Raw genomic sequence first — 56,121 nt, 5'->3', positions numbered from 1 at the left:
CGGAGCTGGCCGTGCGCCTCTCGCTCAGCGCCGAGGTGACCGAGGCCATGGTCGACGGGGCCGGGCCGCTCGGCGAGCTGCTGTCCCTCGTCGCCGCCTACGAGGCGTCCGACCTGCCGATGCTGCTGGCCGCCCCGCTGCCGGTCGAGGACACCGCGCGGGCGTACCTCGACGCCGTGGCCTACACCGGGCAGATCATCGCCCCGCGGGCCCGCCCGGCTTGAATCTCCGTTCTCGCGGCCGATATCCAGACGTGGACAGCTCACGCCCCGTGTACATCGGCCGCCAGGCGCTCTATGCCGACAAGCGCCAATTGGCGGCCTACGAGCTGCTGTTCCGCGACGGCCCGCACGCCGACCACGCGACCGCGCGCGACAGCGTCGCCACCAGCCGCGTCATCGTCGAGGCGTTCACCGCCTTCGGCATCGAGGAGCTGGTCGGCGACCGGGGCTGCTTCATCAACCTGACCCGGGAGTTCCTCGTGGGCGAGCTGCCGCTGCCGTTCCCGCCGGGCCGGGCCGTCCTGGAGGTCATGAGCGGGATGGAGATCGACGACGAGGTGGTCGAGGGCGCCGCGGTGCTGGGCGGGCAGGGCCATCGGCTCGCGATCGACAGCTTCACCGGCGACCCGGCCGCGGCGCGGCTGCTCCCGCACGCCCACTACGTGAAGATCGACATGCGGACCGGCGACCGGCACGCCGTCGCGCGGCTGGTCGACCAGTGCCGGCGCATCCCGCGCATCCGGCTCGTCGCCCAGCGCATCGAGACGAGCGAGCAGCTGGAGCTGGCCCACCGGCTGCGCTTCCAGCTCTTCCAGGGCCACGAGCTCGCCCGGCCCCACCTCGTCACCACGCACGCCCTGAGCCCGATCCGGCTGGCCCGCATCCGGCTGCTCACCGAGCTGTCCGCCGAGGAGATCGACCTGGACCGGGCCGTGGCCACCATCGAGCGCGACCCGGCCCTGGCGATCCGCATCCTGCGCGGGGTCAACAACGCGGCCAGCGGCCTCAAGCAGCCTGTCTCGTCGATTTTCCAGGCGGTCGTACTGCTCGGGGTCCCCCAGGTGCGCCAGTGGGCGACGCTCATGGTGGCGGCCGACCTCGCCGACGGCGACGAGTCCCTGCTCAGCGACATCGTCGTGCGGGCCCGCATGTGCCAGACCGTCGCCGAGCGCCGGGGCTGCGGCGACGGCGCCACCGCGTTCACCGTCGGGCTGCTCTCCGCCATCGGCGAGCTGCTCGGCGGCCCGCCCGGCGAGCTCACCGACCATCTCGCGCTCACCGCGGACGTCGCCGACGCCGTCGCGCACGGCCGGGGCGAGCTGGGCGCCGTCCTGCGCGACGTGCAGGCCTACCAGCGTGGCGTCGGCGCCGACCTGCGCGGCGAACTGCTCGCCGCGCTCAGCTGGACCAACGCCTCGCTCGCCGAGCCCGAGCCGGTGTCGCGTTGACCATGCGGTCCTACCTCGCGGCAGAGACCGCGCTCGTCGCACTCTCCTTCGCCGTGCCCGACGGCACCTGGTGGCAGGTCGGCGTGCAGGTGCTCACCGGCTGGCTGGTGGCGTACGTCCTGCTGCGCCGCCGCATGTGGAGCTTCGGCATCGGGGTGGCCGCCAACGCCGGCGGCATGCTCTACGAGGCCTACCAGCTGCACGTCAACCACGCCTACGCCTCGCCGTCGTGGCAGGACGCCGGCTACCTGACGCTCTACCCGGCGGTCGCGCTCGGCCTCCTGCGGATCATCCGGCGGCGCAGCGAGGCCCGCGACTGGAGCGCGATCCTCGACGCCGCCACCGTCTCCGTCGGCCTCGGCCTGCTCGCCTGGGTCTTCATGGTCCGCCCGGCCCTGGACGGCTCCGGGGCCGACCCGCTGGCCGCCGCCGTCGCGGTCGCCTACCCGGCCGGCGACGTGCTCGTGCTGGCCATGCTGGCCCGGCTGCTCTTCGGGGCGGGCGCCCGCACCCGGTCCTTCTGGCTGCTCAGCGCGGCCATGATGCTGTTCCTGGCCGGCGACGCGGCCTGGGCCGTGGTCAACACCCTGGGCGTGGAGCCCAACCACTTCGAGCACCGGCTGCTCGGCGCCGCTTACCTGGTCGCGTACGCGCTCATCGGGCTCTCCGCCCTCGACCCCTCGGCAGGGCGCACGGTCGAGGTCACCCGCGACCACCGCCGGCTCGGCGCCGCCCGGCTCGCGCTGCTCACCGCGGCCTCGCTCATCTCCCCGGTGCTCATGCTCGGCGAGATCGCGGCTCACGACCTGGACGACGCGCTGCCGATCGCGCTGAGCTCGATCGCGCTGTTCCTGCTCGTGGTGGTACGGATGATGCGGCTGCTGCGGGAGCTGGAGGCGCAGACCCGGCGGGTCAGCGAGCTGTCCCTCACCGACGAGCTGACCGGCCTGCCCAACCGCCGGGCCTGGAACGCCGAGCTGCCGGCCGCGGTCGAGCGGGCCCGCCGGGGCGGCTCCGGCCTCACCGTGGTCATGATCGACCTGGACCATTTCAAGCGGTACAACGACGAGCACGGCCACCCGGCCGGCGACCGGCTGCTCAAGTCGGCCGCCGCGGCCTGGAGCGGGGTGCTGCGCCGCACCGACACCCTCGCCCGCTACGGCGGGGAGGAGTTCGTGGCCCTGCTCCCGGGTGCCGACCCGCTGCCGATCGTGCGGCGCCTCATGGAGGTCACGCCGCTCTCCCAGACCTTCTCGGCCGGCGTCGCCCGCTGGGACGGCCGGGAGACCTCCGACGAGCTGCTGGCCCGCGCCGACGTGGCCCTGTACGAGGCCAAGCGCGCGGGCCGCAACCGGTTCAGCGAGGCTGGAGCTCTCGCCGGCTGACGCCGAGATAGATGCGGTGGTCGCGGTGGTCGATCCGCTCGACGGTGTTGACGTCGACCTTGAACAGTTCGCCGTCGTCGCCGGCGACGAGCACCTGCCGGCCGTCGTACGTCCGCCGGTCGATCGCGCCGACCTCGCCGTCGGTCGCCTCCACCGTGTAGCCCACGAGCACCATGTCCCATCGCCCCCTCACCCGGTCAACGCTCGCTATACCCATCGGGGTGCGTTTCCTCCCATGCGTGGTCCGTTGCCGCGTTCCGTGCGAACCGGAAGATGATGACAGATGCCGCGATCAACCCGAGCACGATCATGGCGATGGCGCTCAGCAGCAGCGTGCCGGCCGCGCCCACGGCGCCGACCAGGGGCCCACCGGCGGCCGTGCCGAGCGGCACCGCGATCACGGTGATCGTGCCGAACGCGGCCAGCACCTGGGGGAGCCGGTCGGCCGGGGTGGTGGCCTGGAACAGCGCCATGACCGTCGAGAGGTACGGCGACCAGCACAGCCCAGCGACCGCGAACGCCGGCAGGGCGAGGCCGGGCGGAGCGCCGAGCCCGAGCGGGAGCATGGCGACCCCGAACGCGACCACGATCCCGGTCATCGCCGGCCACAGGGGGAGCCGCCTGAGGTGCGCGGCCGCGAGCCCGCCGACGACCGCCCCGACGCCGAAGGCCGTGTAGTAGACGCCGAGCAGGGTGGCCGGGGCGTGCAGGTCCTCGGCGACGTGGATCGGCATCGCGGTGTAGAAGGGGCCGAAGAGCAGGAAGAAGGCGAACGACAGCGCCAGCAGCGCCCGCTGGGTGCGGCTGCCCGTCGCGGGCCGGTCCGGCGCCCGCTCCGGCTTCTTGGCCGTCGCCGGCATCGCCCAGCGGTAGGTGGCGGCCAGCAGCGCGAAGCTGGCCGCGTCCAGGGCGATGACCAGGGCCGCGTTGGTCCACCCGATCAGCAGGCCGGCCAGGGGCGGGCCGACGATCGTGGCGAACTCGGCGATGGCGCTCAGCACGCCGTTGGCCGCCAGGTGGTGCTCCTTCGGCAGCACCTCGGCGATCAGGGTGTAGCGGCCGGCGGAGCCCCACGCGGCCAGCAGCGAGGAGACGCCCAGCAGGGCGACGTAGAGCCACAGCGGCAGGGCGCCGGCCGCGTACGCGATCGCGACGGCGCCGAGGCCGGCCGCGCGCAGGGTCGCGTTCCAGCCGGCGAGCTGCGCGCCGGGGCGATGGCGCAGGAAGCGGCCGAGGGCGACGCCGCCGAGGGCGCTCGGCAGGGAGTACGCCGCTACCGCCGCCGCCACCCAGGCGCCGCGCTGCTCCTCGGGGGCCAGCTGCAGGGCGAGCCAGCCGACGGCCACGATCGACATGCCGTCGCCGAGCGCGGACACGGCGAGCCCCGGCAGGACACGCCGCAGCACCGGGTGGCCGAGGACGGGACGGTAGGGGGTGAGGAGCATGGATGCCAGCACAGCTCATGCGGTACCGACGCGGCAATGAAAATCGCGGTGAGCGCAATTCGCGGCCGTGGGCTATCTTGCCAGCCATGCGTGGGTGGCCCATCGGGCTGGGATTGTGGCTGCTGCTGGTCGCGGCCCTGGAGGCGGCGGGCTTCGTCGCCGTGTGGCGGTTCTTCGTACAGAGCGAGCACGGTCAGTTACTGGACTTCGTCGCGATCACGGGCAACAGCATCGGCCGGGTCCGGGTCGCCTCCCTCGTGCACACCACCCTCAACGGCATCTCCGCCGTGTCGCTGGGCGCCGCCACCATCGTGATCGGCTTCATCGCCCTGGCCCGCCGCCGGGTCGCCCTCGCCGCCGGCGCGATGCTGCTCATCGCCGGGTCGAACGTCACCACGCAGGTGTTGAAGACGCTGATTTACCGCCCGGAGCTGGGCGTCGACCTCGAGCGCGCGGCCGCGGGCAACAGCCTGCCGAGCGGCCACACCACGGTCGCCGCCTCCGTCGCCGCCGCCTTGGTCCTGGTCGTGCCGGCGAAGGCCCGCGGCGCGGCGGCCCTCCTCGGCGCCCTCTTCGCCTCGCTGGCCGGCGTCGCCACCCTCTCGGCCGGCTGGCACCGGCCGAGCGACGCGGTGGCCGCGCTGCTGGTCGTCGGCGCCTGGGCCGCCGCCGCGGGCCTGTTCATCATCGTGGCCCAGCGCCGCCACGGCGACGTGACCTACGGCGAGGCCAGCACCTACACGACGGTCTTCCTGGCCCTGGTCTCCCTCGGCCTGCTGCTGGGCGCCGCGATCTGCATGCGGCTGACCGACGAGGTCCTCACCCGGGCGGTGGACGACCTGAGCCGGCGGCGCCTGTTCGCGGCGTACGCCGGGGGCGCCCTCGGCATCGCCGGCACCGCCGGGCTGGTGATCGCGGCGGTGCTGGCGACGGTGCACCGGGTGGTGCCGAGCCTCGTCCCGCCCCCGGATCGGGACGAGGACGACGAGGAGCCGACGACGCAGGTGGTCAGCCGACGCCCAGCGCGGTGACGTCCCACGTGCCGTAGTACTGGTTGACGAAGACGTTCGTGAGGCGCGGGTTGCGATAGTTGAGCACCTTGTCGTACGTCAGCGGCACCATCGAGGCGTTGTCCATCACCTCGGCGTTGATCTGCTGCCAGATCCCTGCCGCCCGGGTGCCGTCCCCGACGGAGCGCACCTGGTCGAGCTGCTGGTTGATGAGCGGATCGTCGAGCTCGGCGTAGTTGTTGTTGCCGCTGGGCAGGATCAGCCGCCCGTCGATGAGCGTCGGGTAGAACCCGTACCCGGTCGGGAAGTCGGCCGACCACGCCGAGAGGATGATGCCGTACCCCTTCTTGTGCACGTTGTCCGGGCTGCCCACGACGGATCGGGCGTACATCGACGGGTCCGACGGGTCGATCCGCGCCTTGATCCCGACCTGCGCCAGCGACGCCTGCACCGCCTCCGCGGTCTTCATCGCCTTGGGGCTGCCGGTGACCGCGATCACCGTGTCGAACCCGTCCGGCTTGCCGCACCGCTGCAGCTCGTCCTTGGCCTTGTCGGGCTGCGGCTTGCCGCTGCGGGTCTGGTACGGGTCGAGCCCCTCGTCGTACCCGGCGATCCCCGGCGGCAGCATCCCGCCCGCGATCTGGCCACCGGCCACGGCGCCCCCGCGGGCCGCCTGCACCGCGCCCTTGTCCACGGCGTACTGCACCGCGCGCCGGCAGTGCGCGTCGTCGAACGGCGCCACCCGGGTGCTCAGCGCCGCGTACTGCACGAACCCGGTCGTCGGCTCGTCCGCGTGCGCCTTCAGCCCCGGGTTCAGCAGCACCTTCGCCTGGACCCCCGACTGCACCCCGCCCTGCCCGGCGTCCATGTCGAGCGTCCCGTCGAGCAGCTGCTGGTCGATCTCGCCCGGGTCGGTCCCGATGGTCATCTCGATCCGGTCGGGCAGCGCCCGCCGCACCTGGTCCGTCCCCCGGTCCCACGCGTCGTTGCGCACCCAGGCGACCTTCTTGCCGGAGTCGATGCTGTCGAACCGGTACGGCCCCGACGACACCGGCTTGTCGCCGTAGCGCTCCCCGGTGTCCAGCCGCTGCGGCACCGGCGCCGCCACCCCCATCGCCAGCAGGTACGGGAAGTCGGCGAACGGCTCGGCCAGCCGGAACACGATGGTCCGGTCGTCCAGCGCAGAGACCGAGCGCAGCCCGTCCTTCGACGCGTACGGCCCCGGGTAGTGCTGCCCCTGATCCAGCTGGTCGATCAGGTACGTGGGCCCGCCCGACAGCGTGTCCTGCGCGAAGAGCCGCTCGATCCCGTACTTCACGTCCTGCGCCCGGATCGCGCTGCCGTCCTCGAACCGCACCCCGTCGCGCAGGTGGAACGTGTACGTCAGCCCGTCCGACGACACGTCCGGCAACGCCTCGGCCAGGTCCGGCTGCAGCACCAGCCCGTCCGCCCCGGGCGCGGCCGCCGGCGTGAGCAACGTCCGCGCGTACAGCCGCTGCAGGTTGTACACCGCGTTGATGTACGACCTGGTCGGGTCCCAGGAGTCCACATCGTTGGCGCTGGCCAGCCGCAACGTGCCGCCGGCCACGTCCGAGGGGTTGACGACCTCGCTGAGGCCGGCGTCGAACCCTCCGGCCGCGGACCCTTCCCCGCCGTTGTTGTCCTTGCCGGCGCATCCGCCCAGCACGAGCGCCAGGCCGAGGACCGCACCACACCACGTAACCTTCACCCTACGGAGCGTAGTTCTGCCAGCTCTCACCCTGCGGCGAGTCGCCGGAACTCGGCGGCGTGTCGGTGTCGCTACCCGGCGTGGTGGCGGGCGTTCGAGCAGGCGGGCGGCGGACGTTTGAGGAAGCGCGGGGGCGGATATCCGCTCTGTATGGCCACCACAGATGATCACACCGGCGTTCCCCGCGTGGACGACGCCGTCGACATCGACACGATCCGGGACGAGGCGGAGGAGATCGCGGTTCCGGCGTTCGACTACATCGCGCAGCCCATCGACGCGGTGGTCGACGGGCTGCTCGGGCACTCGCACGACGAGGACCGGGACACCGAGAACACCCAGGTCGACGAGTAGTCCCGAGGCCCCGGGCAGGGACGGGGCTGCTCAGGGGCAGGCCCACGGCTGCGCGGTGAGCAGCTGGCGCACGTGCGCCGACGGGCCCATGGCGAACTCGCCGGTCGCCTCGTAGCCCTCCGCGGACAGCGCGCGGTGCCAGGTCAGGGCGCGGATCACGTTGCCGGCGACCATGGCGTTGCGCAGGTCGGCCAGCAGCTCGGCGCGCGGGGCCAGGTCGGTGAACGGCTCCAGGTACGCGTCGCGCAGCCGCGTGCTGGTCGCGCCGCGCAGCGTGACCAGCATCGAGCAGAACGGGTGGGCGACGACGCTGTCGCCCCAGTCGTAGATGCGCCCGCCGTCGGCGAAGGGCCGCCGTCGGGCAGCAGCAGCCGGCCGAGGGGCGGGTCGGCGGCGATCGGGGCGAGGGTCTGTGCCGGGGCGAGCCGGCGCAGCGTGCGGTACAGCTCCACCTCGAACACCGTGCCGGGGGCCGGCATCTTCAGCCAGACGGGGCCCGCGTCGGTGTCCGCCCGCATGACCGTGCCCCAGGGGCGCCGGCGCGGCACGGTGACGTCGCCCGTCCGGCGCCGGCCGGCCTCGGCGAGGCGCTCGTCGACCCAGCCGGTGACGTGCTCGGGGGTCACCGCTCGGGCGCCGGGTGCGGCAGCGGGTGCGCGCCCTCGGGTCGCAGCCCGTCGAAGATGATCGCGAGGTAGCGCCGCCACAGCTCGGGCGCAGCCGTGTGGGCGTAGCCGGCGATGTAGTTCGGCGCGCACATGAGCAGGAACAGGTCGGTGCCGGTGACGTCGCCGCGCACGGCGCCGTCCTCGCGCGCGCGGCCGACGAGCTGGTCGATGGTCTCCTGCAGCCGGGCCTGGAGCCGCGAGACCTCCGCGTTGCCGGCGCTCGCGCCCTGCAGGAAGGAGAGGTCGCGCTGCTGGCGCTGCTGCGCGGCCACGGTCAGGAACTCCAGCAGCGCCTCGCCGGAGTCCTCCGACCGCAGCAGGTGCTCGCCGGTCTCGATCAGCGCCTCGACCCGGTCGAGCACGATCGCGGCGATCAGGTCCTCTTTCGTCGCGAAGTGCCGGAACACGGTGCCCTTGCCGATGCCGGCCCGCTTGGCGATGTCCGCGATCGACGCCTCGAGGCCGCGCTCGGCGAACTCGTCGGCCGCCGCGGCCAGCAGCAGGCGCCGGTTGCGTGCGGCGTCGGCCCGCAGCGGTCGGTTCACACCGGCCATCCTACAAAGTTGACCGCCCGGTCCGCTTCGGCTAACGTGACCGCATGGTCCGGTTCATGCAGGCAGTGGTCGCCGACCGTTACGGTCCCCCCGAGATTCACGTCGTTGCCGAGGCACCGGTGCCCGAACCCGGTCCGGGGCAGGTCCAGGTGCGCATCGCCGCGGTCTCGATCAACCCGGCCGACGTGCGGCTCGTCTCCGGCGACTTCCGAGACGCCGTCGACCTCCCGTTCCCGCACATACCCGGCAACGACTTCGCGGGCACGGTGAGCGCCGTCGGGGACGGGGTGACCCGCTACGAGGCGGGCGAGGAGATCTTCGGCTTCGCCACGCCCCGGGCGCTGCGGCACATGGGCAGCTCGTCGCTCGGCACCGGAGCGCTCGCCGAATACGCGGTCTTCGAGGCCGAGACGCCGTTCCTGGCACGGCGGCCGGACGGGCTCGACGTCGAGCAGGCGGCCGCGCTGCCCACCGTCGGGCTCACGGCCCGGGCGCTCATGGCAACCGCCGGGGTCGAGCCGGGCGCCCGCGTCCTGGTGGTCGGCGCGACCGGGGGCGTCGGCACCACGGTGCTGCCGCTGCTCGCCCGGGCCGGCGCCCGCGTCGTGGCGACCGCGCGCGGCGCCGACGCCGACCTGGTCCGGTCGCTGGGCGCGGCCGAGGCCGTCGGCTACGACGATTACCCGGGCGGCTTCGACCTCGCGCTCAACCTGGTGCTGCCGGGCGACCGGCTGGAGCCGCTGGTCGCGGCGGTGCGGCCCGGCGGGCGGCTGCTGTCCATCACCTTCCCGCCGCCGGCACCCCACGACGAGGTCGACGTCCGGCTCGTCCTGGACATGGAGGCCCGGCACGGCGGCATGGCCGAGGTCGCCGCGGACGCCGTCGCGGGCCGGCTGCGGGCGCGGATCGACGAGCGGTACGAGTTCGCCGACGCCGTGCGGGCCCTGGCCGACTTCGCCACCCGGCACAAGACCGGGAAGCTGGTGGTGCGGGTACGCTCTCGGACGTGAATATCGTGGCCGAGGTGCTTGTCGGGCTCGTGGCCGTCCTGCACCTGTACTTCCTGGTGCTGGAGATGTTCCTCTGGACGGCGCCGAGGACGCGGGCGGCGTTCGGCACGACGGCGGAGTTCGCGACCGCCAGCAAGGCGCTCGCCGCGAACCAGGGCCTGTACAACGGGTTCCTCGCGGCCGGGCTCGTCTACGGGCTGGTCGCCTCGAACGTCGCCTTCGAGGTCTTCTTCCTGATCTGTGTGATCGTCGCCGGGCTGTACGGCGCGGCCACCGCCAACCGGCGCATCCTGCTGGTCCAGGCGCTGCCGGGCGCGCTGGCGCTCGCGGCGGTCCTCGCCGCCCGGTAGCCGCCCGGGGCGGTGGCTACCGCAGGTCGACCGACAGCCACGCGGTCGGGGACGACGGGCGGTCGGCCCACCACACGACGCCGGCGCGAGCGGCCGTCACGCCCACGTTCGGGGCCAGGACCTTCGACTCCGAGGTGTCCAGGTCGTAGGCGACCAGGCGCACGTCGTCGCCGTGAAGCTCGGTGAACAGCTCGTAGCGGCCGGCCACGGCGTTGTCCGTGGCGATGGCGGTCAGGTCGCCGGGGACGCGGCGGCGGGACGTGCCGTCCGGGTGGCGCACGTCGAAGAGGTGCCCGTCGGTGGCCTGGACCATCGAGCGGCACCAGGCCGGGGTGCAGACCACCGACTCGGCGGCGGCCTTGGTCACCACCCGGCGCTCGCCGGACTGCGGGTTGACCAGCGCCAGCGGGGCCTGGTCGTCGACGCTGAGCAGCCAGGGCCAGGTGGTGTGGCGGAAGCGGCCGTCGGCGTACGTGGTGGTCACCGGGCCTCCGGCGACCGGGACGCTGCGCAGCTCGGTGCGCGGGGTGTCGTCCGGCGGCGCGGCGACCCAGTGGACGCGGTCGTCGGCGACGACGAGGTCGTACTCGGAGTCGAAGAAGACCGCGGCGCCGGTGTCGGCCGTGAGGGAGGCGGGCGGCCCGGAGCCGTCCAGCGGCGCGCGCCAGAGGCGGGTCTCGTAGGTGCCGCCGGGCAGGGCGGACGACTCGGCCCAGAAGAGCGCGCCGCCGGCGGCGGTGAAGCCCAGGAACTGGGCGAAGCGCTCACGGGGGAGGCGGCGCAGCTCGCGGTCGCCGGACGGGGAGCGCAGGACCAGGCGGTCGTCGGCGGCGTCGTTGGCGGTGCCGACCGAGGTGACGGCGTCGGCGTAGAAGAGCGGGGTGTACTCGGCGCCGTCCGGGAGCTTGGCGGAGGTGCTCCGCGCGGCCGGCGGGGCGGCGGAGGCGGAGGCGGTGGCCGACACCGGGGGAGGCCCCTTGTGCACGGTGGTCAGCAGCCAGGCGCCCGCCGCCAGGGCCACGGCCAGGGCGATCAGCGGGCGCGCCTTCCGGGCGGCGGCACTCACCGCGCCACCGAGGTTGTCGCCGTCATCGGTGCAACCTAGCCGGTGTTGAACACCGTTTCCAACACGACGCTCAGCGCGTAGCGGTGACGTCGGTGGCCAGGACGGTCGCCGGGCCGGTCGTGCTGCCCGTGACGGTGACGCGGGCGCCCGGCGGAATCCAGGACACCAGCGCCGGGCGGCCGTCCAGGCGGATGGTGGCGGCGGTGCCCGGGGCGACCGTGACGCTGCGCGGGCTGTTGCGGCGCCGGCCGTTGCGGACCGAGACCGTCAGGGCGGCCGGGGTGGACTGGACGACGGTGCCCGAGAACGTGACGCGGGCCGCGGCCGTCCAGGCGGTCCGGGCGGATGCGTCGGTCGGGGTGAGCAGGGTGGCCAGCGCGGTCGCGCCGGAGATCACGATGCGCATCACGAGAGGTAATCCTCCTGGTCGGGAGCCCATTACGCTCCCCGGAGCGGGGTGCCGACGGGGTTCGCGACCGGTGCGGGTTCGTGAGACTTTCACGGTGTCGAAGCGCTTGACCTGCCTGGGGCAGGGGCGGCGTTGACCCGGGACCGGGAGCGCTCACACCATCCGCGCTATGCGAATCAGCCCCCAGCGCCAACGAAGTAGATCGATGAGACTCGGTGCCCTGGCCTCGGCGGCCGTGGCGGTCGCGGCCGTCGGGGTGGCCGTGCAGATGTCCGTGCGACCGGCCGAGGCGGCCGCCGCGGATCCCTACTCCTTCAAGAACGTGCAGATTGAGGGTGGCGGCTTCGTGCCGGGCATCATCTTCAATCAGTCGCAGGCCAACCTGGTGTACGCGCGGACCGACATCGGCGGGGCGTACCGGCTCGATCCGAGCACCAACCGGTGGATTCCGCTGCTGGACTGGGTCGGGCAGGACAACTGGGGGTACAACGGCGTCGTCAGCATCGCCACCGACTCCGTCGATCCCAACAAGGTGTACGCGGCGGTCGGGATGTACACCAACTCCTGGGACCCGAACAACGGCGCCGTGCTGCGCTCCTCCGACAAGGGGGCCACGTGGCAGGCGACGGCGCTGCCGTTCAAGCTCGGCGGGAACATGCCGGGCCGGGGCATGGGGGAGCGGCTGGCCGTCGACCCGAACAAGAACTCGATCCTGTACCTCGGCACGCCCAGCGGCAACGGCCTGTGGCGCAGCACCGACTCGGGGGTCACGTGGGCGAAGGTCACAGCGTTCCCCAACCCCGGCAACTACGTGCAGGACCCGAATGACAGCAACGGGTACCTGACGGACAACCAGGGCGTCGTCTGGGTCACCTTCGACAAGCGGACCGGCTCGGCGGGCAGCGCGACGCAGACGATCTACGTGGGCGTGGCCGACAAGCAGAACACGGTGTACCGCAGCACCGACGGCGGGGCGACCTGGTCGCGGCTGGCGGGGCAGCCGACGGGGTACATCGCCCACAAGGGCGTGCTCGACACCACCGGCGGATATCTGTACCTCGCCACCAGTGACACCGGCGGGCCCTACGACGGCGCCAAGGGCGACGTGTGGAAGTACGCCACCGCCACCGGCACCTGGACGCAGATCAGCCCGGTGCCGTCGAGCAGCTCCGACGACTACTTCGGCTACAGCGGCCTGACGATCGACCGCCAGCACCCGAACACGATCATGGTGGCGACGCAGGTGTCGTGGTGGCCCGACGCGATCTTCTGGCGCAGCACCGACGGCGGCGCGACGTGGACCCGGATCTGGGACTGGACCAGCTACCCCAACCGGAGCTTCCGGTACAAGATGGACGCGAGCCGCTCGCCGTGGCTCAGCTTCGGGACGAACCCGCAGCCGCCGGAGGTCACGCCGAAGCTGGGCTGGATGAACGAGTCGCTGGAGATCGACCCGTTCAACTCCAACCGGTTCATGTACGGCACCGGCGCCACCATCTACGGCAGCACCGACCTGACCACCTGGGACAGCGGCGGCCAGATCACGATCAAGCCGATGGCGCCGGGGCTGGAGGAGACCGCGGTACTCGACCTGATCAGCCCGCCGACCGGCGCGCCCCTGATCTCGGGCCTCGGCGACATCGGCGGTTTCCGCCACGCCAACCTGGACGCGGTGCCGGCGCAGATGTTCACCGCGCCCGTGTTCACGACCACGACCAGCCTCGACTACGCCGAGCTGAACCCGAGCGTCATCGTGCGGGCGGGCAACTTCACCGACTCGGACCGGCCGAACGACAGCCACGCCGCGTTCTCCACCGACGGCGGCGCGAACTGGTTCCAGGGCACCGAGCCGGGCGGTATCAACGAGGGCGGGACCATCGCGGCGAACGCCGACGGTTCGCGGTTCCTGTGGGCGCCGAAGAACAGCGCCGTGGTGTACTCGGTCGGCTTCGGCAACAGCTGGACCCAGTCCAGCGGCATCCCGCAGAACGCGATCGTCGAGTCCGACCGGGTCGACCCGAACACCTTCTACGGGTACTCCGGCGGCACCTTCTACGTCAGCCACAACGGCGGCGCCAGCTTCACCGCGGCGGCCACCGGCCTGCCCACCACCGCCAAGTTCAAGGCCGTGGCCGGCGCGACCGGCGAGATCTGGCTGGCCGGTGCCGACGGCGGACTGCTGCGCTCGACCAACGGCGGCACCTCGTTCGCCAAGCTGAGCACCGTGTCGGCGGCGGCCGCGGTCGGCTTCGGCAAGGCGGCGCCCGGGCGCACCAACCCGGCGGTGTTCATCGTCGGGCAGGTGGACGGCAAGAAGGGCGTGTTCCGCTCCGACGACGCCGGCGGCACCTGGCTGCGCGTCAATGACGACCAGCATCAGTACGGCAACATCGGCGACGCCATCACCGGCGACCCGAGGATCTTCGGCCGCGTCTACCTGGGCACCAACGGCCGGGGCATCATCTACGGCGACCGGACCGGCCCGCAGCCGTCGTACTCCACCTCGCCGTCGGCGTCGGTCTCGCCGTCGCGGTCCACGTCGCCGTCGGCGTCGGCCTCCCCGTCGCGGTCCACGTCGCCGTCCGCGTCGGCCTCCCCGTCGCGCTCGTCGTCGCCGTCCCCGTCGGCCCCGGCCGGCACGTGCAACGTGGCCTACAGCATCGCCGGGCAGTGGGGCGGCGCCTTCCAGGCCGCGGTCAAGATCACGAACAACTCGTCCACCGCGGTCAACGGGTGGAGCCTCAAGTGGACGTACGCCAATGGGCAGGTCATCACCCAGATCTGGGGCGGCGTCTACGCGCAGAGCGGGTCGAGCGTGACCGTGACCAACGCCGACTACACGAAGACCATCGCCGCCGGTGGCGGTAGCGTGGACTTCGGCTTCATCGCCAGCTGGAACGACACCACCAACGCGAAGCCGGCCGCGTTCACCCTGAACGGCACCGCCTGCTCCGTGAGCTGACCCTCGACCGGCCGGCCCCCGCGACGCCAACCGCGGGGTCCGGCCTCCGGAACGTAACAGCCGTATCGACGGCTGGCGGCCCGGTCGTAGGCTGTCGATCGTGAACTCACGTCGTTACGGTGCGCTCATCGCGGCGGTCGGCCTGCTGCTCCTTGCCGGATGCTCCAACGTCGAGGTGCCGACGGCGCCGCAGCGGGCCCGCCAGATCGCGGCCCCCGGAGCGGCGGGGGCGGGCAAGCCGTCGGCCGGCGCCACCGGGTCGACGGCCGACGCCGGACCGGTCGCCTGCCGCTTCATCGCCCCGTCGGCGAACCAGGTCCCGGCGGTCAAGGCGGCCGCCAAGGACGTCGGCGTGCCGCCGGCCACGCCGTCCAAGTCCACGAGGGCGACCATGCGTATCACCACCAACCAGGGCGCGATCGTGGTGCAGATGGACGCGCGGAAGGCGCCGTGCTCGGTGCACAGCTTCGCGTTCCTGGCCGGCAAGCACTTCTTCGACAACACCAAGTGCCACCGGATGACGACCGAGAGTATCTTCGTGTTGCAGTGCGGCGATCCGTCGGCCACGGGGTACGGCGGGCCGGCGTACAGCTACCACACCGAGGATCCCGGCTCGGGCTACGTCCGCGGCACCGTCGCCATCGCCAACGCCGGCGACCCGGACACCAACGGCAGCCAGTTCTTCATCAACTACAAGGACAACACCCAGGTCCCGCCCGACTACACGATGCTGGGCACCGTGACGAGCGGCATGGACGTGGTCGACAAGATCGCCGCCGGCGGGGTCAACCCGACCGACGCGTCCAGCCCGGGCGACGGCGCCCCGAAGATCGACGTGGTCCTGCAGCAGGTCACGGTCGGCTATGACGACTAGCCTCGACTGGGCCGGCTGTCACAACGCGCGCGACCTCGGCGGGCTGCCGACCGCGGACGGCGGGGCCGTGCGGGCACGGGCGCTCGTGCGCTCCGACTCGCCGGACCGCCTGACCGCCGAGGGGCTGGCCGCGCTGCGCGCCTACCGGTTCACCGGCGTGGTCGACCTGCGCGCGAGCTACGAGATCGCGGCGAACCCGAGCCCGCTGGCCGGCGACGGGGCGTACCACTGGCGGCCCTTCATCGACGAGGTGAACGACCCCGTGCGGGACCTTGCCGACCTGGCTCCGATGTCCGAGGTGTACCGCGTGAGCATCATCGGCAACGCGGTGCGCGTGGCCGGTGCGGTCGCCGCCGTCGCCGACGCGCCGCCGGGGCCGGTCCTCGTGCACTGCGCGGAGGGCAAGGACCGCACCGGGATGCTGGTCGCCGTGCTCTTGCGGGTCGCGGGGGTGGCCGACGACGTGATCGCCGCCGACTACTGCCGCCATCCGCGGGGCGAGTGCGAGGCCGCCTCGATCCTGGCCGCGCTGGAGCGCATCGACGAGGTGCACGGCGGCGTGGAGGCGTACCTGCTCGCGCACGGGTTGACCGGCGCGCAGCTGTCCGCCGTGCGCTCCCGGCTGCGCTGAGCTCAGGGCGGGACCCGCTCCCGGCTGCGCTGAGCTCAGGACGGCACTCGCAGGGCGGCGGCCAGCCCGGCGGCCTGGCCGGCGAAGTCACGCCACGGTTCCGGGGTGGCGGCGAGGTACCTCGCCGCGCGGCTCGCCGGGCAGGCGCGCTGCGTCCACTCGTCGAGGCGCCCGGCCCGGACCGTGAAGAGCACCAGCAGCCCGTCGGCCCAGCCGGCCGCGCGGAACTCGGCCGGCTCCAGCGTCGAGACCCGCTGCGGGCCGCTGATCCACTCCAGCGCCTCGAGTTCCTCGTGGATCTGCGCGGCCAGCTCGAACTGCAGGCCCTCGGCGGCCCGCTCCCGCAGCGCGACCAGGTCGCTCCTCGCCGCGGCCAGGGCCTCGGGCGCGCGGGCCAGCACCGCGGCGAGCTGGGCGGCGAGCGGCTCGCGGTCCTCGGGCGTGACGCCGCGCTTGGCCGCCAGGTCGCGCTCGGCCCCGGTCAGCCGGGTGCCGGTGTAGGCGAGCGGCCGGATGCGGTGCAGGCCGGCGAGGGCGAGCCGGGCGCGGCCGCCGCCGAGGTACGGCCCGTAGCAGCCCGGCTCCGGGTGGTACAGGATCTTCAGGCCCGGCGAGCCGGCGGTCGCGTCGAGTCCGATGTGGACCGTGGACTCCTGCCCGCCGCGCGCCCGGTTCCAGCGCGGCTTACGCCGGGTCAGCAGGTTGTGCTCCAGCCAGGCCGCCTCGTGCACCGACGCGCAGACGACCGCCTCGACGGCCGTGACCGCGGGCATCATGCGGCGCAGCCTGGGCCGGTCCTTGAGGCCGGACCAGTACGACCCGACGCGGGCCCGCAGCTCGGTGGCCCGTCCGATGTAGAGCACCCGCCCGCCGTCGTCGCGGAAGCGGTACACCCCGGGGGCGTACGGGAGCCGGCGGGCGCTCAGGGGCATGGTCATCGTCGTCAGTATGCCGGTCGCCGCCGTTTCGCCCTCTATCACGCCCTCGTGGGGCTAGTTTGGAGTTCGATACACCAATGACTCCACGGGGGCAAGGTCAACAAGTTTCATGACGCTGAAAAAGACTCTGCAATGGAGCGCGATCGTCTTCGTCGTCTGGTTCGTGGCGTACCGCCCGGACGCGGCGGCCAAGGTGATGCGCGGCATCGGCGACATCATCGCGCAGCTCGGTACCGGCTTCGGCGACTTCTTCTCGCAGCTGATCTCCTGAGGGCTGCCCTTCCTGGCGTCCCGCCTCGCGGGGCGCATGGTCGACGCGCTGCGCTCCGCCCGCGCGCGCGTGACCGCCCATCGAACACATACTTCCTTCGACAATGGACGCCCGCGGCGCTGACGGTACGTTCGTTGCGTGCACTACTGTCAGCGCTGCGAGGACCCGATCGTCATGGCGCCGCAGGGGGACGTCGCGGTCTGCCCCGGGTGCGGGGGCAGCGAGCGGGCCAAGCGGCTGCCGCTGTTCGTGGTCACCGGCGCGTCCGCCTCGGGCAAGACGGCGCTCTTCCCGCACCTCGTCGACGGACTCGGGGAATGCCTCGTGTTCGACGTGGACTGGCTCATCGGGCCGTTCCAGCGGGCCTGCGAGTTCGGCGAGGTGGACTGGCCGGCGTTCCGGGACGCCTGGCTCAGCGTGGCGCACGGGGTGGCGCAGAGCGGCCGCCCCACCGTGCTGCTCGGGCCGTTCGTGCGGGAGCAGCTCGACGACCTCCCCGGCCGGCGATGGGTCGGGGACGTGCACTTCGCCGTGCTCGACTGCGCCGACGACGTCCGGGCCGCTCGGCTCGAGGCGCGGCCGCGGTGGCGGGAGCGGGCGATCGAGCGGCACGTCGCCTTCGCCGAGCGCCTGCGCAAGACCGCGGACACCGTGGTGCGGACCGACGACGCCACGCCGGCCGAGTCGGCCCGGCGGGTCATCGACTGGGTCAGGGCCGCACGCTGAGCACGCGGCCCGGCCGGGGTTGTCCCGGCCGGGCCCGTGCCGGCGACGGCGGTCGGGCGCTACTCGAAGCGCAGGCCCTCCGGGCGCATCAGGCGGAACAGCGGTGGCAGGCTGGCCACGGTCACCAGCAGCACCACGGCGGCCGAGATCGCGCTCACCACGCCCACGCCCGGCCAGTCCAGGCTGATGGGCATGCTGACGATGCGCAGCAGCGCGGCGCCCAGGCCGAGGCCGAGCACGGCCGCCACGACCAGGCCCAGGGCGACCGGGACCAGGGTCTGCCAGAGGACCGACAGGGCCATGGTGCTGCGGCGGGTGCCGAAGGCCACCAGGGCGGCCAGGGTGCGGCGCCGGTCGCGCAGCTGCTCCAGCGTGCCGACGAGCAGGCTCAGGCCGACCAGGACCAGGACCACCGTCGCGCCGGCGAAGAGGCCGCGGCGGATGCTCGCGAAGGTCTTGTCGACGTCGGTGGAGCGCAGCACGCTCATGTCGGCCGACGGGCCGATGCGCATCGCCGCGTTGCGCAGGTGCTCGACGGCGTCGGGGTTGGACAGGTCGACGCTGATGAGGGCGTACACCCGCCGGCCCTCGGCGTCGGGCGGCGCCACGGACGGCGTCAGGAGGATGCCGTCGTGATCCATCCCGGAGGGGTCGCGGTGCTCGCGGGCGGACTTCAGGTGGGACGGGACCGTCCACACCGTGCCGTCGCCCAGGTCGACCTGGCGGCCGGCGCTGCCGGTGGCGTTGTCGCCGGCCATCTCGGGGTTGGCGAACGACGCCGGGTCGACCGCGAAGGCGTCGCCGTCGGCGCAGCCGGGCAGGTCGGCGAGCAGGCGCAGGGTCGCGCAGTCGGCCACCACGACCTCGAACGCGTGCTCGTCGTCGAGGTGGGCGTAGCTCTGGCGGTACGAGTGCACCGCCGTCACGCCGGGGCTGGCCCGCAGCATCGCGTCGACGTCGGCGAGCGCGTGCCCGCGCAGCGGCGCGCTCATCACGGCCTGGGCCTGGGTGACGTCCTGCTGACTGATCCTGGTGTTCTGGCCCTCGGCCGCGGCGAAGATCATCTGCAGCGCGATGGTGCCGGCCGCGGCGACCGCGACCGCGTTCACGGCCCGCAGGGCGCCGTCGCCGCCGAGCTGCAGGCGCCGGATCGCGATCTGCCAGGCCACCCCGCCGCCGGTGCCGAGGCGGGCGACGATCCGCTCGCACAGCCAGGGCAGCAGCGTGGCCACGCCGAGCAGCAGCAGGATGATCCCGAAGGCGGTCGGCAGCAGGTCGACCCGCACGGCCTTGTCGCGCATCTGCGGCACGAGCAGGCCCAGGCCGGCCAGCGGGAGCAGCAGCCGCCACCAGATCCGGCGGCGGGCCCGGGACACGGCCTTGCGCACCACGCCGAGCGGCTCGACGACGACCCGGCGCATCGCGAGCAGCGTCATGGCCAGCGCGGCCAGCGGCACCGCGACGACGATGAGCGCGGCCAGGGCCGGGGTGGGGCGGATGTCGGAGGCGTAGACGCTGATCCCGGCCAGCTCGAAGCGCTCGGCGAACTGGCGGCCGAGGAGGAAGAGCGCGGCGCCGGCGAGCACCCCGAGGGCGGCGCTGACCACCGCCTCCCCGGCGGCGATGCGGCGGGTCATCCAGGTGTCGGCGCCGACCAGCCGGACGGCGGCGAGCCGCCGGTCGCGTTGCTCGCCGCCGAAGCGCGTGGCCGCGGCGACGAACATGGCCACGGGCATGAGCAGCGCGACGAAGATGACGACGACGAGGAGGAGCAGGACGGGGGAGAGGGGGTCGCCCTTACTGCTGCTGCCGTACCGCTGCAGCCGCATCACCCCGTCCTCGTCCGCGGTGAGGTCGGCGCGGGTGCCGTAGAAGTACAGCTCGTTGGGGCCGGACAGGCCCTCCTTGCCGATGGTGCCGGCGATCGGCTGCGGGAAGCGCTCGCGCAGCACGGCGCCCTCGGGCGAGTCGAAGAGCTGCTGGAGGCCCGGGGAGACGAGGATCGAGCCGTCGGGCGGCAGGGCGGTCACGCCGGGCGGCAGCACCGGGTGGGCCCCCTCGGCGCGCAGGAAGCGGCCGGAGACCTGGCGGTCGTGGTACGCGCTCATGATCGGCAGCGACAGCACGGTGGTGTCGCTCTTCGGCGGCGGGTCGCCGTAGCGCAGGTCGTCGCGGGCGTCGGTGCGGGCGTGCCGGCCGTCGAGGATGCCGGGGATCGCGACCGCCAGCAGCAGGACCGCCACCCCCAGCCCGACCCCGAGGGCGGTCAGCCCGGTGCGCAGCAGCCCCTCCCGGCCGGCGACGGCCAGGCGGGCGCCGAGGCCGAGGTCGGCGAGCCAGCGGCGGGGCCGGCTCATCGGGCGCGCTCCAGGTCCAGCGCCCGCCCGTCGCGCACGACGATCTCGCGGTCGGAGTAGGCGGCCACCCGCGGCTCGTGGGTGACGAGCACGACGGCGGCGCCGCTGTCCCGCGCCGCGGCGGTGAACAGGCGCATGACCCGCTCGCCGTTGAGGGAGTCCAGGGCGCCGGTGGGCTCGTCGGCGAAGACCACCCGCGCGCCGGTGACGAGGGCCCGGGCGACCGCGACCCGCTGGCCCTGGCCGCCGGAGACCTCGCCGGGGCGCTTCTTGGCGACGTCGTCGATCTCGAGCCGGGCCAGCCACTCGGCGGCCCGCCGCTCGGCGTCGCGGCGCTTGGCGCCGTCCAGCCGCATGGGCAGGGCCACGTTCTCCAGGCAGGTGAGCTCGGGCACGAGCTGGCCGAACTGGAAGACGAAGCCGAACTCGCCCCGGCGCAGCGCGCTGCGCCGGGAGTCGGAGAGGGAGGAGAGCGGCTGTCCGCGGTACGACACCGTCCCCGAATCCGGCGTGATGATCCCGGCCAGGCAGTGCAGCAGCGTGGACTTGCCCGAGCCCGAGGGACCCATGACGGCCACGATCTCGCCGGCCCCGACCGTCACCGAGGCGCCGTCCAGCGCCGGGGTGGCCCCGAAGCGTTTGTGCAGGTCCTCGGCCACCAGCAGCGCGTTCGGGCTCATCGGGCCACCTCCGCGGCGAGGTCGTCGAGGCGCGCGGCGGTGAGCTCCAGCCAGCGCAGGTCGGCCTCGAGGTGGAACAGCGCGTGGTCGCAGATGAGCTGGTCGGACAGGTCCCCGGCGGACTTGCGGCGGGTCAGCTCGCGCATCATCCGCAGGTGCTCGGCGCGCTGGGTGTCCAGCACCTCGGTGGCCTTGCGGCCGGTGGACAGGGCGAGCACGACCTTCATGTAGAGGGTGCTCTGCAGGTACGGCTCAGGCTTCTCCGGCTGGGCCAGCCAGCGCTCGACGTCGGCGACCCCGGCGTCGGTGATCGCGTAGCGCTTGCGGTCGGGGCCCTCGTCCGACTCGACGCTGTCGACGGTGACGAGGCCGTGCTTGAGCAGCCGGGACAGGGTCGCGTAGACCTGCCCGTAGGCGAGGGGGCGATCGGCGCCGAAGCGCTCGTCGTAGGCCCGCTTCAGGTCGTAGCCGTGGCGGGGCCGGGTCTCGAGGAGCCCGAGGAACGCTTGACCGATGGACATGCCGAGGACTCTACACGACAGGTATACATGCTGTGTATACCTGTCGTGTAGAGCACATGACCTCGGCTTCTACGACTCCAGCGTCTTGCGGTAGCGCTCCTCCAGGTCCGCCCAGCCGTAGTTCAGCGCGTCCCTGCCGCGCACCGGCGGGTGCGGCGTGCCGTCGAGGCCGAGCTCCATGACCCGCACGCACTGGTGCCAGCCGGCCGCGATCTTCGAGACCATCCCGCGGTCGGCCATGGTGTGCCACAGGGTCAGGCGGGTGGCGTCACCGGCCGCCCCCAGCTCCCACCGCAGCAGGTCGTCTCCCCAGGTGTACTCGAGCAGGCGCGGCGCCTCCGCGGCGCGCACCTCGGCCGGCAGCGGTACCACCGCCTCCCCGTCGATCATCGACAGCGTCGCCGGCCCGGGGTGCCCCAGGTCCCGGTCGGCGGTGAATGGCGCCCAGCGGGCCAGTTCGCCGGGCTCGGTGAGCATCCGCCAGACGCGCTGCGGCGAGTGGCGCAGGTCGCGGACGAAACGCAGCGTCCAGCGACCGTCCTCGGTTGCGGTGTAGCCGACCTCCGCGGCCGGTCCGGGATCGAACATGACCCCACTATATGCCTCTGACGGCATATAAGCGCAAACGAACTCCTCCATCCGTAGGAGCGTTTGTGCCAACCACGGCGCCGAAATGTGGCCGAGGCCACAATCGTTCCGTTTTGTCCGACTAGCGCGGCTTGTCGGTCGCTAGGTTCTCCAGAACGCGCGGCAATCACCCGGGAATCACCCGCTTTTTGTGGATCCCGCTTCTTTGTGGATACCGCGCGCCCCCCTTGACCCCGACCGACGAGGAGTGCTGTGCGTCTGCCCGCTTTCCTGCAGTCCCGAAAGGGCCGCCTTGCCGCGGTCGCCGCGATCGTGGCGGTGCCCGCAGTCGTCCTGCCGATCGTCTTCTCCGGAGGCGACGAGCACGGCCTGCCCGTCGGCGCTGGGGCCGACACGGCCTACGCCTTCCCGGTTACCCCGGACCACATCCCGGACACGCCCGTGCGCGTGAACCAGGTCGGCTACCTGCCGGACGGCCCGAAGCGCGCGACCGTCATCTCGGACTCGTCCCAGCCGCTGCCGTGGCAGCTCAAGGACAACGCCGGCAAGGTGGTCGCGTCCGGCGAGTCGCAGCCCAGGGGCATGGACCCCAGCTCGGGCCAGAACACCCACGTCGTGGACTTCAGCTCGTACCGCGGGACCGGGCACACCTACACGCTCGAGGTCGACGGCAAGGCGAGCCTGCCGTTCGACCTGGACCCGAAGGCCTACCAGCAGCTGGGCGTCGACGCGCTCTCCTTCTACTACCCGCAGCGCAGCGGCATCGCCATCGACGGCAAGATCGCGCCCGGCTACGCCCGCAAGGCCGGCCACGTGGCGGAGAGCCCGGGCGGCGGCGACAGCAAGGTGCCGTGCCAGCCGGGCGTGTGCGACTACACCCTGGACGTCACCGGCGGCTGGTACGACGCCGGCGACCACGGCAAGTACGTCGTCAACGGCGGCATCTCGGTCGCCCAGCTGATGAGCTCCTACGAGCGCTCGCCGAAGGCGGCCGAGGCCCGCGGCCTGCGCGTGCCCGAGCACGGCGGCAAGACCCCCGACGTGCTCGCCGAGGCCCGCTGGGAGCTCGACTTCCTGACCAAGATGCAGGTCCCGGCCGGGCAGCCGCTGGCCGGCATGGCCCACCACAAGATCGCCGACGCGGCCTGGACCGGCCTGCCGACCGACCCGGCGGCCGACACCCAGCAGCGGCAGCTGCACGCCCCGTCGACCGCGGCCACGCTGAACCTGGCCGCCGCGGCCGCACAGGGGGCCCGGGTCTTCGAACCGTACGACAAGCAGTACGCGGAGAAGCTGCTGAACGTGGCGAAGACGGCGTACGCGGCGGCGCAGGCGCACCCGACGATGTACGCGTCGTCCTCCGACTCCACCGGCAGCGGCGCCTACGACGACTCCAACGTGAGCGACGAGTTCTACTGGGCCGCGGCGGAGCTGTACATCACCACCGGCGACAAGCAGTACGGCGCCGACGTGACCGCCTCGCCGCTGCACAAGGCCGACGTGTTCGACCGCGCCTTCGACTGGCAGAACACCGCGGCCCTCGGCCGGCTGGACCTCGCGACCGTGAAGAACCAGCTCGCCGACCGCGACCGCGTCCGCCAGTCCGTGGTCGACGGGGCCGACCGGTTCCTCAAGACCATGGACGGGCAGGCGTACGGGCAGCCGTACGCGCCCGAGGGCGGCTACGACTGGGCCTCCAACAGCCAGATGCTCAACAACCTCGCCGTCGTCGGCACCGCGTTCGACATCACCGGCAAGGCGAAGTACCGCGACGGCGTCGCCGGCGGCATGGACTACATCCTCGGCCGCAACGCGCTGAACCAGTCCTACGTCACCGGCTACGGCGAGAAGGCCTCCAAGAACCAGCACAGCCGCTGGTACGCGCACCAGCTCGACCCGAAGCTGCCGAACCCGCCGCGCGGCACCCTGGCCGGCGGACCGAACTCGCAGCTGCAGGACGAGGTCGCCAGCGCCGCGCTGCGCGGCTGCAAGCCGCAGCTGTGCTACATGGACGACATCCAGTCGTGGTCGACGAACGAGCTGACCATCAACTGGAACGCGTCCCTGGCGTGGGTCTCGACCTTCGTCGCGGACAACGCGTAACGTCGTCGCGGACAATGCGTAGCTTCGTCGCGGACAACGCGTAACGAGCTAGACGAACGGATGGGGCGGCCATTGGTCGCCCCATTCGGCGTCTCGGGCCGCCTTGTACAGCGGCCCTTCCCGCTTGGGCACCAGCAGCGGCCCGACCGTCGTGGCGGGCCGGCAGACCTGCAGCGTGACCAGGCCCTTGCGAAACGCCGGGTGGCGCACGACCCGGCCCACGGCGTTCGGCACCGGTTCCCTGGTGGCGGCGACGAAGCTGTACTTCTCGTCCTCGTAGCCCAGGCTCGCGTCCTTGAGCCGCCGGTGCAGCGCCGACCGGTTGACCCGGGCCGCGAAGTGGCACCAGTCCCGGCCCTGCATGCCGCAAGCGAGCTGGTGCGGGCAGGGGGCGGCGACGTGCCAGCCGGCGGCGATCAGGACCTCGCGGGCGTCGAGGATCCGGCGGTACCCCTGCGGCGTCCCCGGCTCGACGAGCACCACGGCCTTGCGCGCGGCCGCCCGCGCCTGCTCGACCAGGGTGGCCCGGCCCTGCTCGTCCAGCTCGGTGAGCACGTAGGAGGCGGTGACCAGGTCGGCCTCGGGGACCGGCTCGCCCAGCCGCCACTCCTGCCAGGCGAAGCTCTCGGCGGCGGCGATGCGCCGGCCGAGCCGCAGCGCCTCCGGCACCTGGTCGAGCACGGTCGACTCGATGCGCCCGAACACGTCGCGGGCGGCCCACGCCCCCGCGCCCGTGCCGCCGCCGAGGTCGACGTGGCTGCTCAGCCCCAGCGGCGGCAGCTGCCCGAAGGCGGCCGCGATCGCGGCGTGCGTGGCCGGCATGCGGTAGGCCGCGTACGCGGTGGCGTCGACCATGTCGCGCAGCAGCGGCTCGTCGGCCGGGGCGCCGCCGCGGTACTCGGTGATGAGGCGGCGCACCGACTCGGCGACGCGGGCCGGCGGCACGTCGCGCAGCACCTCGTCGAGCGCCTCGCGCAGCTCAGGCACGACGCCAGCCCCAGCGCAGCACCAGCAGCGTGGCCACCCCGGCGGTGACGATCGCGGCGAGGTTGATCAGCAGCTGCAGGGCGGAGCCGCCGGCCTCGTGCGGCACGCCGTAGGCGAGCGCGACGGCCGCGTTGGCCGCCGCGGGCACCGTGGTCACCGAGATGAGCACGCCGATCAGCGGGCCCGCCTTCGACGAGGTCAGCGAGAGCATCCCGGCGATGCCGGCGAAGAACCCGACCACCCAGGACAGGGCGTCGGGGCGCCAGATGAAGTCGGTCAGCGGGCGCTCGCTCAACAGCATGCCCTTGTTTACCAGGCCCAGCGCGTCCAGGCCCCAGGTGGTCAGCACGGTGACGACCACGGCGAGCGGGAAGCCGACGGCCAGCGCGAGCAGCGCCCGGCGCACCGCGTGGGGCCGGCGCCGCACGATGCCCACGCACAGCGAGGCGAGCGGCCCGAACTCGGGCCCGACCACCATCGCGCCGACGATGAGGATCGGCTGGTCCAGCAGCACGCCGATACCGGCGATGACGGTCGCGATCGCGAGCATGGCCAGGAACGTCGCCGACAGCTCCGTCTCCTGGCCGGTCTTGTGCTCGATCTCGTCCCACACGACCGCGTCGCCGGACAGCCCGGGCGCGGCGTCGGCGGCCCGCTCGGCCGAGCGCGACAGGGACACGTCGACGTTCTCGATGGCGATCGAGCCGCGCTCGTGGATGCCCAGCCCTTGCAGCGCGGACAGCACGGGGCTGCCCGCCTCCCGCACGACGTCGGCCAGCACCAGGTCGCCGGCCGGCTCCCGGGCCGCCCCGGGCAGCACGACGACGTTCGTGGCCCCGGCCTCCCTGGTCAGCAGCCCGACGACCCGCTCGGTGTCCCCGGGCGGGCTGATCACCCTCAGATGCAGCACGGGTCCATCATCGCTGGTCCCGGAAACCGGCGAACGCCGCCTCCAGGGTGCCCTCGCCGTGGGTCAGGCCGGGCAGGGCCCGCTCCAGCGCGGCGAGCCGGGCCGACGGGACCCGTCCGGTCACCCGGAAGCGGTGGCCGTCGAGCTGCGGAGTTTCGGTGGTCGCGTGGTACCGCGGGAGCTCGCCCAGCATCGTGGACAGCGCCGCCGCCGGGCCCTCGACGGTGAAGCTGTGCACGGGCGCGCACACCACCGTGCCGGCCTCGGTCAGCGCCCGCCGCAGCAGCAGCGGGACCAGGCGCTTGAAGTCGCCGGCCGTGGTGCTCGGGGCGCTGTAGCCGCAGCGCGTCACCGTGACCCGCGCCCCTTCGACGTCCCAGCCGTGCGGGCCGCCGCGGGCGAAGGCGTCGCGCACGTACCGCTGGAGGGCCTGGTGGAACGCCGTGGTGGACTTGTAGACGTACAACGGGATGTGCTCCACCGGCACGGCGAGGTGCACCCCCTCGCCCGGTTCGAGCAGCAGCTCCAGGGTGGCCGTGCACGGGTTGCCGTCGCGGCCGATGACGGCCCCGGCGCGGGCGGTGCCGGCGGGCCGCTCGACGTGGACGGTGACCGTCTCGCCGAAGGTGACCCGGAGGTCGTACTCCCCGAGCAGCGTGTCACGGATGACCTCCTTCTGGATTTCGCCGTACAGCGAGACCGACAGCCGGCCGGCCTCCTCGTCCAGGCGGAGGTTGATGAGCGGGTCCTGCTCGGCGAGCTCGCTCAGCGCGGCGTGCAGGCGGCGCCGCTGCCCGGCGTCGACCGGCTCGACGGTCGTCTCCATGGTGGGTGGGGCGAATATCTGCGGCTCCGCCCGGTGCCCGGCGCCGATGGTGTCGCCGATCCGCAGGCCCTTGAGACCGTAGACGCGTCCGATCTGCCCGGCCGCCAGGGAATCGGGGACGACCCTGGTGACCTTCTGCCGGCCGATCTGGTCGCGGACCTGGATCCGGCCGCTGAAGACCCGGACGTGTGCCGCGTGATCACGGTCGATCTTGAACACGGTGGCGCGCAGGGGCGCCCGGGCGTCCTGCTGGGCCTTCGGGAGATGCTCGGTGATGGCCGCGGTCAGCTCGGCGATGCCCTCGCCCGTGATCGCCGAGCCGCGGTACGCCGGGCGGACGGCGGCGCTGTGCGTGAGCCGCCGAAGGACGGCGGGCGGGATCGGTTCGCCGGCCAGGTAGGCGGCGAGGGCCTCGTCGTCGCGCTCGGCGAGGGCCTCCGCGTGGTCGTGCCACATCGGGACCGCGGACGGGATCGGGGCGATCGCCCGGTCCGGGTCGGCGCCCGTGCGATCCGTCTTGTTCACGAACAGCAGGGCGGGCACGCGCAGGCGGTCGAGGGTGCGCAGCAGCACGCGGGTCTGGGCCTGCACGCCCTCGACCGCGGAGAGCACCAGGACGGCGCCGTCGAGCACCCGCAGGGCGCGCTCGACCTCGGCGATGAAGTCCGGGTGGCCGGGCGTGTCGATGAGGTTGACCGTCGTCGCGCCGATCGCGAACGTGGCGACGGCCGACTTGATGGTGATGCCGCGGCGGCGCTCCAGCTCCAGCGTGTCGGTCTGGGTGCTGCCGGCGTCGACGCTGCCGAGTCGGTCGATGGCGCCGGCCTCGAAGAGGAGGCGCTCGGTGAGGCTGGTCTTACCGGCGTCGACGTGCGCGACGATGCCGAGATTGAGGATGCTCAAGACGTGTCTGGTCCTTCGCGGGCGAGGTGGGCAACGGCCGGGACGTGACACGTGCGCGCATGACCGCTCCTCGATTCGCGAATGGACCTGGTGCCTGACTGTACCGCGGGACTTTTTGTCGTACCCCCTAGTTACGCTGTCGCCGACCCCCTCAGCAGAGAAAGGTGCCGGCCGATGCCGCAGACGACGTATCTGGAGCTGTCCGAGGACACCGGGAGCGCGCACAAGTTCTACGAGGTCACCGTCGACGGCAACCAGATGACGGTCCGCTACGGCCGCATCGGCGACGGCGGTCAGTCGAAGACCACGACGTACGCCGACGGGACCAAGGCGCAGGCCGACGCGGCGAAGAAGATCGGCGAGAAGGTGCGCAAGGGCTACGCGCCGGCGATCCCCGGCCAGCGGGCGCCGCGCTCGGTCACCCGGCGCGTGATCGTGAGCCAGCGCTCGACGGCGAAGACGGCGCCGGTGCTGTGGAAGTACCGCTCGGGCGCCCCGGCCTTCGGCATCTTCATCGACAAGGACGTCTGCATGGTCGGCAACGAGTCCGGCACCATCACGGTGCTGGGCCACGACGCCACCGTGCAACGCCAGTTCCAGCTGCCCGACGGCGTGAAGTGCATCGTCGCCGACGACGCCTGGATCTACGCCGGCTGCGACGACGGCAACGTCTACGACCTGTCCGGCAAGGTCCCGCGCCTGGCCTACGCCATCGCCCCCGACATCGACATCTACTGGCTGGACATCCACGACGGCATCCTGGGCGTCTCCGACGCCAAGGGCGGCGTGTGCAGCATCGACCACGAGGACGAGTTCCTGTGGCGCCGCCAGGGCCGCGGCGCCGCCGGCTGGATGGTCCGCTGCGACGCCAACGCCGTCCACCACGGCCACAGCCGCGGCGTGACCTCCTACGACTGGCGCACCGGCGACGAGCTGTGGCACCGCCAGACCACCGGCGCCGTCCTCTTCGGCTGGCAGGAGTCCGACGCCCTCTACGCCGGCATGTCCGCCAACTCCGTCCTGCAGTTCGCGAAGTCCGGCCAGCCCGGCGTCACGTACCGCTGCGACGACACCATCTTCTCCTGCGCCACCGCCCCCGACGGCCGCTACGTCTTCGCCGGCGACCACCGCTCCTCGGTCTACTGCTTCGCCGCCGACGGCACCCGCCTGTGGAAGCTCGGCACGGGCTGCGGCAGCGCCTACTCGATGCAGTACCACGACGAGAAGCTCTACATCGTCACCACCGACGGCTCCCTGGCCTGCATCGACGCCAGCGAGACGGCCGTGCGCGCGGCCGAGAGCGGCGTCGTCCCGGAGTTCGTCGACGTCAAGGCCCCGACCCAGATGCACCGCGCCACCCCCTCCACCACCGTCGAGGAGGCCACCGACCCGTCGGAGGGCGTCGTCGTGGAATGCGTGGCCGAGGGCTCCCGCCTGCGCATCCGCGTCATCTCCCCCGGCTACAACAGCGACTGGCAGGTCCAGTTCCCCAAGGGCATCCGCGAGCCCGGCGCCCGCTACCTGGTAACGGAAATCCGCGAAGCCGCCCGCGGCGGCTTCTACCGCGCCTTGGGCGACGTCAAGCGCCTGGTCTGACCCCTGGTCCGCCCGCTGAGCCACCTCCGCCGCACCAGCGCCCCGGCCCGGCCCGGGCTGACTCCCCGGGCCGAGCCCTGGCCCTGGCCCGGGCTGCGGGTTGGGCCGGTTCGCGGGCTTGCGCCGGGCTGCGGGTTGGGCCGGTTCGCGGGCTCGCGCCGGGTTGCGGCCGGTGCCCGTTACCTGGTCACGGAGGTCTGCGAGGTCGCCCGCGGCGGCTTCTACCGCGCCTTGGGCGACATCAAGCGCCTGGTCTGGCGGTCTGCCCGCACCGCCGCCTCCTTCGCACCAGCGCCCCGGTCCGGGCTGACTCCCCGGGCCGGGGGCCTGGCCCGGGCTGCGGTTTCCGGGCGCTGACACGGCCCGACTAGCGAACCACGCCGCAACCGCACCACTCTGACGCACCATGCGGGCGTCCGATCATCGGCACGTCCGCGCGCAGGGTGTCCGCACTCGCCACCGCCCTCCGTCGCGAGCGGAGCACGGCATGGGCGTGCGCCATTTGACATTATGCGGTGTCGTTCGGGGCGGCGATTTCGGCTGGGTGCTGGGATAATCGAATACATGGGGCAGCTGCAATTGTTCACCAGGACTGAATTGGCTGCCATGCGCGATCGGACAAGGTCGCGTCGCTATTGTCCGGCGAAGGAGCAGTTCCGCAAGGAGCATGAGCGGCATCGCGCCTGGGGATTGGCCAGACGCCACGCCGAGCGGCTGCGCCGTGTACACGGTGACACCCCGCCGCCGGCTGTCGACCAGCAGGACGCCTCGGCGCGCGAACCGGCGCCGCCCGCGCCGCCACCAGTCACGGCGCCTGAGCAGGCCGGACACCCCGCGAACGACAGCCTTTCGCATGACGGTGATCCCGTGCCGCACGACGTCGCGCAGCCTGACCCCGTCCCGAAGCGCCGTGGCACACGCGCACCATTGCTGCGCAGGCCAGCCGGTGCGGAAACACGCGCAACGGTGACCAGTAATACGCGGCGACCGACGCATTGCCGTCGTCGTTCGACAATGCCATACGCACCCCGACGTCATTTCATCCAAGCTCCCCGAAGGGCGGCATCAGACAACTGTTATCCCAATGGGCCGCCGGCGCCAATTCCCCGGACCCCTCGACAACGGTGGCCCGCAACAATGACCCGAATCGGCAGAGTCGCGAGCCGGTCATGTGCCGTCAGCCACGCTGGGCCACACCTCCGTGTCGGCGGGGCGCCAGATGACTCGGGTCGGTGGGGTGAGTTCGACCCGCATCGCGTCTGCCCCTCGCGAAAACTCTTCCGGCCGGGATGTCGAGGGCGTGTGATCGGTGCCGACCCTTGTGCGAGACCGGGAAACAGGCGAGGCGGAGGAGCGAACCATGCGGAAGATCATCTACTGGGTGCACACGTCGGTGGACGGGTTCGTCGACGGGCCTGGCGGGGAGTTTGACTGGCCGGTTATGGGGCCGGAGCTGTCGGCGTACTCCGAGGGCCTCGACCGGCGGGTTGACACGTTGTTGTTCGGGCGGCCGGTGTGGCAGATGATGGTCGGGTTCTGGCCGAATGCCGAGGCGATCTCCGACGATCCGCACGTCGCCTCGTTCGCGCCCTTCTGGCGGGCGACCCCGAAGATCGTATTCTCCCGCAGCTACCCGGGCGACGAGTGGACCGACCGTGTCATCCGTGATGACCTGGGCGCTGAGGTCGCCGCGCTGAAGGCGCAGGCCGGGGCCGATCTGCTGCTGACCGGGGGTGCGAACCTCGCCGCCGCGCTGACCGAGCTGGGGCTCATCGACGAATATCACGTTGCCGTACACCCGGTGGTCCTCGGTGGTGGGCGGAGGCTGTTCGCCGAGCCGAAGCGGCGCCTCAACCTGCGGGCCGTCGAGTCCCGCACCGTCGATGGGCAGGTCGTCGTGACCAGCTACCGGCCCGCCGGATGAGCGGTTGTCGAGTCCCGGACCGTCGATGGGCAGGTCGTCGTGACCAGCTACCGGCCCGCCGGATGAGCGGTTGTCGAGTCCCGGACCGTCGATGGGCAGGTCGTCGTGACCAGCTACCGGCCCGCCGGATGAGCGGTTGGCGCCCGACGCGATGGCGGTGCGCGGCCAGGGGGCGGGATGGGTTGCGGGGGCATGGTCTACTTGCGCCATGACTTGGGTGCGGCCCGTTGGCATCGGGTTCCTCGTGCTGGCCGTGCTGGCCGCCATCGCGGTGCGGGTGGAGATCGGGCACGAGACGACCTCGTGGGTGCTGGCCGTCGTCTACGGCGTGCTCGGGTTCATCGCGGCGGTCGTCGGTGGGGGCCTGGTCTTCCTCGCCGGGCGGCTGGATCGCCGGCGGTAGCGGGCCTCAGTCGTACTCGTCGTAGCTCTCGTGCCGGGCGCTGACGCTCGCGGCGGTGAGCCAGTCGTGGAAGCGCTTGTGCACGTCGATCGAGTGCTCGTCCGGCCGGATGTTGAGGCTGGCGCGGAGGGCTTCGACCGGGGGCTCGTCGCCGAGTAGGCGGGGCAGGTCGGCGGCGGGCACGATCGACCACTGGTGGTAGAGGGCGACCATCTCGCCGATCATCAGGGCGACCCAGTAGCCGCTGTCCCTGGTGTACAGGATCAGGTCGCCCTCGCGGGTCAGCTGGGCCTCGCCGTAGGAGTAGTAGCTGTCCTTGGCCTTGCCGAAGTTGCGGGACTCGAACAGCCGCTCGCGGCGGACCACGCCGTGCTCCGGCATCCGGTTGAGCATGGTCATGGCGAGGATTCAACCACCTGCAACCGGGCCAGGATGGCCCGCACGCGGGTCTCGGCGGCGCGGCTGCCGCTCGGGCGGTGGGCCGCGGAGGCGCGCAGGGCGGCCCGCCGGGCGGCGGCGTGGTCGCCCCGGCTGAGCTCGATCTCGGCGACGGTGGCCAGGGCGTGGCTCTGCAGCAGGCGGAAGCCGCCGCGCTCGGCCCTGCGCAGGGCGTCCCGGGCCCGGTCCAGGGCGGCGTCGAGGCGGTCGAGCTCGTGCAGCGCGCCGGCCAGGCCGATCTCGGCGGCGGCCCGGTGGTGGGCCGCGCCGACGTCGGAGACGAGGGCGAAGGCCTCCGAGTACAGCTCGACCGCGCGGCCGGGGCGGCCCAGGGCGCGGTGGGCGTCGGCCAGGGCGATGAGCGCCTGGGCGGTGCCGTAGCTGCCCTCCAGTTCGCGGGCGGTGGCGACGGCGGCGGTGGCCAGGTCCATGGCGCGGCCCGGGTGGCCGAGGTCGGCCTGGACGGTGGCCAGCAGGGACAGGATCGTCGTCTCGTGCAGGCGGTCGCCGACGTCGCGGCACAGGGTGAGGGCCTGCTCGGCCAGGCCGAGGGCGTCGGCGAGGCGGCCCATCGCGTGGTACGTCCCGGCCAGCGACGACAGTAGGTACGCCGTGCTGCGCGAGCCCTCGCCGAGGGTCTCGGCCATGCGCAGGCTCTCGTCGAAGCACTCCATGGCCTCGGCCAGGCGGCCGGTGATGTGGTGGTGGTGGCCGAGGGAGTCCAGGAACGCGACGAGCAGGAGGGTGGAGCCGTGCTCGCGGGCCAGGGCGATCGCCTTGGTGTGCTGCTCCAGCGCGTCGCCGGGGCGGCCCAGCTCGTCGTAGAAGATGCCGAGGTTGTTGCGGGCGCAGGCGAGGCCCTCGAACCAGCCGCCGGCCTCGGCCAGGCGGACCGCGCTGCGCAGGGACTGCACCGCCTCGTCGTGCCGGCACAGCCACTGGTTGGCGTGGGCCAGGCTGATGAGCATCGCGGCCTGGCCGTCGACGTCGCCGTAGACCTCGGCGGCGGTCAGGCCCGCCCGGCTGGCGACCAGCCAGCCGAAGAGGTGGCCGGCCTGGGAGAGGTAGCCGCGCAGGGCGTCGGCCAGCAGCCAGGCCATCTCCGGGTAGCCGTCGGCGACGGCGTGGCGGACCGCGGCGAGCAGGTTGGGGCGCTCGGCGTCGAGCCAGGCGCGGGCCTGCGCGGTGCCGCAGAACTCGGTGGCTGGGGCCTTCCCGGCGTACGGCAGCCGCACCAGCTGCGGGTAGAGCTGCCGCGCGGCGGCGTCGACCGTGCCGAGGTACCAGTCGTAGGCGCGCCGCAGGGCGGTGGTGCGCTCCTCGGCCCGGTCGTCGGTGGTGGTCCGGGCGCGGGCGTAGAAGCGCAGCAGGTCGTGGAACGTGAACCGGTCCGGGGCGGACTCGACCACCAGGTGGGCCGCGGCGAGCCGGTCGAGCAGGCTGTCGGCCTCCGCGCCCGGCAGGCCGGCCAGGGCACCGGCCGCGGCGGCGGTGAAGTCGTTGCCGGGGGCCAGGCCGAGCAGCCGGAACAGGCGCTGGGCGTCGGCCGGCACGCTGCGGTACGACACCTCCAGCGCGCTGAGCACCGCCCGCTCGCCGTCCACGGCCAGCGCGGTCAGCGGGTCGGCCGCGCGCAGCTGGGCCACGTGCGCGGCCAGGCCGCGGTGCGGGTGGTTGATGAGGTCGGCGGCGCTGATGCGCAGGGCCAGCGGCAGGTACGCGCAGGCCGCGGCGAGCTCGGCGGCCGCCTCCGGCTCGGCCGCCACCCGGTCGGCTCCGAGCATCTCGCTGAGCAGCGCCCGGGCCTGCTCCGGCGGCAGGATGTCGAGCGTGATCCGGCGGGCGCCGTCGTGCGCGACGAGGCCGGTGAGCCGGTCCCGGCTGGTGATGACGACCAGGCAGCCCTGGCCGCCGGGCAGCAGCGGGCGGACCTGCTCGACCGAGCGGGCGTTGTCCAGGAACAGCAGCACCCGGCGGGTGGCCAGCATGGAGCGGTACAGCGCGGAGGCCGCCCCGACGTCGTCGGGCACCCGGTCCTCGCGCACCCCGAGCGAGCGCAGCAGCGCGCCGAGGGCCTCGATCGGCGGCACCGGCCGGTCGCAGGAGGCGTAGCCGTGCAGGTTCACGTAGAGCTGGCCGTCGGGGAAGCGGCCCGAGACCCGGTGCGCCCAGTGCACGGCCAGCGCGGTCTTGCCCACGCCCGCGGTGCCCGCGATCGCGGTCACCACGACCGGCCCGCCGCCGCTGGTCGCCTCCGGGAGCATCGCGTCGAGGCGGTGCAGCTCGGCGTCCCGCCCGACGAACCCCGCCACGTCCGCCGGTAGCTCGGCCGGGGTGGGCGGCCGGGCCGGCACCCCGAGCGACGGCTGCGGTGCCGGCACGGGCGCGGCCGCCGCAACCGCCGCGGGGGTGGGCCCGAGGTCACGGAGGATGCGGCCGTGCAGCTGCTGCAGCTGGGCGCCCGGCTCCAGGCCGAACGAGTCCCGCAGGGTCCGGCGCAGCTGCTCGTAGGAGTCCAGGGCGGCGACCCGGCGGCCCTCGCGGTGCAGCGCCGTCATGAGCTGCCCGCGCAGCCGCTCGCGCAGCGGGTGCTCGGCCACGAGCTGGGTCAGCTCGGCGATGCGCTCGTGGTGGCGCCCCGCGGCCAGCTCGACCTCCATCAGCTCCTCGGTGGCGGTCAGGCGCAGTTCGTCGAGCGGGTCGGTGACCCGCCGGCGTAACCAGGGGCCGGCCACGTCGGCCAGCGCCGGGCCGCGCCACAGCCGCAGCGCGGTGCGCAGGAACGCGGCCGCCCGGTCCGGGTGCTCGGCCGAGCGGCCCCGGGCCACCAGCATCCGGAACCGCGCCACGTCCACCTGCTCGGCGGCGACCTCGAGGGCGTAGCTGTCGCCCTTGGTCACCAGCCGCACCCCGTGCGCGGCCGCGTCGGCGGCGTTGAGGTGCCCGCGCAGCCGGGCCACCACCACGTGCAGCGCGGCGCGCGGATCCGGCGGCGGCTCGCCCTCCCAGATCAGCTCGGCCAGCCGCTCGTTGTGGATGGGCCGACCGCCCTCCAGCAGCAGCAACGCCAGCAGACAGCGCTCCTGGCGCCAGCCGAGCTTGATCGGGCGGCCGGCCACGTCCGCTTCGACTGCGCCGAGTAACCGAAACTGCACGATCGAACACTATCGCTGGATCGCAAGGCGTGGCGGGTCGAGATCGTTCGAAAATCGTGAATGACCCGGGCCGCAAGGGAACCGCAAGGGGTTCCGGCACCGCGCCGCAACCGGCCCGCAGGGACGCGCCCCGAGACTGACCGCCATGCGGACGTATCAGCTGTCCGACGGGCCCAACGAGCCGGTCGGGGACGTGGACGTGTTCCGGTGGGACGGCTATGAGCGCGCGGGCGCCATGCCGTTCCGGGCGATGTGGTACCGCGTGCCGGCCGGCGGTGTGAGCCCTGCCGACCAGCACCCGGAGCTGGAGCTGTCGATCGTGGTCAGCGGCGACGCGGCGGTGTCGGTCGACGGCGCCGAGCCGGTCGAGGTGCGGCAGGGCGACGCGTTCCTGCTCGAGGCGGGGGAGCGGCACGTGGTGCACAACCGCCGGCCCGACCAGCCGCTGGTCGTCTTCAGCGCTTACTGGTTCGAAAAGGAGAACGAGCATGGCTGAGCCGGAGCCGATGGTTGACGTGGTGTCCATTCCGCCGCCGACCGCGAACGGCCCGCTGCACGTCGGGCATCTCTCGGGGCCGTACCTCGCGGCCGACTTCGCCGCCCGGGCCGCCCGGGCCCGGGGCGAGCACGTGCTGGCCATGGCCGGCGTCGACGTGCACCAGAACTACGTGCTGACCCGGGCCGAGCTCGACGGCGTCGACGTGGACAAGATGGTCGACGGCTACCGCGACGACATCGTCGAGGCGTTCCGCCGGGCCCGCATCGGCTACGACGCCTTCGTCGACCCGCGGGCCGAGGGCTACGCGCCGGCGATGGCCGGCATGGTGGCCCGGCTGGTCGAGCGCGGCGCCCTGCCGCTGCGCGAGCTGGTGCTGCACCGCTGCGCCGGCTGCGCCCGCACCCTGCACCACTCCTACGTCGAGGGCCTGTGCGGCGCCTGCGGCCACGAGGCCTGCGGCGGCGGCTGCGAGGGCTGCGGCGGGTTCACCTCGGCCCAGACCATGGTCGAGGTGCGCTGCGCCCGCTGCGGCGGCGCCCCGGTGCCGTTCACCGCCACTATTCCCGTGCTCGACCTGGAGCGGCACCGGCCCGCCCTGCAGTCGCTGTGGCTGCGCGCGGAGCTGCCGGTCGACGTGCGGGCCCTGATCGGCACGGCCCTGCAGGGGGAGCTGCCGGCGATCCCGGCCGCGTACCCGACCGACTGGGGCGTGCCCGGCACCGGCCCGATCGACGGCATGCGCGTCGACGTCTACGTCGAGGTCTGCCTCAACCTGGTCCGCGGGGTCGCCCACGCGCTGCAGCCCGGGGTGGAGGAGGACCCGGCCGCCTACGCCGACGTGTGGCGGCGGCGGGTGCGCGGCATGTGGAACTTCTACGGCATCGACAACGCCTACTTCTACGGCATCATGTGGCCGGCCCTGCTCGCCTCGGCCGGCGTCGACCTCGGCGGGCTGGCCGGCATGAGCGTGGTGAACCGGTTCTTCACCCTCGACGGCTTCAAGTTCTCCACCAGCCGCAACCACGCCATCTGGGCCAACGACCTGCTCGCCGACGCCGACCCGGCGATCGTGCGGCTGTTCCTGGCGTTCAACCGGCCCGACCGGGTCGGCAGCGACTTCACCCGGGAGTCCTTCGAGGCCTTCGCCGCCTACGTCCAGCCGCTGCTGGAAGGGGCCACCCGCCCGCACGCGCTGCCGCCGGAGCTGGTCGAGGCCGAGCGGCGGCGCGGGGAGCTGGCGCTGCGCTACACCGACTTCGACGCGCCGCTGGCCGCCCGGGCGCTGCTGGCCCTGCTGGCCGTGGGCGGGGACGCCGGCGCGACGTTACGGTCCGTGCTCACCGGCGGCGCGTGATGCGGGTCGGCATCCTCGGCGCCGGGATCGCCGGCACGACCCTGGCCTGGCGCCTGGCCGGCGCCGGGGTCCGGGTCGAGCTGGCCACCGGCCCGCCCGGGCTCGCGGGCGCGACCGCGGTCTCCGGCGGCGCGGTGCGCTCCTACGACCCGGACCCCGTGCAGCGGGCCCTGGCGACGCAGAGCCTGGCCGAGCTGCGCGGCAGCCCGAGCCTGCTGGAGTGGTCGCGCTTCCGGCCGATGCCGACGGTCCTGGTCGGGGAGCCCGGCCCACTCGGCGCCGACGACCTGCGCAAGCTCGGCTGGGCCGGCCTCGCGCCGGACACCACGGGCGTGCGGGACGACACCGGCGGGCGCATCGACGTCGCCGCGCTGCGCGACGCACTGCTGCGCGACCTCGCGGGCTGCGCCGCAGCGACCATCGGCCAGCGGCTCAGCGGCGAGCCGGACGTGCTCGTCTACGCGGCCGGCGCCTGGACCCCGGCCCTGCTGGCGAAGGCCGGACTGTCCACGTTGGACCTGAAGGTCAAGGCGATCCGGTACACCGTGCACCGGCTGCTCGGCCCGCCCCCGCCGATCTTCTCCGACGGCCCGCTCTACGGCATCCCGCTCGGCGACGGCCGGCTCATCGCGGGCGTGGCCACCGACGAGTGGGGCGTCGCGCCCGGCGCCCCGCCCGCGCGCCCACCGGCCGACGCCGCCCGGCTGCTGCGCGACCGGCTGCCGGGCCTGCGCCTCGGCCCGCCGCTGGGCCGCGCCGACGCCACCGACTGCTACGCAGACCCGCCGGTCCTCGCCCTGCGGGAGATCCCCGGCACGGGCGGACGCATCCACGCGTTCACCGGCGGCTCCGGCGGGGCGGCCAAGACCGTGCTCGCCGCCGCCGCTCGCGCCGCCGACCAACTCAACCACCACACCCAGGAGGAAGCGCGTGCAACCCACTGAGCTGCCCACCTATCACACCGTCGGGATCGGGGCCGGACCGGCCAACCTGAGCCTCGCCGCGCTGCTGCCGGCCGCCGGCCTCGGCCCGGTCGCCCTCTTCGACCGCCAGCCCGGCCCGGCCTGGCACCCGGCGCTGCTGAGCCCCGGCGTGCGGATGCAGACGTCGTGGATGAAGGACCTCGTCTCGCTCGTCGACCCGCAGCACCCCCTGACGTTCATGAACTACCTGGTCACCACCGGCCGGCTGTTCGCGCTGCTGAACGCCCAGTTCGACACCATCCCGCGGCTGGAGTACGTGCGGTACCTCACCTGGGCCGCCCGCCGCATCGAGGGCATCCACTACGGCACCGACGTCGAGCGGATCACCTACACCGACGACGGCTTCGAGCTCTTCGCCGGCGGCCGGCCGATCGCCCGGGCCCAGCACGTGTCGATCGGCGTCGGCACCCGCGCCTCCCGCCCCGCGTGGATGGACGGCCTGCCGGACACCGCGCTCATCGCCGACGACCTCGGCTGGCGTATCGACGCCATGAAGGCCGCCGAGGGGGCCCTGGACGCGCCGGTCGCCGTGGTCGGCGGCGGGCAGACCGGCCTCGAGTGCGTGCTCAAGCTGCTGCACGCGGGCTTCACCGACGTGCGCTGGCTGGGCCGCCGGCAGTGGTTCCAGACCATCGACGACTCGCCGGTGGCCAACGAGTTCTACCGCCCGGCCCACGGCCAGTTCCTGCAGCAGCTCAGCCGGGGCACCCGGCGGCGGCTGGTGGTCGAGCAGGGCCCGACCGGCGACGCGCTGACCCCCGGCGCGCTGCGGGTGCTGTACCAGAGCAACTACGACCGCATGCTCGACCTCGACCGGTTCCCGGCGGTGCTGTACCCCGGCCGCGACGTCGTCTCCGTCACCGCCGACGGAGACGGCGACGGCGGGGAGCTGGTCATGCGCTGCGAGACCCCGGGCGGCCGGGAGGAGCACCGGGCGCGGTACGTCGTCGTCGCCGTCGGCCGCGAGGCGAGCCCGGTCCCGTTCGACGACGACCTGGCGGAGCGGGTGGAGTACGACGACGACGGCGACATGCTCATCGAGCCCGACTACTCGCTGCGGTGGAAGGGGATGAACGGCCACCGCATCTTCGTGCTCAACCGGGCCCGGTACAGCCACGGCGTGCCGGACGCGAACCTGACCCTGCTGCCGGTGCGGGCGGCGACCGTCATCAACGCCATGGCCGGCCGCCAGGTCTTCAACGTCATCGACGACCTCTGCCCGGTGCGGTGGATCGCATGAGTAGCTACGAGGGGCTGGTCGTGCAGCCCGAGGAGCCCAACGGCGCCGTCGGGCGCTACCACCAGGACGGCTCGCTGGTGTGGGCCGAGTTCGAGGGCGGCCCGGTGCGCTCCGGGCGTCTGGTCGGCACGTGCGGGCCCGACGGCGTCATCAGCGCCGCCTACTGCCAGGTCATGGCCGACGGGGCGGTGGTCGCCGGCACCTGCGTCAGCACCCCCGACCGGCTCGCCGACGGCCGGCTGCGGCTCACCGAGCGCTGGCGGCGGGCCGACGGCGCGGTCGGCATCTCGCGCATCGAGGAAGTGGCGGCATGACCACTATGGCGAAGCCGCTGCTCCTGCTGGTCGGCACCGGTATGCGCGACTACCGGCAGTACCTGCTGGAGTCCATCTCCCCGTACTTCCGCCTGCACCTGCTCAGCCCGTCCGCCCCGACCTGGGAGCCGCCGTACCTCTTCGGCGCCACGCAGGTGCCCGACCTCGCCGACGTCGACGCGCTCACCCTGGCCGGCAAGGCGGTCGAGGACGTGGCCGGCGTGCTGTGCTGGGACGAGGCGCTCATCCTGCCCGCCGCCCACCTGGCGGCGGCGCTGGGCGTGCCCCGCCCGAGCGTGGCCGCGGTCGCCGCCTGCCGGGACAAGCACACCACCCGGTCGGCCCTCGCCGCGGCCGGCGTCCCGCAGCCCGAGTCGGTCCTGGTCGGCTCGCTCGAGGAGGCCCTCGCCGCGGCCGAAGGCATCGGCTACCCGGTCGTGCTCAAGCCCCGCGCGCTGGCCGCCAGCCTCGGCGTGGTCCGCGCCGACGGGCCGTCCGACGTCGAGCGGCACTTCGCCTTCGCCCGCGACACCACCGTCCCCGGAGCCCCGTCCTACGAGGTCTCGGTGCTCGTCGAGCAGTACGCCGACGGCCCGGAGATCAGCGTCGACTCGGTCGTGCACGACGGCGTGCTGACCCCGGTGGTCCTGGCCCGCAAGGAGGTCGGCTACGAGCCCTACTTCGAGGAGCTCGGGCACATCGTCGACGGCGCCGACCCGCTGCTCGGCGACGAGGGGCTCCGGCAGGTACTGCAGCGGGCCCACGACGCCATCGGCCTGCGCGACGGCTTCACGCACACCGAGGTGCGCCTGACCGCGGACGCCCCGCTCGTCATCGAGATCAACGCGCGGCTCGGCGGCGGGCTCATCCCGCACCTGGGCACCCTGGCCACGGGCGTCGACCCGGGCCCGGCCGCCGCGGCGGCCGCCTGCGGGCTCCCGCCGGAGGTGGAGCGGGACCGTTCGCGCGTCGCCGGCATCCGGTTCTTCTACGCCGACGCCGACGACACCACCGTCGAGTCGATCGCGTTCGACGCCGAGGCCCTGCCGCCGGCGATCGCCAAGGCCGTGACCCTCGTCAAGCCCGGGGCCGTCGTCTCGCCGCCGCCGAAGGGCACCACCTTCGGCCGGCTCGCGTTCGCCATCGCGGTCGCGGAGACGGCCGCCGAGTGCCGCGCCGCGCTCGACGGGGCCGGCGCCGCGTTGCGGGTGAACACGTGACCGCGGCCGTCGCCACCGCGGAGGAGCACGCCGAGGCGGGCGTCCTCGCCACGTTGCGGGCCACGTCCGCGCCGGTGCGGGCGCTGCTCGTCGGCGTGCTGGTGAACCGGCTGGGGACGTTCTTCCAGGCGTACCTCGTGCTGTTCCTCACCACGCGCGGGTTCTCCTCGGCCCAGGCCGGGTGGGCGCTCGGCGTCTACGGGGCCGGCACGATCGGCGGGCTGATCGTCGGCGGGGCCCTCGCGGACCGGCTCGGGCCGCGCCGGACCACGCTGGTGAGCATGGCCGGCTCGGCCGTGCTGCTGCCGACCGTGCTGTACCTGCACCAGTACGCCGCCATCCTGGTCGTCGTCGCGCTCGTCGGGCTGACCACCCAGCTCTTCCGGCCGGCCGCCTCGGCGATGCTCGCGTCGCACACCGCCCGGCACCGCCGCGTGATGATCTTCGCGGTGTACCGGCTGGTGCAGAACATCGGGGCGACCACCGCCCCGCTGGTCGGCGCGCTGCTCGTCGCGGTCTCCTACACGCTGCTGTACTGGGTGGAGGCCGGCTCGACCGCGGTCTTCGCGCTCGTGGCCGTGTTCCTGTTCCCGCGCAAGCGCGACGGGGCCAAGGCCGAGGCGTCGGTCCGCGGCGGCTACGGCGCGATGCTGGCCGACCGGCGCTACGTGCTCTTCCTCGGCGCCATGTTCCTCAACATCTTCGTCTACGTGCAGTACATCGCCGTGCTGCCGCTGGCCATGCGCGCCGAGGGGCTGGCCACCGGCTGGTACGCGGCCATGCTCGCGCTCAACGGCCTCATGGTGGTCGCGTTCGAGCTGCTCGTCACCAAGGTCACCCAGCGCCGGGCGCCTCGCTACGTGGCCGCGGCCGGGTTCCTGCTGCTCGGCCTGGGCCAGGCGCTGTACGGCTTCGGCTGGGGCGTGGTCGCGTTCGTGGCCGGCACCGTGCTGTGGTCGCTCGCCGAGCTGGTCGGCGGCCCGACGATGTTCGCCTACCCGGCCCTGGCCGCCCCGGAGGAGCTGCTGGGTCGCTACCAGGGCGCGGCCCAGGCCATGTTCGGCCTCGGCACCGTGCTCGGCCCGATCTGCGGCGTCGCGCTGTGGCTGGCGCTCGGCCCGCCGGTGTGGTGGCTCTTCGGCGCCGCCAGCCTGCTCGGCCTGGTCGTGGCCTGGACCTCGATGCGCAACACCCAACCGGCAGCGAAGGAGAGCGCCAATGCCTGAGCAGTATGCGGTCCTCGTGGAGCCGATCTCCACCGGGCAGGAGTACGCCGAGGCCTTCCGGGCCGAGGGTCTGACCCCCATCGCCGTCATGACCTCCGAGCAGGCGGTCCCCGCGTTCGCGCACACCTGGCACCCGGAGAACTTCGCCAAGGTGCACGTCCTCGGGGAGCGCAGCGTCGCCGAGCTGGCGGAGGAGCTGCGGCAGTACGACCCCCGATGGCTCGTCCCGGGATCGGAGGTGGGCGTCGAGCTGTGCGACGCGCTCACCGGGATCCTGTGCCCGGACAGCGGCAACGACCCGCGGACCACGCTGGACCGGCGGGACAAGTGGCACATGGCGAAGGCCCTCGAGCGGGCCGGGCTGCCGCACCTGCGCCAGCACTGCTCGGCCGACCGGGACGAGCTGGACGCCTGGATCGCCGAGCAGGGCCTGGCCGGCGGGCGGTTCGTGGTCAAGCCGCCGAAGTCCGCGGCCACCGACGACGTGCACCTCATCCGGCCCGGCGAGGACTGGCACCCGGTCTTCGACCGGATCCTGGGCAAGATCAACTATGGCGGGCTGCGCAACGAGGCCGTGCTGGTGCAGGAGTACGCCGAGGGCACCGAGTTCCTCATCGACACGTACTCGGTCGACGGCCGGCACGGGCTGGTCGACGTGTGCCGCTACGCCAAGGCCCGCCGCGACGACCGGATCGGCATCTACGAGCGGGTGCAGTTCCTGGCCCCGGACGACCCCGACGTCGAGGAGATCCGGCCGTACGTCTTCGCCGTCCTCGACGCCCTGGGCGTACGCAACGGCTGCGGGCACAGCGAGGTCATGCTCACCAAGCACGGCCCGCGGCTGATGGAGGTCGGGGCCCGCCCGGCCGGCGGCGGCCACCAGATGATCACCCGGATGGCCACGGGCGACAGCCAGATCGCCCGGACGATCGCCCACCGGCTGCACGGGCAGTTCCGCCCCGGCTACGAGCTGCGCCAGCACCTGTCGGCGGTCTTCATCTCCTCGCCCGCAGCCGGGATCTGGCGCAACGGCGACATCTTCGACGGCGTCGACGCGCTGCCGTCCTTCATTGCCAAGCACTTCCCGTTCGGCACCGGCGACCCGGTGCCGGCCAGCGACGACCTGGTGACCTTCCTGGCCTGGGTCATCCTGGCCGGCCCCGACGCGGACCAGATCGAGGCCGACTACCAGCACATCCGGGCCATCGAGAGCCGGATCGACATCGAGAGGGTGCCGTCGTGAACTCGATTACCGAGGCGTACCTGGACGCGGTCGCCGCCGGGCGCATCCCGGAGGACGAGCTGGTCAAGGCGCTCGGCGGCGCCGGGCTCAACCAGACGTACTACGAGAACGGCCACCTGCCCCGCCCGCTGTTCCTGTCGAGAGCCGAGCGGGAGGGGCTCGACGCCGACCTGCGCGTGCTGCACGCCGCCCTCACCAGCCTGCCGGACCGGCTCTTCGACGGCGACGCGGCCGCCTTCGCCGCCGCGGTCGGCGCGCAGGGCCCGCAGATCGACGCCGCGCGGGCGGCCAAGGGGCAGGTCACCCGGCTGGCCCGGGCCGACCTCTACGCCGACGCCGAGGGCTTCAAGCTGCTCGAGCTCAACGTGACCGGCGCGGTCGGCGGGCTGGAGAACGCGCGGCTCAACGAGGCGTACCTGGAGAGCCCGGCCTTCGCCCAGTTCGCCGCCGACCACGACCTCGGCCACGTCGATACCCTGATGGCGCTGGCCGAGACCCTCGGCGACGAGACGGGCACGGCCGGCCGGCAGCCGCTGGTCGGCATCGTGGACTGGCCGGACAGCTACCCGCACCTCGAGGTCCAGCTGCGCCGCAACGCCGAGCTGCTCGGCGAGCGCGGGGTGGAGGCCGTCGTCGGGCACGTCGGGATGCTGGAGTACCGCGACGGCGGCGTCTGGATGCACGGCCGCCGCCTCGACGTGGTGTACCGCCTGTTCCTGGTCGAGTCGCTGCTGCGCCCGGGCGGCGCCGAACTGCTGGCCCCCGTGCTGGCGGCGGCCGCCCGCGGCGAGGTCGCCATGTTCACCCCGATCGCCTCCGAACTCTACGGCAGCAAGACGGCCCTGGCGCTGCTCTCCGACGAGCGGCACCGGGACCGGTTCTCCGCCGCCGAGCTGGACGTCATCGACCGGGTGCTGCCGTGGACGCGGCGGCTGCGGGCCGGCCCGGTCACCGTCGACGGCGAGCGGGCCGACCTGCTCGACTACGCGCTGCGCGACCGGGAGCGGCTGGTCGTCAAGGCGACCATGCTGCACGGCGGGCACGGCTTCGTGGCCGGCTGGCTGGTCGGGCCGGACGAGTGGGAGCGGGAGCTGCGCCGGGCCGAGGGCGGCCCGTTCGTGCTCCAGCGCCGGGTGGTGCCCGAGCCGGAGCTCATGCCGGACCCGCACACGGCCACGTGGGGCGTGTTCCTCACCGGGCGCGGCTACGCCGGGACGTTCGTGCGGGCCGTCCCCGGGCGGGACGCGGGCGTGGTCGCCTACACCGGCGGCGCGCTAGCCGGCTGCGTCTTCCACGAGCGCTGACGTCGCCTTGCGCAGGGCGGCGACCGGGTCGAGGTACGCGGCGGCGACGAGGGCGATCCACTGGTACACGGCGTCCTCGTTGTCCGCCAGCGGCCCGGGCACGTAGTGCGGGGAGGACAGGCCGCGCTGCACCGACTCGCAGGCCGCCCAGTCCTGCCGGTTGGTGAGGTCCCAGAAGTCGACCGCGTAGGCCGGGTCGACGTCGGGGTCGGGGAAGTACCAGGTGCACTCGATGTCGGTGCGGTCCGGCGCCACCGGGGTGAGCCGGTGGGTCATGACGTAGTCGGGGTGCGCCGAGACGAGCAGGTTCGGGAACAGCGCCACGTAGAGGATGGTGCGCCGGGGCGCCCCGGCGATGAACCGGCCCGGGCCGCGGCCGTCGAACGACATCGTCTCGGCGTGCTCGCGCAGGTCCATCGTGCCGCCCACCCAGGCGCCCGGCATCGTCCAGTTGTCGCCCGAGGTGGGCGGCGAGACCCGGCACAGCTCGGGGTGGATGAGCGGGCAGTGGTAGCACTCCTGGTAGTTCTCGACCACGACCTTCCAGTTGGCCGCGATCCGGTAGTCGTGCCGGGCGGCCTTCCGGAGACTGCCGAAGTCGTACGGCGCGAGCAGCCCGTCCAGCGCACCGGTGTACGACTCGATGGGCGGCGCCGGGTGCCCGGCGTTGACCAGCAGCCACCCGTGCCACTCGGCGACGGGCAGCTCGACCAGGCCGAGCCCGCCGGTGTCGGCCTCGGCGAGGTGCGGCGCGGTGGCGAGGGAGCCGTCGAGGCGGAAGGCCCAGCCGTGGTACGGGCACACGGCCGACGGGCGGTCCGCGGCCTCGCCGTCGGCCAGCAGCTCGTGGCCGCGGTGCCGGCACACGTTGGCGAAGGCCCGCGGCGCCCCGCGCTCGCCGAAGGTGAGCAGCACGCCGACGTCACCGGCGGTGACCGCGCGCTGGGTGCAGCCCTCCCGCAGCTCGTCGAGGCGCCCCACGCACGTCCAGGAGCCGGCGAAGAGGTGGCGGCGCTCCCAGGCGAGCACGGCCGGGTCGGTGTACGCGGCCGCCGGCAGCGTCCGGGACGCCCCGAACGGCCGCAGCGCCGCCTCGACCGCGTGAGGGTCGAGCGGCGCCGCAGGGATGTCCGTCATACCTCTAGAGGATGCCCGCTATGCCTCCCGGAGCGCCACCGTCGCGTGCAGGCGGCGCAGCGGGGCGGGGGAGTACCAGTTGAGCCGGCCCAGCCCGCGCAGGATGGCCGGGACGAGCACGCCGCGGATCAGCGTGGCGTCCACGACGATGGCCAGGCCGCAGCCGATGCCGAACATCTGCAGGAAGCTGACCGTGCCGGTGCCGAAGGCGAAGAAGCTCACCGCCAGCAGGGCGGCGGCCGCCGAGACGATCCGGCCGGTGCGGCCCAGCCCGGTGCGCACCGCCTCGTCCGTCGGCATCCCTTGCCCGTGCAGCTCGGCGATCCGGCCGATGATGAACACCTCGTAGTCCATGGACAGGCCGAAGACGATGACGAACATCAGGACCGTCATCGCGGTGTCCATCGGCCGCGGGGTGAACCGCAGCCACGAGGCCAGGTGCCCGTCCTGGAAGATCCAGACGAGCGCGCCCATGATGGCCGACAGGCCGAGCACGTTGAGCACGAGTGCCCGCAGCGGCTGGATGACGCTGCCGGTGAACAGGAACAACAGCACGAAGGTGGCCAGCACGACGATCGCGATGCCCAGCGGCAGCCGGGCGCCGATCGCGTGGGTGGTGTCGATGAGGGCGGCGTCGACGCCGCCGACGTAGGCCTCGGCCGGGGCGGGCGCGGACCGGATCGAGCGGACCAGGCGCTGGGCCGCGTCGGACTTGGCCGTCAGCCGGCTCGCCACGGTGAGCCGCTCGCCGGTGGGGCGGGACAGGGCGGGGTTGCCCTCGCCGGCGCGGGTGCCGTGGCCGAACGTGCCGGCGCTGCTCGTCACCAGCGCGGCGTCGTCCAGTGTGGACAGTTGCTGGGCGTAGGCGGCCAGCCGGTCCCGGTCGACGGGGCCGGTCAGGACGATGTCGACGGAAGCGTTCTGATTGCTCGGGAAGCCCGTCGCGAGCCGGTCGGCCACCTGGCGGCCGGCGCTGCCCGGGCGCAGCACGCCCTCGTCCGGCGTGCCGAAGGCGACGTGGCGCAGCGGGCTCGCGACCACCAGCAGGCCCAGCACCACCGGCAGCGCGGCGAGCGCGGGCCGGCGCATGACCGCCCCGGCGAGCCGGGCCCAGAAGGCGGTGCCGGCGCTCCGGCTCGCCCGCCGCCGGCCCACCGGCCACGCGTTGACCCGCCGGCCGAGCACCGCCAGCAGGGCCGGGGCGACGACCAGGGCGCCGAGCGCGGCGATGACGACGACGCCGATGCCGGCGTAGGCGAAGGAGCGCAGGAAGTACAGCGGGAAGACGAGCAGCGCGGTGAGCGCCGTGGCGACCGTGCCGGCGGCGAAGAGGATGGTCCGCCCGGCGGTGGCCACCGTGGTGGCGAGCGCCTCGGCCACGGGCCGGTCCTCGCCCAGCTCCTCGCGGAACCGGGTCACCATCAGCAGCGCGTAGTCGATGCCCAGGCCCAGCCCGAGCGCGGTGGTGAGGTTGATCGCGAACACCGACACGTCGGTCACCGCGCCCAGCGCCGTCAGCTCGGCGAACGTGCCGGCGATGGCGATCCCGCCGATGGCCAGGGGCAGCAGGGCGGAGACGACGCTGCCGAAGACGAGGATCAGCAGCAGGAGGGTCAGCGGTACCGCGATGGCCTCCGCGATCGCGAGGCTGCGCGCGACCTGGCCGTTCACGTCGAGGTTCACGGCCGTCTCCCCGCCGGCCCGCACGTGCAGCGCGGGCCCGTCGGCCGCGTAGCGCTCGATCAGCTGCCCGGCCCGCTCGCGGCGCTGCGTCGCGTCGCCGTCGACGTGGGCCAGCACGATCGCGTCGGCCCCGTCGGCCGAGCGCAGGTCGGGCACCCCCGCCGACCAGTAGGACACGACGTCGCGCACGCCGGGCTCGCGCTGCAGGGCGGCGGCCAGGTCGCGCCCGGCCGCGGCGGCGTCCGGCGCGTCGACCGAGCCGCCGGTGGCGTGGGCGAGCAGGACGAGGTTGGCCCGCCCGCCGAAGCGCTCGTCGATGAGCCGCTGGGCCTTCGAGGACTCCGAGCCCGGGTCGTCGAACCCGCCGCCCTGCAGGCGGCCGAACACGCCGGCCCCGGCAACGGCCGCCCCGGCGATCAGCAGGACGGCGATGACGAGCACGAGCCGCGCGCGGCGGTGGATGAGGGAGCCGTACCGGTACAACATCGAACCTTGCCCCTTTGGAGTAGATGTTGACGGCGTAAACTTAACGGTGTCAACATTGCACAAGGTGTTAACGGTGTCAACATCCGGCAGGATGAGCAGGTGAGTACGAGCAACATCGGCCGCCACTCCTACCACCACGGCGACCTGGCCAACGCCCTGACCAGCGCCGCGCTGGAGCTCGCCCGCGCCGGCGGCCCGGACGCGGTGGTCCTGCGCGAGGCGGCCCGCAAGATCGGCGTCTCCGCCACCGCCGCGTACCGCCACTTCAGCTCCCGCGAGGACCTTGTGCACGCGGTGAAGGACTGCGCCCTGGCCGAGCTGGCCGAGCGGATGCAGGACGAGCTGTCCCGCCTGCCGGCCGCGAGCTCCGGGGTGCAGCGGCTGCACGACCGGCTGCGGGCACTGGGGGCCGGCTACATCGGCTTCGCGCTGGAGAAGCCGGGGCTGTTCCGGACCGCGTTCGCCCACATGACGCCGATGGCCGGGCCGCAGGGCATCGATCCGACGCAGACCGTGCCCTTCCGCATGCTCGTGGAGACCCTGGACGCCCTCGTCGCCGAGGGGGCGCTCGCCGCGGACCGGCGGCCGTTCCTGGAGGTGGCGGCTTGGGCGACCGTGCACGGGATGGCGGAGCTGCTGCTGGACGGGCCGCTGCGGCACCTGCCCGCCGACGTGCAGCAGGCCGCCGTGCAGCGCTCGCTGGACATGGTGACCGCGGGCATCATGGCCGGCTGACGGTCATCGGACCGGCGAGTGTTCCGGGGACCCGCCGGTTCAGGAGGGCAGCGGCCGGCGGCCGGCGAAGCCGAGGTCGACGCGGTGGTACCAGTCGATGCCGGCGTCCCCCTCCAGCCAGCACAGCAGCACGTCCTCGCCGCCGAGGTCGGCCGGGAAGTCCAGCAGCAGCGGGGCCAGGCCCTTGAGGTGTACCCCGGTGTCCTGCACGGTGGTGATCAGCTCGTCCAGCAGCGCCTCGGCCGCCTTGAGCTCCGGCATGCCGCCCAGCGGCGTCGGCGTGCCACCCGGGCTCAGCGACGCGGCCAGCTCGGCGGCGTCGGCCCGCACGGCGACCAGCCGGTCGAGCGTCGGGCGGAGCCGGGCCAGCTCGGCGCGGGCCTCGGCCACGGTGAATAGCGCCATGTCGAGAAGGGTGTCATGCCCCGGCCCGCGGCGCGCGTCCGGGCCGCGCGACGGGCGGTGCGGCCGGGTTCGTCCCGATTGATGGGACGGCCGACCGGAGAGTTCTGTGCCCCGTCGGCGCCCAACGACGCCCGCGGATGCCATGATGTCTGTCGAACGGCCGAGCAGGACGCGGCCGGACACGGCGGCGGCCACGCACGGAAGCGGGCCGGCAGGGAAGCGGCCAGGCACGGAAGCCGGCCGGCAGGGAAGCGGCCGAGCAGACCAGGCGAGCAAGGAAAGGGGCCGCGGTCGGATGGCGCGGTTCGAGGCGGCGACGTCGATCGACGGGCAGCGGGCGCGCGTCGCCATGTCCGGCGAGTGTGATCTCTCCTCCCGCGAGGAGTGCACGGCCACGCTGATGGCCGCGGTCGGCGCCGCCCCGGCGGTGGTGGTCGACCTGTCCGCCCTCACCTTCCTCGACTCCAGCGGCGTGCACGCGCTGGTCACCGCCCACCGCGCGGCCCTGGCCAAGGGCGGGCGGCTCAGCGTCGTCAACCCGTCCGGCATGGTCGCCCACGTCCTCGACCTCACGGGCGTCGGCGAGCTGCTCCAGCCCAGCCGGGCCGGCAAGGCCCCGGAGGCCGGCGATGGCTGAGCCGGGCCGGGCCGACTCGATCGGGTACGCGCTGGTGTCCGACCTCGCTGCGGTCCGCGCCTTCGTCACCGACCGGGCCATCGCGCTCGGCCTCTCGCCGGCCCGTGCCGACCTGCTCACGCTGGCGGTCAACGAGCTGGCGACCAACACGCTGCAGTACACCGACGAGGGCGGCCAGGTCCTGATGTGGGCCGAGCCCGGCCAGGTCGTGTGCGACGTCGTCGACCAGGGCCCGGTCCGCGCCTTCGGCGGCGGCATGCCCCCCGCCGACGCGCCGCGCGGCCGCGGCCTCGCCATCGTCGAGATGGTCTGCGACCACGTGGCCGCCTTCGCCGGCGCCGGCGGCACCGTCGTGCGAATGCGCCTGGGCTTCAGTTCATGACCTGAATGGCCAGCGTGCAGGTGTCGTCGTCCGGGCTGGGACGGTGCAGCAAGGCGCGCAGGCGGTGCAAGGGATCGCCGTCGGCGCTCGCGTGGCACAGGGCCGACTTCACCGCGTCCAGGCGGTTCCGGTGGTCGGCCGAGCGGCGCTCGATCAGCCCGTCGGTGTAGAAGAGCACCACGTCGCCGGGGGTGAGGGGCGTGGTCAGCACCGGGTAGGGCGCGTCGGGGTCGGCGCCCAGCAGCAGGCCCCGCGGGCGGGCGAGCTCGGTGGCCGCGCCGCCGCGGGTCAGCAGCGGCGGCGGGTGCCCGGCCCGCGTCCAGGACAGGGTGCGCTCCGCCGGGTCGAAGACGCCGACGACGGCGGTGGCGGTCAGGTCCAGCTGGACGCAGAGGCGGTTCATGTGGGCGGTCAGCTCGCCCGGGTCGCGCAGGCCGATGGAGAGCCAGGCGACGAGGGCGAAGCGCAGATGGGCCATGCCGGTGGCGGCGTCCAGGCCGTGGCCGGCCACGTCGCCCAGGGCCAGGACGACCTTGCCCTCCGGGAGGGTCTGGGCGTGGTACCAGTCGCCGCCGACCCGCAGGGCGCTCTCGGCCGGTAGGTAGCCCACGGCGGCCCGCAGGCCGGCCAGGGGGAACGGCTCGCGGGGCACCGGCTGGATCAGCTGCTGCAGCTGGGCGGCCAGGCGGTGCTCGGCGAGGGCGGTCATCTCGCGTATGCGCAGCTGGTCGTTGAGGCGCTCGATGGCGCTGCGCGAGTCCTCGCGGGCGGTCACGTCCTGCACCACGGCGTAGATCTTCAGCGGCGCGCCGTCCGCGTCGCGGGACACGTCGGACAGGATGCGCAGGTGGCGCACGCCCGAGGCGACGCGGAAGCGGACGGTGACGTCGGTGGTGCCGCCGCTGTCCAGCAGCTGCCAGGCGGCCTCGGCGAGCGGGCGGTCCTCGGGCAGCATCGCCTCGGCCTGCGCGGCGCGGGGCAACGGGCCTTCGGCCGGGTCGCGCTCGAAGATGCGGTACAGCCCGGGCGACCACTCCATGCGGCCGGTCACGAGGTCGTACTCCGACCAGCCCAGGCTCCCGAGCAGCTCGGTGCGGTCGAGGCGGCGGCGGGTCTCGTCGAGCCGCGACCAGCACACCAGCAGCCCGTCGAGGACGGGATGCGCGCTGATCTCGAACTGGGAGTCGGTGGCGACGCCGGCGCTGCGCTCGGAGTAGCGGAACTCCTGCAGCGAGGCGGGGGCCCCGGTCTCCAGCACCCGCAGGTAGAGCTCCCACAGTGGGCCGCCGGGGACGGTGGGGTACAGCTGCGACACGAGTCCGCCGACCCGCGTGCCGCCCCGGCGGTGGACGTCGTCGCCGGGGTCGCTGGTCGCCTCCACGCGGAAGTCGGTGACCCGGCCGCCGGGGTCGCGGACCGGGCGCAGCCAGCTGCAGCCCGCCGGCACCGCCGCCAGGATCTCCCGCACGACCGCCGCGATCGCGTCGGCGCCCTCCGCCATGCCCGCAGCCTATCGGCACCGGGCGATCGCGGCGGTCGTGCGGTGGTTCAGCTCGCCGAGCAGGCCGGCGCCAGGCTACCGGCGGTGCCGTTGGCCTGGAAGCCGAACTCGGTGTACTGGCCCGCGTTCACGTGCCCGTTGTAGGCCACGTTGCTCCAGGTGTTGCCCGAGCGGGCGACGTTCCAGGAGTTGGTGACGGTGGCCCCGGCCGGCAGCGCGAGGGTCACGTTCCAGGCGTTGATCGCCGCCGATCCGGCCGTCACCCGGACGGTGGCCACGAACCCGCCCTGCCACTGGTTGACGGAGACGGTGGCGGTGCAGCCGGCCGTACCTCCCGAAGAAGGCGGAGGACCGGACGAGGGCGGAGAACTGGACGGCGGCGTGGACGACTGGGTCGGCCCGGAGGAGGTCAGCCCCATGAACGCCAGCGCCATCGCGGCCTGGCCGGCCATCGGCAGCGAGTGCCCGACGCCGTTGATGGAGATGCCCTCGACCGGCGCCTGCGTGGAGGCGTTGCCGTAGCGGGTGCGGGTCCAGCCGGACTGCGGCGTGTCCGTCGCGACCGGCGTCTGGCTGACGCCGAGCACGTTGGTCCACTGCTTGATCTCCTCGCCGAAGTTCGGGTAGGCCAGCGTCGTGTCGGCGGTGCCGTGCCACACCTGCATCCGCGGCCGGGCGCCGGTGTACCCCGGGTAGGCGGCCCGGACCATGTCGCCCCACTGCTGCGGCGTGTAGATGCGCTGACCGCCGGAGCACTGGCTGTTCCACGACGAGCCGTCGGTGGTGGCGAAGCAGCCGAACGGCACGCCCATGAACGCGGCGCCGGCCTTGAACACGTCCGGGTAGTCGCCGAGCAGGACGTTGGTCATCATGCCGCCCGAGGACGCACCGGTCACGTAGACGCGGGCCGGGTCGCCGTTGTAGTGCTGCTCGGCGTACGTGACCATGGACATGATGCCGACCGGGTCGCTGCCGCCGCCCCGCTGGAGCGCCTGCGGCGACGACACGTCGAAGCAGGAGCCGCTGCGGGTGGCCGACGGGTACACCACGATGAAGCCGTAGCGGTCGGCCAGCGACGCGAACTCGGTGCCGGAGTAGAACGCCGGGCCCGATCCGGTGCAGTAGTGCACGGCGACCAGGATCGCCGGGCGGGCCTGGACCGTGTTGGGCACGTAGACGTACATCCGCAGATTGCTCGGGTTGGTGCCGAAGCCGGTGACCTCCGTCAGCGTCGCGGCTGCGGCCGGCCGGGCGAGGGCGAACACGCCGACGAGCGTGGCGGCCAGGGCGGCCGCGGCGGCGAGCAGGCGGCGGCGCACGTCAGCTCCCCGCGCACGTCGGCGTCAGGGTGCCGGCGGTGCCGTTGGCCTGGAAGCCCCACTCGGTGTACTGCCCGGCGTTCACCTGCCCGTTGTAGGCCACGTTGGTCCAGGAGTTGCCGGAGCGGTTCACGTTCCAGGAGTTCGTGACGGTGGCCCCCGATGGCAGCGCCATCGTCACGGTCCAGTTGTTGATGGCCGACGACCCGGCCGTGACCCGGACGGTGGCCACGAACCCGCCCTGCCACTGGTTGATGGAGGCGGTCGCGGTGCAACTCCCGGTGCTGGGCGGGGGAGACGAGACCGGAGGCGACGAGACGGGGGGCGACGAGACCGGGGGCGGCGAGGACGCCGAGCCGTTCAGGGCGTCCAATGTGGAGTTGTACGCCGCCTTCTTGTTGCCGTTGTTGTCGAACAGCAGTGGGGTGTCGCCGCTGCGCCACGAGTCGCTGTCCCGGATGCCCCACACCGTGATGCCGGTGCAGCGGGAGACGGCCAGGCAGGCCTTGACCACGCTGGCGTAGCTGTTGGCCTGGGCGGTGCCGGAGCCGGCGATGTCCAGCTCGGTGATCTGCACGTCGACGCCGAGGTTGGCGAAGCGCTGCAGGTTGGCCTGGTAGTCGGACGGCAGCGGGGAGCCGGAGTTGATGTGCGACTGGAAGCCGACGCAGTCGATCGGCACGCCGCGGGCCTTGAAGTCCTGCACCATCGCGTAGACGGCGTTGCTCTTGGCGTTCTGCCCGTCGGTGTTGTAGTCGTTGTAGCACAGCTTGGCGCCCGGGTCGGCGGCCCGCGCGGTGCGGAAGGCGACCTCGATCCAGTCGTTGCCGGTGCGCTGCAGGTTGGAGTCGCGCCGGGCGCCGTTGCCGCCGTCGGCGAAGGCCTCGTTCACCACGTCCCAGGCGTAGATCTTGCCCGCGTAGTGGGTGGCCACGTTGGTGATGTGGTTGACCATCGCGTTGCGCAGCGCCGTGCCCGACATGTTCTGCGCCCAGCTCGGCTGCTGGGAGTGCCAGGCGAGGGCGTGCCCGCGCATCCGCTGGCCGTGCGCCGCGGCGTGGGCCACGATCTGGTCGGCGCTGCCGTAGCTGAACTGGCCCTGGGTGGGCTCGGTGGCGTCCCACTTCATCTCGTTCTCGGGCGTGATCATGTTGAACTCGCGGTCGAGGATGCCGCTGTACGTCGCGTCGCTGAGCTTGTAGGCGGCGACGGCGGTGCCGAAGTACCGCCCCTTCTCCGCCGCCGAGGCGCCCAGCGTGCTGGCCGCATCGGCCGCGCTCGCCAGGCCCACGACGGTGGCGATCGCGGCGGCACCGGCCAGCGCGATCGCCCCTCGCGTCCGTGCTCTGTTCATGGCGGGAGACCTTTCGAACGTTTCGAAATCCGCTGATTCGCGGACGTCTCCAGCATTACCGGAAATGTTCCGGAAAGATATGCCGAAGCGGGTCCCACCAGGTCAAAGGCGTTATCGAAAATGCAATTCGTGAAACTTACAACGCGTCGAGATCGGACAATATTTCAGCCCTTTACGGAGCCGGTCAGGCCGCCGACGATGTGCCGTTCTGCGAAGACGAAGAAGCCGATCGCGGGGATCATCGATGCCGCCGTGTACGCCAGGACGCGGGCCGTGTCCTGGGAGAACTGCGACTGGAAGGCGGCCACCCCGAGCGGCAGCGTGAAGTTGGCCGGGTCGGACAGCACCAGCAACGGCAGCAGGTAGGCGTTCCAGCTGGTGACGAAGGCCAGGATGGCGACCGTGGTCAGCGCGGGCCGGCTCAGCGGCAGCAGAATCCGCCAGAAGAACCCGAGCCGCCCGGCCCCGTCCATGGCGGCCGCGTCCTCGAGCTCACCGGGGATCGCGTGCATGAACGGGCGCAGGATGACGATGGTGATCGGCAGCGAGAACGCGGCCTCCGGCAACGCCACGCCGAGCGCGTGCTCGAGCAGGCCGAGCTGGCGCAGCAGCAGGTACAGGGGGAGTGCCGCCGCGGTCACCGGGAACAGCAGGCCGATCGTGAAGAGGGTGTACAGCCCCTCGCGGCCCTTGAAGGTGTACCGCGACAACGCGAACGCCGCCATCGCCCCCACGGCGACCGCGAGGGCCGAGGCGACGACGGCGATGAGCGCGCTGTTGCCCATGGCCCGCCAGAACACCGACGAGCTCAGCACCGCGGTGTAGTTGCCGGCCACCCACGGGCTCGGCCAGCCGCCCGGTGCGTTGTTGATCTGCGCGTTGGTGCGGAACCCGCCCAGGATCGTGAACAGCAGCGGGACCAGCGTTACCCCGACGACCACGAGGGCGGCCAGGTAGGTGAGCGTTCGCCTGGCCATGCGTCACTCCACGATCCGGGTCAGGGCGCCCGCGGTGTCGCGGCGCATGGCGAAGCGCTGGTAGATCAGCGCGAAGATGAAGCACACGACGAACAGCACCACGGCGACGGCGCTGCCGTAGCCGAACTCGTAGCGGCTGAAGCCGTGGTCGAGCAGGTAGGTGGCCATGGTGCTGGAGGCGTTCGCGGGGCCGCCCAGCGTCATGATCCAGACGAGGTCGAACAGCTGCAGCGAGCCGATGATGGACAGGAAGATCCAGATCCGGATGGTCGGCCCGAGCAGCGGCAGGGTGATGCTGCGCGTGGTCTGCCAGGGCGTGGCGCCGTCGGTGGCCGCGGCCTCGCGCAGCTCGGCGGGGATGCCCTGCAGGCCGGCGAGCAGCAGGATGATGCCGAAGCCGAGGTACTTCCACGTGATGACCACGAAGAGCGTGTAGAGCACCAGGTCGCCGTCGGCCAGCCACTGCTGCACCAGCCCGCCCAGCCCGAAGCCCTTGAGCAGCTGATCGACCAGGCCGTCGGGCTGCAGCATGAGCAGCCAGACCACGGCGGTGATGGCCTCGGAGAGCACGTACGGCGCGAACACGATCAGCCGCAGCGCCGCCCGCCCTCGGATCCGCCGGTTGAGCAGCAGCGCGATGCCGATCGACAGCGGCAGCTGGATGGCCACCGACAGCACCGCGATGATGATGTTGTGCAGCAGTGAGCGGAGGAAGACGTCGTCCTCGAAGATCCGCTCGTAGTTGCCCAGCCCGAACCACGTGCGCGGGCTGAAGCCGGTCCACTTGTAGAAGCTGTAGTACACGGCCGCCGCGATGGGCAGCAGCACGAAGCCGACGAACAGCACCAGCGCGGGGGTCAGCAGCAGCGCCAGCTCCAGGCGCTTGGCCCGGCGCCCGCCCG

General features: G+C 73.2%; 53 protein-coding genes (1 of these 53 only partly in view). 28 read left to right on the top strand and 25 right to left on the bottom strand.

The window, feature by feature from the left end; translation table 11 throughout:
* The 3 genes in view from ABD352_RS14145 to ABD352_RS14135 are tightly spaced (at most 29 nt apart) and all read left to right on the top strand, a layout consistent with a single transcriptional unit that may run on beyond the window.
* Nucleotides 1-224, top strand: partial view of an EAL and HDOD domain-containing protein gene (locus ABD352_RS14145; RefSeq protein ID WP_344612786.1) — the 3' portion only. 1,009 nt of this gene lie to the left of the window's left edge; the window shows 224 of its 1,233 coding nt (coding positions 1,010-1,233); its start codon lies beyond the left edge, outside the window; the stop codon is at nt 222-224.
* Between the two features lie 29 nt (nt 225-253).
* Nucleotides 254-1,450 carry an EAL and HDOD domain-containing protein gene (locus ABD352_RS14140; RefSeq protein ID WP_344612785.1) on the top strand — a complete coding sequence of 399 codons (1,197 nt, stop codon included), beginning with the start codon at nt 254-256 and terminating at the stop codon, nt 1,448-1,450.
* Nucleotides 1,451-1,452: 2 nt separating this feature from the next.
* Nucleotides 1,453-2,835, top strand: coding sequence for a GGDEF domain-containing protein (locus ABD352_RS14135; RefSeq protein WP_344612918.1), 1,383 nt, complete (start codon nt 1,453-1,455; stop codon nt 2,833-2,835).
* On the opposite strand, the gene ABD352_RS14130 is transcribed toward ABD352_RS14135, so the two are convergent.
* Entirely contained in the window at nt 2,807-3,028 is a 222-nt protein-coding gene (locus tag ABD352_RS14130) for a hypothetical protein (protein WP_344612784.1), read from the bottom strand. The two genes, ABD352_RS14135 and ABD352_RS14130, sit on opposite strands and share 29 nt — an antisense overlap.
* Before the next feature lie 4 nt (nt 3,029-3,032).
* Nucleotides 3,033-4,280, bottom strand: a complete 1,248-nt coding sequence (locus ABD352_RS14125) for an MFS transporter (RefSeq protein WP_344612783.1) — start codon at nt 4,278-4,280, stop codon at nt 3,033-3,035.
* A gap of 86 nt (nt 4,281-4,366) precedes the next feature.
* Here ABD352_RS14125 and ABD352_RS14120 point away from each other — a divergent pair, with 86 nt between their 5' ends.
* Nucleotides 4,367-5,311, top strand: coding sequence for a phosphatase PAP2 family protein (locus tag ABD352_RS14120; RefSeq protein ID WP_344612782.1), 945 nt, complete (start codon nt 4,367-4,369; stop codon nt 5,309-5,311).
* On the opposite strand, the gene ABD352_RS14115 is transcribed toward ABD352_RS14120, so the two are convergent.
* Complete coding sequence (locus tag ABD352_RS14115) at nt 5,289-7,019, bottom strand: ABC transporter substrate-binding protein (protein ID WP_344612781.1); 1,731 nt, start codon at nt 7,017-7,019, stop codon at nt 5,289-5,291. The genes ABD352_RS14120 and ABD352_RS14115 overlap by 23 nt on opposite strands.
* A 150-nt stretch (nt 7,020-7,169) precedes the next feature.
* On the opposite strand from ABD352_RS14115, the gene ABD352_RS14110 reads away from it, so the two are divergent.
* A complete protein-coding gene (locus ABD352_RS14110; protein ID WP_344612780.1) occupies nt 7,170-7,370 on the top strand; it encodes a hypothetical protein in 201 nt (66 codons plus the stop codon).
* A 30-nt stretch (nt 7,371-7,400) separates the two neighbouring features.
* On the opposite strand, the gene ABD352_RS14105 is transcribed toward ABD352_RS14110, so the two are convergent.
* Together ABD352_RS14105 and ABD352_RS14100 are read right to left on the bottom strand one after the other, a co-directional pair.
* Nucleotides 7,401-7,655: a hypothetical protein gene (locus ABD352_RS14105; RefSeq protein ID WP_344612779.1), complete on the bottom strand. Its 255-nt coding sequence runs from the start codon at nt 7,653-7,655 to the stop codon at nt 7,401-7,403.
* A 337-nt stretch (nt 7,656-7,992) separates the two neighbouring features.
* A complete protein-coding gene (locus ABD352_RS14100) occupies nt 7,993-8,583 on the bottom strand; it encodes a TetR/AcrR family transcriptional regulator (protein WP_344612778.1) in 591 nt (196 codons plus the stop codon).
* Between the two features lie 53 nt (nt 8,584-8,636).
* On the opposite strand from ABD352_RS14100, the gene ABD352_RS14095 reads away from it, so the two are divergent.
* Nucleotides 8,637-9,602 carry an NADP-dependent oxidoreductase gene (locus tag ABD352_RS14095; protein WP_344612777.1) on the top strand — a complete coding sequence of 322 codons (966 nt, stop codon included), beginning with the start codon at nt 8,637-8,639 and terminating at the stop codon, nt 9,600-9,602.
* The gene (locus ABD352_RS14090; protein WP_344612776.1) at nt 9,599-9,952 is read left to right on the top strand and encodes a DUF1304 domain-containing protein; all 354 of its coding nucleotides are present in this window, start codon (nt 9,599-9,601) and stop codon (nt 9,950-9,952) included. The genes ABD352_RS14095 and ABD352_RS14090 overlap by 4 nt, the downstream gene beginning before the upstream one ends.
* 16 nt (nt 9,953-9,968) lie before the next feature.
* On the opposite strand, the gene ABD352_RS14085 is transcribed toward ABD352_RS14090, so the two are convergent.
* Both ABD352_RS14085 and ABD352_RS14080 read right to left on the bottom strand, forming a co-directional pair.
* Nucleotides 9,969-11,018 carry a hypothetical protein gene (locus tag ABD352_RS14085; RefSeq protein ID WP_344612775.1) on the bottom strand — a complete coding sequence of 350 codons (1,050 nt, stop codon included), beginning with the start codon at nt 11,016-11,018 and terminating at the stop codon, nt 9,969-9,971.
* A 70-nt stretch (nt 11,019-11,088) separates the two neighbouring features.
* Nucleotides 11,089-11,427: a hypothetical protein gene (locus tag ABD352_RS14080; RefSeq protein ID WP_344612774.1), complete on the bottom strand. Its 339-nt coding sequence runs from the start codon at nt 11,425-11,427 to the stop codon at nt 11,089-11,091.
* 205 nt (nt 11,428-11,632) lie between these two features.
* On the opposite strand from ABD352_RS14080, the gene ABD352_RS14075 reads away from it, so the two are divergent.
* From ABD352_RS14075 to ABD352_RS14065, 3 genes are all read left to right on the top strand, one after another.
* Entirely contained in the window at nt 11,633-14,389 is a 2,757-nt protein-coding gene (locus ABD352_RS14075) for a cellulose binding domain-containing protein (RefSeq protein WP_344612773.1), read from the top strand.
* Nucleotides 14,390-14,489: 100 nt separating this feature from the next.
* The gene (locus ABD352_RS14070) at nt 14,490-15,263 is read left to right on the top strand and encodes a peptidylprolyl isomerase (protein WP_344612772.1); all 774 of its coding nucleotides are present in this window, start codon (nt 14,490-14,492) and stop codon (nt 15,261-15,263) included.
* On the top strand, nt 15,253-15,894 hold the full coding sequence (locus ABD352_RS14065) for a tyrosine-protein phosphatase (protein WP_344612771.1): 642 nt from the start codon (nt 15,253-15,255) through the stop codon (nt 15,892-15,894). The genes ABD352_RS14070 and ABD352_RS14065 overlap by 11 nt, the downstream gene beginning before the upstream one ends.
* Nucleotides 15,895-15,929: 35 nt before the next feature.
* Here ABD352_RS14065 and ABD352_RS14060 read toward each other — a convergent pair whose 3' ends face one another.
* Nucleotides 15,930-16,832 (bottom strand): hypothetical protein, encoded by a 903-nt coding sequence (locus ABD352_RS14060; protein ID WP_344612770.1) that lies wholly within the window; start codon nt 16,830-16,832, stop codon nt 15,930-15,932.
* A gap of 109 nt (nt 16,833-16,941) precedes the next feature.
* Here ABD352_RS14060 and ABD352_RS14055 point away from each other — a divergent pair, with 109 nt between their 5' ends.
* Together ABD352_RS14055 and ABD352_RS14050 are read left to right on the top strand one after the other, a co-directional pair.
* Entirely contained in the window at nt 16,942-17,103 is a 162-nt protein-coding gene (locus tag ABD352_RS14055) for a hypothetical protein (RefSeq protein WP_344612769.1), read from the top strand.
* Nucleotides 17,104-17,241: 138 nt separating this feature from the next.
* Nucleotides 17,242-17,829 (top strand): P-loop nucleotide/nucleoside kinase family protein, encoded by a 588-nt coding sequence (locus tag ABD352_RS14050; protein ID WP_344612768.1) that lies wholly within the window; start codon nt 17,242-17,244, stop codon nt 17,827-17,829.
* Between the two features lie 59 nt (nt 17,830-17,888).
* Here ABD352_RS14050 and ABD352_RS14045 read toward each other — a convergent pair whose 3' ends face one another.
* From ABD352_RS14045 to ABD352_RS14030, 4 genes are all read right to left on the bottom strand, one after another.
* Nucleotides 17,889-20,186, bottom strand: a complete 2,298-nt coding sequence (locus ABD352_RS14045) for an FtsX-like permease family protein (protein WP_344612767.1) — start codon at nt 20,184-20,186, stop codon at nt 17,889-17,891.
* A complete protein-coding gene (locus ABD352_RS14040; RefSeq protein WP_344612766.1) occupies nt 20,183-20,866 on the bottom strand; it encodes an ABC transporter ATP-binding protein in 684 nt (227 codons plus the stop codon). The genes ABD352_RS14045 and ABD352_RS14040 overlap by 4 nt, the downstream gene beginning before the upstream one ends.
* On the bottom strand, nt 20,863-21,387 hold the full coding sequence (locus tag ABD352_RS14035; RefSeq protein ID WP_344612765.1) for a PadR family transcriptional regulator: 525 nt from the start codon (nt 21,385-21,387) through the stop codon (nt 20,863-20,865). Before ABD352_RS14035 ends, ABD352_RS14040 begins: the two co-directional genes overlap by 4 nt.
* A gap of 69 nt (nt 21,388-21,456) precedes the next feature.
* Entirely contained in the window at nt 21,457-21,975 is a 519-nt protein-coding gene (locus ABD352_RS14030; protein ID WP_344612764.1) for an SRPBCC family protein, read from the bottom strand.
* A 252-nt stretch (nt 21,976-22,227) separates the two neighbouring features.
* Here ABD352_RS14030 and ABD352_RS14025 point away from each other — a divergent pair, with 252 nt between their 5' ends.
* Nucleotides 22,228-24,078, top strand: coding sequence for a glycoside hydrolase family 9 protein (locus tag ABD352_RS14025; RefSeq protein ID WP_344612763.1), 1,851 nt, complete (start codon nt 22,228-22,230; stop codon nt 24,076-24,078).
* A 48-nt stretch (nt 24,079-24,126) separates the two neighbouring features.
* Here ABD352_RS14025 and ABD352_RS14020 read toward each other — a convergent pair whose 3' ends face one another.
* From ABD352_RS14020 to ABD352_RS14010, 3 genes are read right to left on the bottom strand one after another with little or no spacing between them, the layout of a single operon-like run.
* Entirely contained in the window at nt 24,127-25,065 is a 939-nt protein-coding gene (locus tag ABD352_RS14020) for a small ribosomal subunit Rsm22 family protein (protein WP_344612762.1), read from the bottom strand.
* Nucleotides 25,058-25,975, bottom strand: coding sequence for a DUF389 domain-containing protein (locus ABD352_RS14015; protein WP_344612761.1), 918 nt, complete (start codon nt 25,973-25,975; stop codon nt 25,058-25,060). Before ABD352_RS14015 ends, ABD352_RS14020 begins: the two co-directional genes overlap by 8 nt.
* Before the next feature lie 7 nt (nt 25,976-25,982).
* Entirely contained in the window at nt 25,983-27,704 is a 1,722-nt protein-coding gene (locus ABD352_RS14010; protein WP_344612760.1) for a GTP-binding protein, read from the bottom strand.
* A 174-nt stretch (nt 27,705-27,878) separates the two neighbouring features.
* On the opposite strand from ABD352_RS14010, the gene ABD352_RS14005 reads away from it, so the two are divergent.
* The 3 genes from ABD352_RS14005 to ABD352_RS13995 all read left to right on the top strand — a co-directional run bounded on the left by ABD352_RS14005 (nt 27,879) and on the right by ABD352_RS13995 (nt 31,627).
* The gene (locus ABD352_RS14005) at nt 27,879-29,300 is read left to right on the top strand and encodes a WGR domain-containing protein (protein WP_344612759.1); all 1,422 of its coding nucleotides are present in this window, start codon (nt 27,879-27,881) and stop codon (nt 29,298-29,300) included.
* Between the two features lie 1,360 nt (nt 29,301-30,660).
* Complete coding sequence (locus ABD352_RS14000) at nt 30,661-31,224, top strand: dihydrofolate reductase family protein (RefSeq protein WP_344612758.1); 564 nt, start codon at nt 30,661-30,663, stop codon at nt 31,222-31,224.
* 208 nt (nt 31,225-31,432) lie between these two features.
* Entirely contained in the window at nt 31,433-31,627 is a 195-nt protein-coding gene (locus tag ABD352_RS13995) for a hypothetical protein (RefSeq protein WP_344612757.1), read from the top strand.
* A gap of 6 nt (nt 31,628-31,633) precedes the next feature.
* Here ABD352_RS13995 and ABD352_RS13990 read toward each other — a convergent pair whose 3' ends face one another.
* On the bottom strand, nt 31,634-32,026 hold the full coding sequence (locus ABD352_RS13990; protein ID WP_344612756.1) for a hypothetical protein: 393 nt from the start codon (nt 32,024-32,026) through the stop codon (nt 31,634-31,636).
* Nucleotides 32,023-35,220, bottom strand: coding sequence for an AfsR/SARP family transcriptional regulator (locus ABD352_RS13985; RefSeq protein WP_344612755.1), 3,198 nt, complete (start codon nt 35,218-35,220; stop codon nt 32,023-32,025). Before ABD352_RS13985 ends, ABD352_RS13990 begins: the two co-directional genes overlap by 4 nt.
* Before the next feature lie 145 nt (nt 35,221-35,365).
* Here ABD352_RS13985 and ABD352_RS13980 point away from each other — a divergent pair, with 145 nt between their 5' ends.
* From ABD352_RS13980 to ABD352_RS13940, 9 genes are read left to right on the top strand one after another with little or no spacing between them, the layout of a single operon-like run.
* On the top strand, nt 35,366-35,716 hold the full coding sequence (locus ABD352_RS13980) for a cupin domain-containing protein (RefSeq protein ID WP_344612754.1): 351 nt from the start codon (nt 35,366-35,368) through the stop codon (nt 35,714-35,716).
* Nucleotides 35,709-37,073, top strand: a complete 1,365-nt coding sequence (locus ABD352_RS13975; RefSeq protein WP_344612753.1) for a class I tRNA ligase family protein — start codon at nt 35,709-35,711, stop codon at nt 37,071-37,073. The genes ABD352_RS13980 and ABD352_RS13975 overlap by 8 nt, the downstream gene beginning before the upstream one ends.
* Complete coding sequence (locus tag ABD352_RS13970) at nt 37,073-38,017, top strand: NAD(P)/FAD-dependent oxidoreductase (protein ID WP_344612917.1); 945 nt, start codon at nt 37,073-37,075, stop codon at nt 38,015-38,017. Before ABD352_RS13975 ends, ABD352_RS13970 begins: the two co-directional genes overlap by 1 nt.
* Nucleotides 38,004-39,296 carry a SidA/IucD/PvdA family monooxygenase gene (locus tag ABD352_RS13965; RefSeq protein ID WP_344612752.1) on the top strand — a complete coding sequence of 431 codons (1,293 nt, stop codon included), beginning with the start codon at nt 38,004-38,006 and terminating at the stop codon, nt 39,294-39,296. Before ABD352_RS13970 ends, ABD352_RS13965 begins: the two co-directional genes overlap by 14 nt.
* On the top strand, nt 39,293-39,610 hold the full coding sequence (locus tag ABD352_RS13960; RefSeq protein WP_344612751.1) for an avidin-fold protein: 318 nt from the start codon (nt 39,293-39,295) through the stop codon (nt 39,608-39,610). Before ABD352_RS13965 ends, ABD352_RS13960 begins: the two co-directional genes overlap by 4 nt.
* Nucleotides 39,607-40,830, top strand: coding sequence for an ATP-grasp domain-containing protein (locus ABD352_RS13955; protein WP_344612750.1), 1,224 nt, complete (start codon nt 39,607-39,609; stop codon nt 40,828-40,830). The genes ABD352_RS13960 and ABD352_RS13955 overlap by 4 nt, the downstream gene beginning before the upstream one ends.
* Nucleotides 40,827-42,056 carry an MFS transporter gene (locus tag ABD352_RS13950; RefSeq protein ID WP_344612749.1) on the top strand — a complete coding sequence of 410 codons (1,230 nt, stop codon included), beginning with the start codon at nt 40,827-40,829 and terminating at the stop codon, nt 42,054-42,056. The genes ABD352_RS13955 and ABD352_RS13950 overlap by 4 nt, the downstream gene beginning before the upstream one ends.
* Nucleotides 42,049-43,299, top strand: a complete 1,251-nt coding sequence (locus tag ABD352_RS13945; protein ID WP_344612748.1) for an ATP-grasp domain-containing protein — start codon at nt 42,049-42,051, stop codon at nt 43,297-43,299. Before ABD352_RS13950 ends, ABD352_RS13945 begins: the two co-directional genes overlap by 8 nt.
* Nucleotides 43,296-44,603 (top strand): hypothetical protein, encoded by a 1,308-nt coding sequence (locus ABD352_RS13940; protein WP_344612747.1) that lies wholly within the window; start codon nt 43,296-43,298, stop codon nt 44,601-44,603. Before ABD352_RS13945 ends, ABD352_RS13940 begins: the two co-directional genes overlap by 4 nt.
* Here ABD352_RS13940 and ABD352_RS13935 read toward each other — a convergent pair.
* Both ABD352_RS13935 and ABD352_RS13930 read right to left on the bottom strand, forming a co-directional pair.
* Nucleotides 44,574-45,740: an aromatic ring-hydroxylating oxygenase subunit alpha gene (locus ABD352_RS13935; RefSeq protein ID WP_344612746.1), complete on the bottom strand. Its 1,167-nt coding sequence runs from the start codon at nt 45,738-45,740 to the stop codon at nt 44,574-44,576. The two genes, ABD352_RS13940 and ABD352_RS13935, sit on opposite strands and share 30 nt — an antisense overlap.
* A gap of 18 nt (nt 45,741-45,758) precedes the next feature.
* Complete coding sequence (locus ABD352_RS13930; protein WP_344612745.1) at nt 45,759-47,909, bottom strand: MMPL family transporter; 2,151 nt, start codon at nt 47,907-47,909, stop codon at nt 45,759-45,761.
* Nucleotides 47,910-48,008: 99 nt separating this feature from the next.
* On the opposite strand from ABD352_RS13930, the gene ABD352_RS13925 reads away from it, so the two are divergent.
* On the top strand, nt 48,009-48,644 hold the full coding sequence (locus ABD352_RS13925) for a TetR/AcrR family transcriptional regulator (RefSeq protein WP_344612744.1): 636 nt from the start codon (nt 48,009-48,011) through the stop codon (nt 48,642-48,644).
* 39 nt (nt 48,645-48,683) lie between these two features.
* Here the strand turns inward: ABD352_RS13925 and ABD352_RS13920 are convergent, their stop codons facing one another.
* Nucleotides 48,684-49,049 (bottom strand): DUF2203 domain-containing protein, encoded by a 366-nt coding sequence (locus ABD352_RS13920; RefSeq protein ID WP_344612743.1) that lies wholly within the window; start codon nt 49,047-49,049, stop codon nt 48,684-48,686.
* A gap of 295 nt (nt 49,050-49,344) precedes the next feature.
* Here ABD352_RS13920 and ABD352_RS13915 point away from each other — a divergent pair, with 295 nt between their 5' ends.
* The gene (locus ABD352_RS13915; RefSeq protein ID WP_344612742.1) at nt 49,345-49,686 is read left to right on the top strand and encodes an STAS domain-containing protein; all 342 of its coding nucleotides are present in this window, start codon (nt 49,345-49,347) and stop codon (nt 49,684-49,686) included.
* Nucleotides 49,679-50,068 carry an ATP-binding protein gene (locus ABD352_RS13910; protein WP_344612741.1) on the top strand — a complete coding sequence of 130 codons (390 nt, stop codon included), beginning with the start codon at nt 49,679-49,681 and terminating at the stop codon, nt 50,066-50,068. Before ABD352_RS13915 ends, ABD352_RS13910 begins: the two co-directional genes overlap by 8 nt.
* Here ABD352_RS13910 and ABD352_RS13905 read toward each other — a convergent pair.
* The 5 genes from ABD352_RS13905 to ABD352_RS13885 all read right to left on the bottom strand — a co-directional run.
* A complete protein-coding gene (locus ABD352_RS13905; RefSeq protein WP_344612740.1) occupies nt 50,058-51,569 on the bottom strand; it encodes a PP2C family protein-serine/threonine phosphatase in 1,512 nt (503 codons plus the stop codon). The two genes, ABD352_RS13910 and ABD352_RS13905, sit on opposite strands and share 11 nt — an antisense overlap.
* Nucleotides 51,570-51,616: 47 nt before the next feature.
* Nucleotides 51,617-52,888, bottom strand: a complete 1,272-nt coding sequence (locus tag ABD352_RS13900) for an extracellular catalytic domain type 1 short-chain-length polyhydroxyalkanoate depolymerase (protein ID WP_344612739.1) — start codon at nt 52,886-52,888, stop codon at nt 51,617-51,619.
* Nucleotide 52,889: 1 nt separating this feature from the next.
* Nucleotides 52,890-54,242, bottom strand: coding sequence for a glycoside hydrolase family 10 protein (locus ABD352_RS13895; protein WP_344612738.1), 1,353 nt, complete (start codon nt 54,240-54,242; stop codon nt 52,890-52,892).
* Nucleotides 54,243-54,406: 164 nt separating this feature from the next.
* Nucleotides 54,407-55,219: a carbohydrate ABC transporter permease gene (locus tag ABD352_RS13890; RefSeq protein ID WP_344612737.1), complete on the bottom strand. Its 813-nt coding sequence runs from the start codon at nt 55,217-55,219 to the stop codon at nt 54,407-54,409.
* A 3-nt stretch (nt 55,220-55,222) separates the two neighbouring features.
* On the bottom strand, nt 55,223-56,121 hold an 899-nt coding region (locus ABD352_RS13885; RefSeq protein ID WP_344612736.1), incomplete at its 5' end, for a carbohydrate ABC transporter permease.

The sequence above is a fragment of the Dactylosporangium salmoneum genome, assembly GCF_039532525.1.
Taxonomy (GTDB): domain Bacteria; phylum Actinomycetota; class Actinomycetes; order Mycobacteriales; family Micromonosporaceae; genus Dactylosporangium; species Dactylosporangium salmoneum.
This window is presented reverse-complemented; position numbering and strand designations above follow the sequence as displayed.

Bases quoted from the DNA above. Each gene is read 5' to 3' on its own strand.
- ABD352_RS13895 (WP_344612738.1), bottom strand. From the start codon at position 54,242: ATGAACAGAGCACGGACGCGAGGGGCGATCGCGCTGGCCGGTGCCGCC.
- ABD352_RS14060 (WP_344612770.1), bottom strand. From the start codon at position 16,832: ATGACCATGCCCCTGAGCGCCCGCCGGCTCCCGTACGCCCCCGGGGTG.
- ABD352_RS14045 (WP_344612767.1), bottom strand. From the start codon at position 20,186: ATGAGCCGGCCCCGCCGCTGGCTCGCCGACCTCGGCCTCGGCGCCCGC.
- ABD352_RS14040 (WP_344612766.1), bottom strand. From the start codon at position 20,866: ATGAGCCCGAACGCGCTGCTGGTGGCCGAGGACCTGCACAAACGCTTC.
- ABD352_RS13935 (WP_344612746.1), bottom strand. From the start codon at position 45,740: ATGACGGACATCCCTGCGGCGCCGCTCGACCCTCACGCGGTCGAGGCG.
- ABD352_RS13990 (WP_344612756.1), bottom strand. From the start codon at position 32,026: ATGACCATGCTCAACCGGATGCCGGAGCACGGCGTGGTCCGCCGCGAG.
- ABD352_RS13910 (WP_344612741.1), top strand. From the start codon at position 49,679: ATGGCTGAGCCGGGCCGGGCCGACTCGATCGGGTACGCGCTGGTGTCC.
- ABD352_RS13960 (WP_344612751.1), top strand. From the start codon at position 39,293: ATGAGTAGCTACGAGGGGCTGGTCGTGCAGCCCGAGGAGCCCAACGGC.
- ABD352_RS14030 (WP_344612764.1), bottom strand. From the start codon at position 21,975: ATGTTCGATCCCGGACCGGCCGCGGAGGTCGGCTACACCGCAACCGAG.
- ABD352_RS14065 (WP_344612771.1), top strand. From the start codon at position 15,253: ATGACGACTAGCCTCGACTGGGCCGGCTGTCACAACGCGCGCGACCTC.
- ABD352_RS14055 (WP_344612769.1), top strand. From the start codon at position 16,942: ATGACGCTGAAAAAGACTCTGCAATGGAGCGCGATCGTCTTCGTCGTC.
- ABD352_RS13905 (WP_344612740.1), bottom strand. From the start codon at position 51,569: ATGGCGGAGGGCGCCGACGCGATCGCGGCGGTCGTGCGGGAGATCCTG.
- ABD352_RS14095 (WP_344612777.1), top strand. From the start codon at position 8,637: ATGGTCCGGTTCATGCAGGCAGTGGTCGCCGACCGTTACGGTCCCCCC.
- ABD352_RS13970 (WP_344612917.1), top strand. From the start codon at position 37,073: ATGCGGGTCGGCATCCTCGGCGCCGGGATCGCCGGCACGACCCTGGCC.
- ABD352_RS13975 (WP_344612753.1), top strand. From the start codon at position 35,709: ATGGCTGAGCCGGAGCCGATGGTTGACGTGGTGTCCATTCCGCCGCCG.
- ABD352_RS13995 (WP_344612757.1), top strand. From the start codon at position 31,433: ATGACTTGGGTGCGGCCCGTTGGCATCGGGTTCCTCGTGCTGGCCGTG.
- ABD352_RS13915 (WP_344612742.1), top strand. From the start codon at position 49,345: ATGGCGCGGTTCGAGGCGGCGACGTCGATCGACGGGCAGCGGGCGCGC.
- ABD352_RS14135 (WP_344612918.1), top strand. From the start codon at position 1,453: ATGCGGTCCTACCTCGCGGCAGAGACCGCGCTCGTCGCACTCTCCTTC.
- ABD352_RS14035 (WP_344612765.1), bottom strand. From the start codon at position 21,387: ATGTCCATCGGTCAAGCGTTCCTCGGGCTCCTCGAGACCCGGCCCCGC.
- ABD352_RS14120 (WP_344612782.1), top strand. From the start codon at position 4,367: ATGCGTGGGTGGCCCATCGGGCTGGGATTGTGGCTGCTGCTGGTCGCG.
- ABD352_RS14125 (WP_344612783.1), bottom strand. From the start codon at position 4,280: ATGCTCCTCACCCCCTACCGTCCCGTCCTCGGCCACCCGGTGCTGCGG.
- ABD352_RS14000 (WP_344612758.1), top strand. From the start codon at position 30,661: ATGCGGAAGATCATCTACTGGGTGCACACGTCGGTGGACGGGTTCGTC.
- ABD352_RS13955 (WP_344612750.1), top strand. From the start codon at position 39,607: ATGACCACTATGGCGAAGCCGCTGCTCCTGCTGGTCGGCACCGGTATG.
- ABD352_RS13980 (WP_344612754.1), top strand. From the start codon at position 35,366: ATGCGGACGTATCAGCTGTCCGACGGGCCCAACGAGCCGGTCGGGGAC.
- ABD352_RS14075 (WP_344612773.1), top strand. From the start codon at position 11,633: ATGAGACTCGGTGCCCTGGCCTCGGCGGCCGTGGCGGTCGCGGCCGTC.
- ABD352_RS14005 (WP_344612759.1), top strand. From the start codon at position 27,879: ATGCCGCAGACGACGTATCTGGAGCTGTCCGAGGACACCGGGAGCGCG.
- ABD352_RS13890 (WP_344612737.1), bottom strand. From the start codon at position 55,219: ATGGCCAGGCGAACGCTCACCTACCTGGCCGCCCTCGTGGTCGTCGGG.
- ABD352_RS13930 (WP_344612745.1), bottom strand. From the start codon at position 47,909: ATGTTGTACCGGTACGGCTCCCTCATCCACCGCCGCGCGCGGCTCGTG.
- ABD352_RS14110 (WP_344612780.1), top strand. From the start codon at position 7,170: ATGGCCACCACAGATGATCACACCGGCGTTCCCCGCGTGGACGACGCC.
- ABD352_RS14105 (WP_344612779.1), bottom strand. From the start codon at position 7,655: ATGCTGGTCACGCTGCGCGGCGCGACCAGCACGCGGCTGCGCGACGCG.
- ABD352_RS13920 (WP_344612743.1), bottom strand. From the start codon at position 49,049: ATGGCGCTATTCACCGTGGCCGAGGCCCGCGCCGAGCTGGCCCGGCTC.
- ABD352_RS13945 (WP_344612748.1), top strand. From the start codon at position 42,049: ATGCCTGAGCAGTATGCGGTCCTCGTGGAGCCGATCTCCACCGGGCAG.